Below are 57,671 nucleotides of genomic sequence, written 5' to 3'. Positions count from 1 at the left end.
TGAGTTGATGTACACTTGAAACATACCTAAAACGGAAGAGCTGGTGGATTTGATGAAAAAAGCGCTGATCGCTTTACTTGTGTTATTAATATTGGGCGGAGGAGGGGCTGCATACTATTTCTTCGTCATGAAAAAAGACCCCACTCCGCCAGAGAAAGAGGAAGCGCCGGCTGTTGAAGTCGCGGCGCAATCTGAATCTGACCCTGCATCCCTCACTACTACTCAGCCTGAGCCAGAACAGACTGAGTTCTACGTTTTAGATAGAAAACTAAAAGTAGTCGAGCAGCCCGAAATTGATGCTTTGATAACCGACTATCTTTATAAGGGTGAAAAGGTCGAACTACTAGAGAAGCAAGGCGAATGGGCTCGTATCTCTGACTATATTGTTTTAAAGGAAGGCGGACCACAGACGGCGGAATGGATTTCAATGTCTGGGCTATCTAGTGATGAAGTGATTATCTCTGAGCAAGAAAACAGAGAGATACTAGATTCATACTTATCTAAATCCGATGATCTGAAGCTCCATCAAGAGAAGTTCCGCAACACGGTAGCTAAACTTATCTCTGAAGGGGAGTGCGACCCAAGTGATTTTGAAGAGTTAGGCGGTTGGGTTAAATCAGTTAAATACAGCAACCGAGACGTTTATTTTATTTATTGTGGTGGGTTGTCTCTTGAAAACAAAATTTATCTAGATGTAAATACTAATGAAACATTCACGAAGTAGGAGCCGATTCCTATTTAATGTGGGTATTCGTCACTGACTTTTAATTAACTCTATTTTTCCAAGATATTAACTAAAGCCTACTCATAGATTGAGTGGGCTTTTTTATGCTATCTATAATGCTGGCTTTTTCTATTTACCCTGTAATTAATATTGAATCTTATATACAACCATCATTAAATATTTATTAATGGGTAATAAGATCTTTACTATTATTCTCATGATCAATCATTTCGAATTCCCACATTGCATTCTTCTTGAAACAAGCTAGGAAGTGTTGGTTTATCTCTAATTAACAAAGGCTTACCTGCTTGCTGATAAAGTCGAAATTAAGTAAAGCTTATTTATTTCAGTGCCTTACGGTAATTTACATATGTGTAACATTTCACTAGAACTGTAAGGCAAGTCACGTTTTTAATCATAATCCCAAATTATTTTCGGTTTGTAATAATACTTTTTGATTTTGAGTTGTAGGGTTTAATTAAAGCAAAACGTAAATTTTAATTATCAACTAAGACATTATCTTATTAACATCATTGTTATTTAATTGCTTGTAAGGGATGGAACCATTAATGAAAAAGCTTGCTTTAATTACAGGATCAAAAGGCGGTATCGGCTCAGCAATTTCCTCTAAATTAGTTGCAGACGGCTATCGTGTTATCGCGACTTATTTTACTGGGAATTACCAATGCGCATTGGAATGGTTTAATGAAAAACAATTTACTGAAGATCAAGTGAGATTGTTTGAATTAGATGTCACCAATACGGGAGAGTGTGCGCTGAGTTTAAGCAAGTTGTTGGAAGAAGAAGGAACGGTGGATGTGTTGGTCAACAATGCGGGTATAACGCGTGACAGTGTTTTTAAGAAGATGGATGCCGAAGCATGGAAAGACGTGATTGAAACGAACTTAAACAGCCTTTTCAACGTGACTCAACCTCTGTTCGCTCCTATGTGTGAAAAGGGTAACTGCCGAGTCATCAACATCTCTTCCGTCAATGGTCTTAAAGGTCAATTCGGGCAAACTAACTACTCGGCGGCTAAAGCTGGAATGATTGGTTTTTCAAAAGCCTTGGCAGCAGAGGGGGCTAGAAGCGGTGTGACGGTAAATGTTGTTGCCCCTGGTTACACAGGCACGCCTATGGTTGAACAAATGAAACCTGAAGTCCTTGATTCTATAAAGAATCAAATCCCAATGAAACGTTTAGCGACGCCTGTTGAAATTGCAGACGCAGTGGGCTTTTTAGCGAGTGAGTCTGGGGCGTACATTACAGGCGAAACATTGTCAGTGAATGGCGGCTTGTACATGCACTAATTGGCGAAACTGAAGGGATTGGAATGATGGAAAAAGTATTTATTGTTGCGGCCAAGCGCACTCCTATTGGTGCATTTACTGGGTCGCTAAAAAACGTATCTGCGGGTGAGTTAGCTGGCGTTGCGATCAAAGGCGCACTTGAGTCTGTCGATCTTTCGTTAGATGCGATTGATGAAGTGATCGTCGGCAATGTGATTTCGGCAGGTCAAGGCATGGGGGTTGCTCGTCAGGCTTCCATTTATGCGGGGCTTCCTGAGGAAACGCCAGCATACGGCGTGAACATGATTTGCGGCAGCGGTATGAAATCAGTGATGGACGCAGCGGCGCACATCAAAGCACAAGATGCTGAAGTGGTTATTGCTGCTGGCGTTGAAGTGATGTCCCAAATTCCGTTTGTGGTACCAGCGAGCGTTCGTAATGGTCACAAAATGGGTGATATCTCAATGAAAGACTTATTGGTGGGTGATGGCTTAACCGATGCGTTTAATCACTACCACATGGGCATGACGGCTGAAAATATCGCCAACACGTTAAATATTTCGCGCCTAGCTCAAGATAACTATGCCCTAGAAAGCCAACAGAAAGCCGTCGCAGCGATTGAAGCGGGTAAGTTTAACGAGCAAATCGTGCCTGTAGAAGTTAAGCAGCGCAGACAAACCGTCATTTTTGATACCGATGAGTATCCGAAGTCAGACGCGACATTCGAAGCTCTGCAAAAGCTTCGCCCAGCCTTTGACCGTGAAGGGTCTGTTACGGCAGGTAACGCTTCGGGCATCAATGATGGCGCAAGTGCAATCATCTTAGCGTCTGAATCGGCGGTCGTGAAATACGGCCTGACACCACTGGTAGAGCTGAGCAGCTACGCGCAATCTGGTTTAGATCCCAAAATTATGGGGTTAGGCCCAGTAGAAGCGGTATCTAAAGCGCTTGATAAAGCGAATCTCACCCTCGAAGAAATAGATTTGTTTGAATTGAATGAAGCGTTTGCAGCACAAGCTCTTGGCGTAATGTACCAATTGTCAGAGCAGCATGATTTACCGCTTGATGCGTTCAAGCCAAAGGTCAATGTGAATGGTGGTGCAATCGCGCTTGGTCACCCTCTAGGTGCGTCTGGCAATCGAATTATTGTTTCACTCATCCATGAAATGCTTGAACAGAAAACGACTTATGGCGTTGCTTCGCTCTGTGTGGGTGGAGGGATGGGAACCGCTGTTTTGCTAAAAGGTATTGAAGGTTAGAGCCTAAGGTATCGGTAGCAAGCTTAAAAACATCGGATCAGCTTTTCAAAGCATCGCGAGCTCATAGATGAATGTTGGCTGAAACGATGATTATACAAATTTATTAAACTATGTATTCATCAGGAGTTACTTATGTACACGGATATTTTCAAAACAATTACTGACCAAACAGAAAAGCAATTTGAACCGTACTTAAAGTTCAACAAGTTGGTTGCTAAGAACATTCAAACGATGACAGAACTGCAAATGAATGCGATGCAGACTTATACGGATATGGGTCTTTCTCAAATGAAGGCAGTAAGCGAAATCAAAGACGTAAACAGCCTGACCGCTTTCAATAGTCAACAACTCACGGCATTAACTCAACTGTCTCAGCAAATGATGAGTGACAGTTCGAAACTGCAAGCGGCTGCCAAAGAATTCAAAGACGATGTTGAAACACTAACAACTGAAAACTTGAAAACAGTTACACCTGCATAAAACTAGTCGCCATCGAGTTAGTACAGGTTGGCCTGTGCGGCTTGGTGGCGATTTTCCGATTATTGGAGTCATGTTATGTTTCAACACTTCTTTTCGGACTACCTTGTTAAACTTCAACAAACAAACCAGCAATGGTGGGATAACTTTGAACAAAACAAGGAAGCCGCGCAATCTCCCCTAAATCAAGCGATGCAAGAATTGAATTTCGATGATGCATCAAAAATCTTCGAGCAAGCCGCCAACCAACCCGCCGTCCTGCTTCAGCTGCAATCTCAATGGTGGGAACAGCAACTGCAAATCTGGCAAAACGCAGCACTGATGGGCAACACTGAAAGTGTCATCTCAGAAGATCGCAGTGATAAGCGCTTTATCGATGATGCATGGAAGAATGACCCTTTCTATAGCTTCATCAAGCAATCCTATTTGTTATTCAGTAAAAGCTACATCGACACCATCAATTCTATCGAAGGCATCGACGAGAAAACCAAAGAGCGTGTGGCGTTCTTTTCACGTCAGGCAATCAATGCTCTCTCTCCAAGCAATTTCATTGCGACTAACCCAGAGTTGATGAAACTGACGCTTGAGCGAAATGGTGAAAACCTGCTTGATGGGTTAGAGCAGTTACAAGCAGACGTTGAAGCAAGCGCCGATATACTCAAGATCCGCATGACCAACAACAACGCTTTCCGATTGGGTGTAGATGTTGCGAACACGGAAGGTGATGTTGTTTTTCAAAACGAGCTGTTTGAGCTGATTCAGTATCATCCAAAGACACCGCAGGTTAACGCGACGCCTTTGTTGATCGTTCCGCCGTTCATCAATAAGTACTACATTCTTGACCTTCGTGAGAAGAGCTCGATGGTGCGCTGGTTACTTGAGCAAGGACATAGTGTATTCATGATGTCTTGGCGCAACCCAGGTGAAGCGCAGAGGGACACTGAGTTTGGTGACTATGTCACGGAAGGCGTGGTTAAAGCCGTTGCTGCGATTGAAGACATCACAGGTAAAGAGCAAATCAACGCGGCGGGTTACTGTATTGGCGGTACGGTGTTGGCTTCGACGGTGGCTTACTACGCTGCGAAGCGCATGAAAAAGCGCATCAAAACAGCGACCTTTTTTACCACCTTGTTGGATTTCTCGCAGCCGGGTGAGGTGGGCGCGTACATCAATGAGACAATCATCAATGCTATTGAGAAGCAGAACGATGGCAAGGGCTATATGGATGGTCGTTCGTTGAGCGTGACGTTCAGTTTGCTTCGAGAGAACAGCTTATACTGGAACTACTATATTGATAACTACCTCAAAGGCAGTAGCCCGATGGAGTTTGATCTTCTGTACTGGAACAGTGATAGCACTAACGTGGCGTCTAAATGCCATAACTTCTTGCTGCGAGAGCTTTATCTTGAAAACAAACTGGTTCAAGACAAAGGCGTGAAAGTGGGCGGCGTATGGATTGATTTGAATAAAATTAAGATACCAAGCTACTTCATCTCGACCAAAGAAGACCATATCGCGTTGTGGCAGGGGACTTACCGTGGTGCATTGAACACTGGTGGCAACAAGACGTTTGTTCTGGGCGAGTCTGGTCATATCGCAGGCATTGTTAACCATCCAGAGAAAAAGAAATACGGCTACTGGTTGAACGACAACTTAGATGACTCTGCTGACGAATGGCTAAACAACGCAAGTCACAACGAAGGCTCATGGTGGATACACTGGGATCAATGGTTACAAGGCTTTGAAGCTGACGAGAAAGTCGAACCTTTCAATCAAGGTTCCGAGCTACACCCTGTGATTGGCAAGGCTCCGGGTAACTATGTAAAACAGGTACTTCCTATCGTCGATAAAGAAGTCGTTGATGTACAGGCTCCGAAAAGCGACGCTTAGCTTGTTTAACGTGAGTGGTTGATACCTATTTCTACTAGGGTATTAGCCACTTATATCAGAGGTGCACTTATCAAGCGCCTCAATACCCAAACGCCGAATACCACTTGAGGTGTAACAATACAAATCGTCGTAAAAAAAAACGGCCGTCTAGAGTTGTTGCATATGCCGTCAGTATGCTCCCACTATGAAATATCTCTATTCACCCTAAATTTACCTTCGAGTTGGCAAACTATTCGCTACTTTCATAAGGAGAAGTAGCGATGAATTACCGCATGTTAATGACTCTAGGGGTTTTGTTTAGTGCAAATGTATTGGCTGAACTTGATGAACCAGGCTGGGGAGGCGAAGTTGGAGTATTGGTCGGCTTTGGTAGTGAAACCGATGACTCAGAGGCTGTAAAAAAAGGCAGCTTGAACAGCAAGGGAGAATCGGATTCGAGTGCGCTTGTTGTACCACTGGGACAGTTGCGCTACACGTTTGGTTCAGATAGCGACCAGCAGGTCTTTATGGGGACCTCGCGTGGCGATATCATTGAAGGTGTTTTTGCTTTTGAATTTGGCTACGCACTGGAATATGGCAATGAATCGGTTGTATCGTTCTCTTACCTTCCAACAATCGCAAATGGTGAAGTATGGGAAGACCCGTTCATAGCCAATACTGCGAGGACTAAAACCGATATCTCTGGTGATACCTTTCGTGTACAACTCGACAACTTATTAGATATTGGTTTATCGGGTGATTTCGCTGTCTACAAGCAAGACATTAAAAATGACAAATCGGGCGTTCACCTAGGAGTGCCAACAGGTGTACTCCAACGTGACGCTAAAGGCTATTATGCAAGCCTATCTATGGAGATGCCTGTTAGTGGGAGCTCTTTTATCGAACCATCGTTGTCTTATCAAAAACATCTTGCAGACGGTGAAGCAGTTTCTTTCTCTTATTACTCTGGCTCGTTGACCTACATAATGATGGTGGATGATCATGCATTCTCGGTCAATGCAGATTACAGCCACCGCTCATATGATGCATCCAATCCAGTATTCAAGAAAACACGTGAAGACAATGGATATAGCGCAACGCTTGGCTATGAATATATGGACGTTATGGGTTGGCAAGACTGGGGATTCAACGCATTAGCGGGTTATTCTAGTAACAATTCCAATATCGCATTCTATGATACCAGCGGATATTTGATGAGTGTTGGTGTTAGCTATCACTTTTAAGTAATTGACTACTTAATCACGATGAGTTGAGGGCTAGCATATTTGTTAGCCCTTTTTACTGTTTACTTTTTCGGCTAGAGGCTGCGACTGAATATGAGTGATGAAGCTTAAATTCAGTCAATGGCGACCCAAAATGTCCGGTCGGACCGCCATGAAGCTTGGTCATTCAACTTAAACGAAGTTAAGTATTGGTATTTGATTTTTCTTCGACCGGCAAATGAAGCCGAGCCAACAAGCCTCCCTCTATTTCCTCTGCTTCAAGGTGCCATCCTAGCTTCTTACATATTTTCTCGGTTAAATCCTGCCCAAGGCCAAAGCTATCTTGAAATGGCAGATCAAGTTCCTGTGTGTTTATATTCTTGATGACTATGCTGTTTTCTTCGAAATAGATATGGATAGTGCCGCTATGTGTGTATTGGAAAGCGTTACGAATGAGGTTACCAACGACAATTTTGATTGGAGTCTCTGGAAGTTCCACTGTTGGGGCATGAAGGTAATTGCGGATGATGTCGATCTCTTCACCTTGAATTAAATACTCCAACTCTTCTATCAAATTATCTAATAAAGCGACGACCGAAACTAAGCTCTGATTCGGTGGCGTTTCACTCTTTCGGACTAGCCAGAGCATTGTTTCGGTAATTTGCTGCATGTTGCTGCTCGCGCGGTCGATACGATTGATCGGGCGCTGTAAATCTGAGGGCAGGGAGATGCGCTCTAAGATCTCCATATTTGCTCGTATGATTGCAATAGGCGTTCTCAATTCGTGACTAGCATGAGATAGAAAACGTTGTTCTCTTTCTACCAAATGCGCATTCTTACTGAGTGCCTTTTCTAGATAAAGCGCAACTCGATTGTATTCACTGAATTTAAAGTTGGGAGCGGGGTTCGCCAATAGGTCGTTGGACGCGCTTTCTGACCATTCGACGAGTTGTTCGGTTTTTTTTCCTACTCGGTAACTGTAGAGCCAAAGCGCTAATACAATAAAAAATATATAGCCAAGAGCAATATAGATAATAAGGTTGAAGCGATGATCGAACCACACATCTATTGTGTCGCCAATTAGGCGGTAGTCGTACCGAGCGACTCCGAATACCAATCGTCCGTCTTCGAGAGCAAAACGGTAGACACCAAAGACAGCCTCTTTCTTGATGTCGTTGGTAACCGTTTCATCAACGAAGACGACAGTGAACTCATCATTAACAAATGTCACATCCCGAAGTACGTCTTTACCATCGACCTTTATGTTAGGCAATTGGTCATAATAAAATGACACTACGTAAGATTTAGGTAGTTTGGCTTCTGGATTTATAAGGCGTACTTCGTTAAAGCTCAACCATTCACTGGCGAGTCGCATTTTTACTGAATCTTCTATTCCATATTCAAAGTGACGGATTAAAAGTTCTCCGAATAGTAAGGCTGTCAGAAGTGACAAGCCCAAGAAAAAGGTAGTAAGGTGACCCCGTATTGGGAAGCTCTTTTTCATGCTCATAGTTACCCTTTGATCCTCAGACCTTGGCCAACGACGGTTTCAATCAACTTAGATTCAAAAGGCTTATCGATTTTTTGTCTCAGTTGATAAACCTGCACTTTTATGTTGTTACTTTCTGGTGCGTCATTTGGCCATAAACACTCCTCTATTTCTCTACGAGTAACCACTTGTGGACTTCGGCGCATGAGGAGTTCTAAAAGCATTAGGTTGAGTCGATTTAAGTCCAAGACTTGCTCTGAACTTGATACTTGCTGGCTTTCTAGGTCATAGACTAAGTCACCTTGTACTAACCTTTTTTGTTGGCTACTTCTTCGCTTAGAGAGCGCCTTGATACGTAAGGCGAGCTCTTTCATTGCAAATGGCTTGATTAAGTAGTCATCGGTGCCTGCATTGAAGCCAGCTTCTTTGTCTTGCAGCGTATCTTTTGCCGTCAGCATCAAAATAGGCGTATCGTCACCGTCGTCTCGAAGTCTTTCACAGACAGTAAAACCATCTATTTTGGGTAACATTAGGTCAAGAAGAATAACGTCATAGTAGTTTTGTTTTGCGAGTGTAAAACCGCTTAACCCATTGTAAGCATGATCGCATTTGATGTTTTCAAATTCGAGAAACTCTGCAACTGAAGCGGCGAGCTCCTTGTCATCTTCAACTAATAACACGTTGATAGATAAGTTAGATTTCATTTTTCTTAACCCCAGTAAAAGAAGCGGATCGTTGGGTGGTTATGTTGTGAAACAGCTGCTTGATATCTTGCTGAACCATTAGCAATACGGGTACCAAAAGAAGTGTTATTACCGTTGCGAATAAGATTCCATACCCCATTGACGTAGCTGCTGGTATTAAAAACTGAGCTTGAGGAGAGGTTTCTGACAGTAAAGGCACTAAGCCAAAATACGTGGTTGCAGAAGTCAGCACAATAGCCCTTAAGCGTCCTGTTCCTGATTCAATTAACGCCTCGTATACGGTATTACCACTCATTATCTTGGTATTAAAGCGTGAGATAAGTAAGAGGCTATCATTCACGACGACCCCGGTTAATGCAAGCATTCCAAACAGAGAAAGTATACTGATGGGTATCCCTTGGATTAAGTGTCCCATCAAGGCACCCACAATACCAAATGGAATTGTGCACATGATCAGCAGTGGCTGGAAATATGAATTGAGTGGTATTGCAAGCAATGCGTAGATGCCGATAAGAGCGATAGCAAACACGCTATACAGTGAATTTGATATTTGTTCCTGCTCTTGTTGCTGTCCAGAAAGGACAATGTTTAGGTCACGATACTTATTCTGTAATCTTTTAAACAGGTCGCTATCTAGCTTATCAATGATCTCTTCTGGAGAAGCGATCGTTTTATCAACATCAGCTGTTATCACGTTGACTCTGTTACGATTCATTCGTTCAATATTTTTGGACACATATCGAGTCGATATATTGGCTACCGCATTGAGTGGTACTAACTTACCATTGCTCAAGCGAATTTGTGCGTATTTGAGATTATCCAGTGTTTGTCTTTTCGCCTGAGGGTACTGAATTTTGACCTTTATTTCATGCGAATCTTCTTGAAATTGCTGCACTTCATAACCTTGATAGGCCATGTTGAGTTGCTGTAAGAGATTCGATGTAGTAAGCCCCATCGTTAACCCCATATCGTTAACTTTAATATCAACTTGGGCTTGTGTATTCGCGAGGCTACTTTTTATTCCATGCACACCTTGTACATTATTGAGATGATCAGTCAGTTCGCGAGTTGCGTTGCTGATCGTTGCTTCATTTTGACTTCTTAATTCTATACTTATTGCTTTATCGCTGATCATATCGGCTAAGAAATTGGCGCTGTCTATGCCTTCAAGTGTTGGGACCATGGATTGCCATTCTTTAGCGATTGCACCCGCGCTGATTGGGCGTTCAGTGTTGATCGAAAGGCCAACAATGATTTGCGAACTGTTATTGGTGGTTTCTACCAATACACTTTGGATTGGTGGTACAGACAGCGCATATTGCTTCACCAACGAATCATTCAATGATGCCGCCATTTGTTCAACTTTAAGTGTTTCACGTTGTACTAATCCGTAGCCAGTATCATCTTCGAATGCGAGCTCGATCGTGATGAAGTTAGTAGAAATCTCTGGGAAAAATACCGACTTAAGTTTGCCAGTTATTAGCGAACCGCCAACTAGAATACACAGGGAAAAAAAGCCACAAATTACAGCATAACGGTAGCGTATAGCCAGTTGTAAACAGGGTTTGTAGAGATGCCAAGTGATGTATTTGAAACCACGTAGAACACGCTGTTGAATATAGTGCCATACGGCAGGAATACCCCATGCTGAAGTCGGTTCCATTTTGACTCGGGCAAGGTGAGCTGGGAGAATTAATTTGGACTCAATGAGTGAGAAAATCAGGCAGAAAGTTGCAGCCATGGCAAATTGCGCAAAGATCTTACCGAGTTCCCCTTCGATTAAGCTGAGAGACATAAAAGCGACGATGGTCGTCAACACACCAAATGTGGTTGGTGTTGCCACTTTTTGCGCACCAGCGATGGTCGACTCAACGACAATTCCGAGGGCCATGATGAAGCCAAAGGTGGTTAATTCATTAAGGGTGAGTCCAAAGAAAGAATCTCCCATAAGGACCATTGCACCGGCAAACGTAACAGGTAGGCCAACGGCAACCCAAAAAGCCACACGTATGTTTAAGAGCAGAGCCAGTAAAATAACAACGAGAGCGATACCTTGAGCACTGTTCTTAAGTAGCAAAGATAAACGGTTTTTAATCGGCTCACTTTGATCATTCCATTGGGTCAGGTGGATACCGTTCGGCAGAGTCAATTGGTAAGCATCAACGATGGATTTGGTCTCTTGGGCTAGCTGGTTGATGTTTGATTGACCATACATTTTCACCTTTAATCCTACTGATGGATGGCCGTTATAACGAGTAATGATGCCGTCGTCGTCAAATCCTAATTCAATATGTGCCACGTCGGACAAGAGTATGGTTTGCCCTGTTGCTGTGCGTTTAATTGGCAGCGAAGCGAACTCTTTCGCGCTTCGGTGTTGCTGGTCCGCTTTAAGAACTAACGTCCCTTGAGAACCTTTGAGCTGGCCGGCCGTTTGGGTTAATGATTCTGCTCTAATTTGGCTGACAATTTGCTCCATCGTGAGACTGAAAGCTTGCAATTTTGCCTCGTCAATTTCAATCGAGACCTGCTGAGATTTTCGGCCAATGTAATCAACCTTTTGTATCAAAGGAGAGTTTAGGAGCTTGTGTCGTAACTCGTCTAAATAACGCTGTAATGCACCGATAGGCACGTCACCAAACAGGTTAATTGAAACTACCTCTTCAAGGTCGGCTTGACGCGTGATCACAGGTTTTTTTGCTTCACTAGGTAAATCGCCAATAGCATCAACCACACTTTTTACATCTTGTTGCAGTTTGTCGAGTGAATAGCCACTCGACTTAGTGATGGTTACCGTTGCACCGTCACTATTTGAACTGCTGTGTATCTGTTTGATGCCTTCTACACCTAACAATGAATCTTCTATTTTTATCGCAATGCTTTCTTCAGCCGAGCGGGCTGAGCCACTTTGATATTCGACACTTACCGTAATATTGGTTGGGGGGAGTGAGGGGAAGCTTTCTACCCGTGATTGGATAACCGAAAAACCACCCGCGACTATGATCAAAACCATTAAAAGATTTGCAGCAACAGGATTGTGAACAAACCATGCGATAACGCCATGAGTTTTTAGGTTATTGTCCATCATTCACCTCTTTAAGTGATTTGTCCCCAGAGGCAGGGGTCGGGAGGCTCCGATTTAATGCGAGTTTGTCCGTGTCGTCTGTCTGAGGGCTATCCGAGAGTACTTGCATTCCCTCCACGTAGCTGGACAACGGCTTTACAACCAAAGTGATGTGTTGATTTAGGTTGCCCTGTTCAAAACCAATTGCATCGATATCTTGAAACAGTGATTGAGTCTTGTGACGATGAAGTTGACCTTCTTTGACGTACCAAATATTGCCGTCTGCAGTAATGGAAGAGGATGAAACTACAAAACTATCTGAGTGGCTCTTACCTTGAATGACAACTCTAACAAAGCTCCCGATCAGCAAAGGATCTGGCTGTTGAAGAGGGGAGTCTATTTTTAATATGAGGTTACGCATACGTGTTGATTGTTCCACGAGCAGTGAAAGGTGACTCGCCCGTGCTGCCCATTGTTGCCCTGAATCTAAATCAGATGCTGACTGAATTGTCACCGACAGTGCACTCAAATCGGAGGGGAGCTGTTGCCAGTCGCGTTCTGTGAGCTGAAGATGTACTTCAGCAGTTTCTATGGATTTGATCTGTCCCAACGAGGTTCCGGATGCAACAACACTGCCTGTGGTGACGTTGCTTTGGCTGACAATGGCATCAAAAGGAGCATGGATATTCGTGTCATTTAGTTGTTGCTTAGCATCTTTAACTGCTTGTTGTGCGGCGTTTAATCGTGCCTTTGCTGCTTTAAACTGAGGCTCTCGCAAAGCGAGGGGGCTCGGTGCCTCTTCTATACCTGAAGTTTTCCACTCTTTTTTAGCACGTTGATGTTTGCGTTGTTCTTGGAAAAATGAAAGTTGTGCGTTAGCTAGCTCCTTTTCTGCGTTAGCCAGAAGTACTTGGTAACTGGAATCGTCAATGTGAAATAGCAGATCACCTTTAGAGATTTGTTCACCTAGTTGAAATTTTTTTGCTTTCGAAAGAATCACTCCTGAAACCTGACTCGTGAGCGTTAAAGTTTCTTCTGGAATTACCTGACCGTAACCTTCAATGGTAGAGCGGTGTTCCCCGGCAGCAATGTCGACTGTGGTGACTTTGATATATTGTCGAGGCTGAGCTTCCAGCGCTAACGTTGTTTCTTCGGGGATTGACTTCATGATGTACATCGCGGTGGCAATGATACTGAGCAAGCCCAAAGCTGTAACAAGTATCTGTTTCATTTTAAACCCCCATTCCTAATGCTAACCCTAAGGTAATTCTGTTTGAGAGCCGACTACGCTGAGTATTAAGCAACTGGATTTTAGATTGGTAAATAGATTGTTGGGCGATAAGCAGTGCCAAAACGTCACTGGCTCCTTCCTGGTAAAGGTTTTGATAGTTTTTCATACTAGCCTTGGAGAATGTAAAAGCATCTCGATAATGCTGTTCTTGTTGTTTGAGGTAGAACTCTTTGTCTAGTGCATTTCCTACCTCATTGATGGCAACCAATAGTTTCTTTTGGTAATCAACAAAGCTCTCTTCTGCTTGAAGCTGAGCTATTTTTGCTTGGGTTTGTAGTGATGATTGGTCAAGAAGAGGTGCGCTGATCCCCCCAACGAGGTTCCACAGGGAAGGATTGTCGATAAGCTGGTTTGGTGTTGAACCGCTACGATAAACAGAGGCAGACAGCGTGAATTTAGGCAGTAGATCTTTGTAAGCAACTGCCGCGCTTTTGTCGGCGGCGAGCACTTGCTGATAAGCGGCAAGGAGGTCAGGACGTGATCCAATCATTTCTCCGGGAAGACGTAATGGCGGAGCTTCAACTTCTGGGATCGTGAAAATCATTCGGTTAAGCTGGTTGTCGCTCTTACCTCGCAAGGTATTAAGCCCTCTGATTGCGATAAGTTGATCTTGCTCTTTAGCCGCTAAACTCGCTCTTACTCTGGATGTTGCAGCACGAGCTGTGTCGAGGTCTGCTTGTTCTTTAAACCCATCGAGCACTTGCTCTAGTACAATATTCTCAGTGTTTGAAAGGCTTTGTAGCCAGCGTTGTTCAACTCCGATCACTCTTGCTCTGTAAGCAACATCAAGCCACGTCTCTATTACGCGAGCCGCGAGAGAGTTTTGTGCGTAAACATAGTCAAGTTGTGTTGCCTGTTGTTTCGCGTTAGCTGCTCTTGCTGTGTCAGCTAAGCGTCGCCAAACATCAAACTCCCAACTTAAATTCAAAGACAGTTTGTGACTGTTCTGAATCTGACTTGTTTTTTGTCTAGAGGCTTGAAAGTCTGTATTTAAAGAAGGTTGAAGGTATTGATCACTTTGAGCCGCTAATAGTTCAGCTTGCTTCAAGCGAAGTGCAGTTTTATGTAGGTCGTGGTTATTGGTGAGGGCTTCTTGAACCAGATCGGCGAGAGCTTGATTGTTGAACAGCGAGAGCAATTGTGTTGACATCGTAGTGTTTACGTATCGTTGAGAGCTTTCCCATTGCTCGGGAATCTGGGTTGTATTGTTCAAACTGGCTTGCGGCGTTGGTGATAGAGAAGCGCAACCCGTGAGATAGGTCAGACTACCCAGTAGTAATAATGCGGATAGGGGGCGGTGTGTGTTCATGCTGTCTTACTCTAAGGTATTTATCTATAGATATACCTAACAGCGAGTAAATTGGAGGTGAAATGAGTGTTTGGTTATTGATTAAAATTGGATATGGATATGGATATGGATATGGGCTAGTAAAGGGTTTATGAAAGAACTTCTGAAAACATAAAAGCCACTGAAATCAGTGGCTTTCTAGACTTGTCCGTTTTATCTAATCAGGCCATACATGGAAAGTGCTGACCTCATCCCCCTCGAATAGCAGGTTCTATTAAAAGAAAGGGGTGACATCAATTTCAGCCTTCGTAGGAGAAATTGCTTTTACAATCGTATGCCAGCTGTGTTTTAAATCCACATACTTGACGTCAATGAAACGTTTATTCTTTCGTGAATAGAAGCACTTAACGACAGGCTCAACAGGAGCATCATCATTCGATGACCATACAATTCCAAGATGGCCATTGCTCAGCTCAACGATGGCCCCAATAGGGAAAATACCAATGCAATTAATAAATTTGTACACCAATTGCCGGTCTAAGTGATTAGGTGTCATACCTAACATTATTTTAAACGCTTCCGCTGGGCTCATTCCACGTTTGTAGCAACGGTCAGCCGTCAATGCGTCATAGATATCGACGATACAAGCCATTCGGCCGTGCTGCGGAATTTGCTCGCCACTCAATCCATTAGGGTAACCTGTACCATCTAACTTTTCATGGTGCATTAAACATACATCACGGCTAATTTGACTTAAGCCTTCGATTTTTTTGATGATAGGTTTAGCAAATACTTGGTGTTGCTTGATGTGAGCGAATTCCTCCTCGGTTAAACGAGAAGGCTTGTGCAAAACATTATCATCGATATGCACTTTACCGACATCATGAATAATCCCACCAATAGCCAATGGCTTTAATCGGTCTTTGCCAAAACCCAAATGCTTGCCAAATGTGACCAAAAGTGTGGCGACATTAACGGAATGTTCAAGCAAATAGGCATCTTTCTTACGTAATGCAGAAACACATTGCAAGGCATCTGAATTGATCAGTGCTGATTCAATCAGCTCATCCGCCCAACCATCCAGTTCATCCGAAACAAACGTATGCGAATCAAATGTTGCCGTAATAATTTTCTGAGCAAGACCACGCGCTTCTTGGATGATTCGCTCTGCATTTTTTTGCCTTACTTCTCGAGAGACCAATTTACTTGGAGAACTTTTACTGCTCTTTTGTTGTTCCTCACTCGTTTCATCATCAGGAACTGGATGAAATTTACAACCTTTAGCAGAGAGCTTCTTGTCAACCCAGACATACTTAATGCCTTTATTAACTAATGTATCAATTCCTTTTTTTGAAGACACGCGTCCAGCGTTAGATAAATAAACACGCTCACTTTTCTGAATTGATGTAACAAACATTCCCACAACCAATGTGTTTATGGAAATTTTTACTGAGTCTTTAAGGTCGAACTGCATTAAATTCAATTAAGTGTTGTCAAAAACAGTGTGATTCTAATCCAATTTCGCGACGAATCTAGTCAAATTGTTGATTTATTTACTCAAAACACCTGAAATTAATAATGAAACACGTGAAATCAATAGCAAAACACATGAAATTAAAAACAAAAGGCCGAAATGTCACCGAGTTATGCTTCGATCTTAGCGATATTGTTTACAACGGTTAAGTGGCAGTGGTGTAGTAAAGAAAAATACTGGTTCGTTACTAATAGCTCTTCTTTAATCGAAGTGTCTATCTAAAGGGCTCTGTATAAAGGTACTTTGTATTGTGGATGTGACTAAAGAGGAGAGGTAGGGAGGTTGCCACCTATTAATAAAAAGATAAAACGTTAGATATTAAAAAAGCCACTGAAATCAGTGGCTTTTTAGAGTCAACCCATATCAGAATGGATTAAAATTAGCTGATAAAAGTTGACGTACTCTTCGATTTCTAATCGATTTCTTTGTCTTTAGTCATAGATAAAAGCCAAAGAGATACGGCTGCAACACCTGCAAAGCCACCAAGAATGATAACTGGCATAGCGCTGTAACCTAAGATGTGCCAAATTACGTTCTCTAAAGTACTCATTCAATCGCTCCTTATTGCCAGCCTTCAACGCCGTGCATGTCTGGTAGTTTGTGTGCGATACCTTTGTGACAGTCTACACACGTTTTTTCACCAGAAGCTAGCGCTGTCGAGTGTTGTTTCGCACTACGAGGGCTCTGCTCTGAGAAGTCCATGTAATCGAACTGGTGACAGTTACGACACTCAAGTGAATCATTCTTTTTCAATCGAGCCCATTCGCGTTCTGCTAAGTGAGCACGACGTGCTTTGAACTTTTCTTCAGTATTGATGGTTTTCGCAATAAAGTGTGCGTATAGCTCTTTAGAAGCCTGAACCTTACGAACAATTTTATCTGTCCACTCATGAGGTACGTGACAGTCTGAACAGATAGCACGAACACCAGAACGGTTAGAGTAGTGAATTGTTTCTTGGATTTCAGCAACGATAGGTGCGTGACAACCAGAACAGAACTCTTCCGTATTGGTTGCTTCCATACCCGTGTTGAATGCACCCCAGAACAAAAGACCACCCGAGAAACCCAAGAACAAAACAACGCCTACCGCTGCTTTACTTGGTGTCGCGAGTCTTTTCCAAAACGCTTTAAGTAATTTTATCATATATAGCCTCTCTTACAGTCCGGCTACGATTAACGCAGTGAATCTACAGGTTTGAACTCGTTCTCAACTAGCGGTTTAGCATTAGCTTGAGGTACGTGACACTGTAGACAGAAGTAACGACGAGGTGAAACATCAGCAAGTACCGCATCTTCGCGGTTCATGTAGTGAGTTACACTCACTTTAGTTGCACCCATTTCTTTTGCGTTTTTCCAGCTATGACAAGCAAGACACTTGTTAGCGTTAAGAGACACTTCATAGCTACGAATAGTATGAGGTACTAAAGGTGGTTGGTATACGTAGTCACTCTCAAGTACTTGGTCACGAGGAAACTTTTTGAAGTCATCTGCTGCGCGAGTTGCTTCAAGTTCACTTGCACCACGTAGAGATTCTACGCCACCAATGCCGCCTGGGTTATCCAGCTCAGCTTGAACTGCACCAGCTAGCAAAAGACCAGCTGATAGTAGGGCAGTAATCAGTTTTTTCATGGTTAATTTCTCCGCCTAAAGGCTAATTCTTTGAGTGGACTACTTCTTTCAAAAAGTAACGAAAAAAGTAGTCGCAATATTAAATACGTTAGATCTTGTATCTAGGTTCGAAAAGCGCTTGGCTCTTAAGAAACCTTAGTGATCTTAACTGGACACTTCTTGTAATCCGTCTGCTTAGACAGAGGATCCGTTGCATCCAAGATCAACTTGTTGATCAGAATTCTTGCATCAAAGAATGGTACGAATACCAAGCCTTGTGGTGGACGGTTACGACCACGAGTTTCAACACGAACGCGTACTTCACCACGTTTGTTTTCGATAAGAACTTCATCACCACGGCGAAGGCCACGAGCTTTAGCGTCAGCAGGATGGATGTAACAAAGTGCATCCGGTACTGCTTTGTAAAGTTCTGGTACACGACGAGTCATAGTACCTGTGTGCCAGTGCTCAAGAACACGACCTGTACATAGCCACATGTCGTATTCGTCGCTTGGCACTTCTGGTGGTGCTTCGTAAGGAGCATTGATGATAAGAGCTTTACCATCTGGTTTACCGTAGAAATCCCAACCAGAACCTTTCTTAGCGTATGGATCTGAACCTTCTTTAAAGCGCCACAGTGTTTCTTTACCGTCAACAACAGGCCAACGTAGGCCACGGACTTTGTGGTAAGTGTCGTAAGGTGCTAAATCGTGACCGTGATCGCGACCAAAGGCTGCGTATTCTTCGAATAGACCTTTTTGAACGTAGAAACCTTGAGCTTGAGCATCGTCGTTAAGCTCTTGTGCTTCAGACAGTGGGAATGCATCAACGTTGCCGTTTTTGTACAGCACGTCGTACATCGTTTTACCACGATACTCAGGTGCTTTAGCTAGAAGCTCTTCGCCCCAAACTTCTTCAACAGTGAAGCGTTTAGAGAACTCCATGATTTGCCATAGGTCAGACTTTGCTTCACCTACGGTTTTAACTTGTTGGTACCATGCTTGTGTACGACGCTCAGCGTTACCGTAAGCACCTTCTTTTTCAATCCACATTGCTGTTGGAAGGATAAGGTCAGAAGCTTGAGCTGTTGCTGTTGGGTACGGGTCAGAACATACAATGAAGTTGTCTGGGTTACGGTAACCTGGTAGACGTTCAGTGTTGATGTTTGGACCAGCTTGCATGTTGTTGTTACACATTACCCAGTACGCGTTGATCGTACCATCTTTTAACGCACGGTCTTGCGCAACAGCGTGTTTACCCGGTTTAGGTGGGATAGTGCCTTCTGGAAGCTTCCAGATGTCTTCTGCAATCTTACGGTGTTTAGGGTTAGCAACCACCATATCTGCCGGTAGACGGTGAGAGAACGTACCTACTTCACGAGCTGTACCACATGCAGATGGTTGGCCAGTAAGTGAGAATGGGCTGTTACCTGGAGTAGAAATCTTACCTGTAAGAAGGTGGATGTTGTACACAAGGCTGTTCATCCATACACCACGAGTATGTTGGTTCATACCCATAGTCCAAAGTGACATTACTTTGATGTTTGGATCTGCGTATTGCTTAGCCAACTTGATAAGGTCATCTTGAGATACACCTGACATTTCAGATGCTTTTTCAACGGTGTATTCAGCAACAGAAGCTTTGTAGTCTTCGAAGCTGATATCAGTCATTTTACCTGAGTTAGGGTTCGCAGCGGCTTTCTGTAGTGGGTCATTGTCACGAAGGCCGTAACCGATGTCTGTTGTTGCTTGCTTGAAGTTCGTGTGTTTGTTCACGAATTCCCAGTTCACCGCATCGTTTTGAATGATGTAGTTAGCGATGAAGTTAGCAATCGCTAGATCTGATTGAGGTTCGAAGATGTAACCTGTGTCTGCAAGCTCGAAAGAACGGTGGTAGTAAGTAGACAGTACGTTTACTTTAACGTGTGGGTGGCTTAGACGACGGTCTGTAATACGAGTCCATAGTACTGGGTGCATTTCTGCCATGTTTGAACCCCACAGTACGAATGCATCTGCGTGTTCAAAGTCATCGTAACAACCCATTGGCTCATCGATACCGAAAGTACGCATGAATGCACCTACCGCAGATGCCATACAGTGACGAGCATTTGGATCGATGTTGTTTGAACGGAAGCCCGCTTTCATCAGCTTAACCGCTGCGTAGCCTTCCATTACTGTCCACTGGCCGGAACCGAACATACCAACGCCTGTTGGACCGTTCTTCTTCAGAGCGGCTTTCCATTTCTCAGCCATTACGTCGAAAGCTTTGTCCCAAGATACTGGTGCAAAATCACCATCTTTGTGGAACTCACCATCTTTCATACGAAGAAGAGGCTGTTCAAGACGGTCTTTACCGTACATGATTTTTGAAAGGAAGTAGCCTTTAATACAGTTAAGGCCTTTGTTTACAGGTGCTTCTGGGTCGCCTTGAGTCGCGACCACTTTACCGTTTTGAGTACCAACTAGTACCGAACAGCCCGTACCACAAAAACGACAAGGCGCTTTATCCCACGTGATTTTTGTTTGATCAGAGCTAGCAATCAGGTTGGTTGCTGTTGCTGGTAGAGTTACACCTGCAACGGCTGCCGCTGATGCAGCTGCGTTTGCTTTCACAAACGCGCGTCTTGTCATTTTCATACTTCACCCTCAAGTTGAGAATTGTTGCTTCCAGTTTCTAAATCCGTTTCGTCTAGTCCAGTCTCGATTTGGTGATAAACCAAAGCTGTCCCTAAAACGTTCGTAATATTATTAATTTCTTCGATGGTGTCCGTAACAAAACCTTGGTTCTCGGTTTCTAGGACCACGATGATTTTGCCTTCAGGGCTACTGCCGTAGATTTCCGCATTATCGTATTGCTCGATTTGTGCTTTGATCTCGTCTAGATGCTCTGGGCTCACATGCACGACTAAACTTGATATATGCACTTCATTTAGTGCCATAAATTGCTCTCGTTATTTTTGTTTTATGCATTACTCACAAGAATAGCCGAAGTAGGGCAAACTGCTACGCAGGCTCCACAACCGCTACACTCATCTAACTCGATTTTTGGTAGAGCAACACTGCCTGCTCTAAGTTGAAATTGAATCGCCATAGGTTCACACATGTCACCACAGCTTCGGCATTCAACATTTTGTTGGGCCAAGCACTTATCAGAGATAGTTGCTTTTGCCAGCCAAGGCGTTTCTTCCTTGGGTTTAAAAATTGGCTCTGGACAAACGTCTGCACATTGATAACAGAATGTACATTCGTCTTTTGAGAAGTCGACAGTAGGAAAACCACCGTCGCCGACAATGATGATGTGTGTCTCGCAACTTTCGATGCATTTACCACAACGTGTACAATCATCTGCGAAGCTTTCTAGACTTTTAATCCAAGGCAATCGAATTTGGCTTGAATCTACTTTTCGCCTAGAAAATAGGCGTCGTCTCGATAGGTCTACCACTAAATGCCTACTAATGTTGCTAAGATGTTGTAATTGTAGATCATTGTTTCGTTAATATCTTGTCATTTATCCTCACAAGTAGTGTAGTTTTAGAAATATTTGTATAAATACCCCTTAAGGGCTAAATAGGATCCTATATTGTCTTAGATCAATAAATTATGAAGCGTTTGGTCACATATTGAATGGAGCTCTGTTTTTTGATGTGTGACAATAGGTTCTCGATAGCCATTTTTATACCTTCAGGATATTAACTTTGCTTATTAAACCTGTTTCATCTGTGACGAGTACAATAGCTAAATCATTGTTATTTATATTGCTCCTTTCAGTTGCCACCACCGGTTTTGCTATTTTTACATTAGCGTCCAGCCTTAATGATGCCGAGGCGGTTAATGTGGCTGGCTCAATGCGCATGCAAAGCTACCGTTTAGCGCATGATATTCAAATAGAATCAGTGGATTACGATTCTCATATTCGTGAATTTGAAAGTTCCCTTTATTCCACATCGATGACTAATTTGGTGAGTTGGGAAGTGCCAACTGATATTACAAATGATTATTATTTAATAATTGGCCGTTGGCATGAATTGAAGCAGGTCTTAAATAGCGAAGATAGAAAACACTACCTGGTACTTGTTGAAAATTTTGTTATTGAAATCGACCGCTTTGTTTTTAAGTTACAAGAATTTTCAGAAAATAAATTAATTAAATTGGCATGGGCTGGTGGTATAGGTCTAGGTGGAATACTCGTCATATCTCTTTTTGTTGTTCATTTTGTACGTAAACAAGTTGTTAAGCCTCTACACGCTCTCGTTAGAGCTAGCCAGAGAATAAAAAATAGTGATTTCGAGGTTAAGTTGGAGGTTACCAACAATAATGAACTGGGCATTTTGACCAAAACATTTAACTCGATGGCGAAAGATTTAGGCGTGCTGTATCGAAACCTTGAAGATGTTGTCGATGCCAAGACGGTTGAGTTACAAAATGCCAACCAATCATTGCAAGCACTCTATTATTCTTCTCAAGAACTCACGGTAACGCGTGTTGCACCGGAAAATTTCCGAGCTATTTTGCAGCACTTGGTCAGCCTAGAAGGGATTGAATCGCTAAGGTTAGAAATAGTCGATAATTCGGGACGTTCTTTGATTATGGATGAAGGTTACGACCCGACTTGCGATTATGAAAAGTTTGAAATGAAACTGGATGATAACGAGCTTGTTTTGGGCTATCTGTATTGCTCATATCATCATGGTCATTCAACTAAGACGCTAATTGAGAGTTTTATTCAACTGTTATCGAGAGCTATCTACTATAATCGCGCTCAAAAGAAAGCTGAGCAGCTTATTATTATGGAAGAGCGAGCGACGATTGCGCGTGAACTGCATGATTCATTGGCCCAATCGCTGTCGTATTTAAAAATCCAAGTGACATTGTTAAAGCGTGTTATTGGTAAACTTCCGGAACACAAACATCGAGAGCAGTCTGAGCAGATAGCATCTGAGATAGGGAATGGGTTAGCCGGTGCCTATACTCAATTGAGAGAGCTACTCACCACATTTAGGTTATCCATCAAAGAGGGTAGCTTTGGAGATGCTTTGAGCACCATGCTAGAGCAACTTAGTGAAAGAACCGATGCGAAGATTAAATTAACTAATAACCTTTCATCGCTAGAGCTTGATGCGCACAGTCAGGTTCACTTGCTTCAATTGATTCGTGAAGCAACAATAAACGCAATAAAACACGCCAATGCCGACTTGATAGATGTATGCTGTATCGATGAGGACGGACAAGTATTAGTCGTGATTAAAGATAATGGAGAAGGCTTTGACCCAAGTAGTTCGAAGATGAACCACTACGGAATGAGTATTATGCAGGAGCGTGCGGCAAGACTGAATGGTGACTTAACGATTGAAGCAGCTCAAGGTGAGGGCTGTACAGTCATATTGAAATATAAAAGTTTAAAGGAAGTTAAAGTTGACGATTTGTAAAGTAATGTTGGTTGATGATCATCCATTGATGCGCAGAGGTATAAGCCAATTACTGAGCTTTGAAGATGAATTTGAAGTGATTGCAGAAGCAAGTAACGGTACTGAAGCGGTCGCTCTTGCCCATGAAGAAGAACCTGATTTGATCCTGTTGGATCTGAATATGAAAGGCATGTCTGGGCTAGATACTCTGAAAGCACTTCGTACTGATGGTTCAAGCGCTAACATCGTTATTTTAACGGTTTCTGATAGCCCTGCGGATATCGAAGCGATTGTTAAAGCGGGCGCTGATGGTTACTTACTGAAAGATACTGAACCCGATGAGTTGATTGAACTGCTTAAGCAAGCACATAGCGGCGATAAGGCATACAGCAGTGTGATAGCTCGCTATTTGAATGATGCTGACAGTCGAAATGATATCTTCGACCAATTGACTGAACGTGAAATGCAAATTCTTCAAGAAGTCGCGAAAGGTTACCGTAACAAGCAGATCGCCGATCACCTGTTTATTTCTGAATCGACAGTTAAGGTACATATGAAGAGTTTGTTGAAAAAGCTGCAAGTGCCTTCTCGTACCGCAGCAACCGTTCTTTATTTAGAACGTTATGGAGACATGAAGTAGGGCTTGTTCCTTTGAAGTAATACTATTTAAAGCCGTGCTGTTTCAAGATCTTGTGACATTTTTAGTGTCATGCTCCAATAGATAGAATTTTGAATTGTCTAAAATAATATGACGTAAAAAAGGCGCTGAATTTATTAAGTTCAGCGCCTTTTTGTTAGGGCATTTTATATCGGCATCTCTATCTTAGCTTGTATCAGTCTAGATAGAGTTTTTCTTAAAGTTAAGCTGCCATTGGAACCAATACCAGCGTACCAAAGATAACCGTGATAAGACCACAGATTACTGGAACAGAAGTACGTTTTACAACTTCAAACGGGCTGATTTTACCCATACCCGATGTCGCAACAATTACGCCAGATACTGGAGAAATGGTACGGCCTAGGTTAGATGCTTGAAGCATAGGGATGATTAGGAACGCTGGGTTCAAGCCCATTTTCGCCGCTAGTGATGGAGCCAGTTCTACGAATGCATAGAAAGGCGCGTTACCAGAACCTGTCGCGATAGCTGCAGCAACCGTTAAACCTGTTAGGATAAGCATTAATGCGATACCGCCTGCGCCTGCAGATTCAGCAAGACCGATTAGGTTATCAATCGCACCGATAGACATTAGACCTTGAGCAAATACGCCCGCCGCAACCAACAACATTACCACGCCTTTGAACGCGTCAGCCATGCCTTGGTAGCAAGAATCTAAGTCTTCTAATGTTTTCTCGCCGTCAAACTTCTTAACAACGTAATCGATAACTGCGCCCACGAAGATAGAACCTACAACAATGGTGTAGATATCAAGTGAAAGCCCTGGAATCGTGCGGCCGTTGAATAGGAAAACGCCGATGATAGGTAGGAATGGCAGTGCAGCGTAGAAAGCCGGTGCTGTTGTTTCGATTTCAGAAACGTCTACTTTTTCCATTGGCGTGTTTTCTTTTTTATCTAGGTATTTGTTCCAGAAGAAAGCCGCGCCAGCCATCACGATGATTGCACAGATAGAAACAGGCAATACTGTTTGAACAGCAAACACATCAAGAGACATGCCTGATTTTTCAGCTGCGATAACCACATCACCAGAGGTTGGTGAAAGAATGATTGCTGCAGGTGATGCACAAACGGCAACCGCTGCTGGGCGTGAAATACCCATCGCCGTCATCATTGGGAATAGGGTCGCCATCAGTAACACACCAAGGCCTGTTGCAGAACTTACTGCTAGAGACATTAGACACGCTACGATGTAAGCCGCAACAAGAAGTACATAGGGAGATTTAATAGCAGCAAGCGGTTTAGAGAACTGTTTCACTACTACGTTGTTAGCACCAATGTGCGTCATGTAAGAAGCAAAACCACAAAGAAGCATGATTTGCATGCCTAGGCCGCCTCCACGGTACTGAAGCATGTACTTAACAAATTCGAGTGAGTCGGTAACCATGTTACCTGTTGAAGCGACCTTAGCTGGTAAGACTGTGTGACCAATAAGGCCAGTAATAAGAAGTAGGGCAAGGCCAGCAGTTAGTAATACGCCTGCCGCTTTATAGCCTTTCACAATAAAGTAACCAACAGCGATGGTAATTACTAATCCGATCAAGAGCTCTAACATAGAAATCTCCACAAAGTTTAAAAAATATAAGAAAGTGTTTCAGAATATGACAATGAATGTACAGAAAACTGCACTGTGGCACGAGGCATAGTTGAGGTTGGTATGATCTAAGACAAACATTTTTTTCGATGTTAATTGTGGTTGTAAATATTGATTAACCACTGTTGTTTGGATGTTAATAAACAAATTTTGTGACTCCCTAGAATATAACTTGGATCACCTTTAATTGTTCTAGTTGCATATAGTGGTGTTGTTTTATAAATCGTGAGTGTTTTTTGTACTTTGGAAGGGAACGTGTAACGAACTGGGTATTTATCGGAGTAAAGAGGTGAGAATCTTAGCTTTTAAGCTTACTTACATTTAAAGGTTACTTATGTTTAACGCCTACTTATTTCCCATAAGTAAGCGCTAAAACACAAGTTGGCACTCAAATATAATTAGGTTTAAAAATAGCGAGCGAGTTTAGTTTATATCAACGTCAGGAGTGTCATTTGAATACGTTGGCAGCTCAGAACAGATAACCTTCTTACAAAAATGAATCATCCCATAGCGAGTAATGAGTAAAAACTCTTCTCTATTCAATGGAATGTAAGGCATGGCGTCAGAAGATAGGGTAGACCCTTCACTTATCATCACCTTTTCGTAAAACGACAACTCGCGATTCGGGATGATTTGTTGGTGTTGGTTCTCATCCAGTGAGATGTCGTGTTGAGTGACAGAGTAAGATCCCGATGACGTAAAGCCGACTTGCTTAGTCGATACGTACAATAGGTCATAACTGTCATTCTTCTTAAACTCGATGTTAATAGCAGACTGGTTATGAATCATATTATTGGACGAGTTAATAATCGATGCTGTATTTGCTAAATAATGCCCTTCAAGATGTGACTTGGGAATAAAGGTAGAAACCCAGCCGACTAATACGCCAAGCAGTACCACAAAAATTGCTGTATTCGTTTTATTATTCACAAGTCACTCCTTTAAATCCGGCAGGGAAGCTCAGAGATTTTCCTGAATTATCGATGATGATTTTTCGTCCCTTATATTCATAAAGCGTTACGTTGAATAACTCATTAAAAGTGAATTCGTCGGATTCGATTCTACAAGAGATAAAATGCTGACCCACGAGATCTTCGCCTAGGCTATTTCTATCTAAATAAGAAAACAAATAATGGGATAAACCTGCAGCCACTACAAATAATGCAACCAGTGCTAATAGACTGTTTGTTTTTTTCGTAGCGGCCGTTGTCTTGGTTGTTGAGCTTTCAGGCGCTGTGTTGCTTTCAGGTTGTGTCGGTTCTTGCTTTGGTTGCGATTGAATTTGACGCAGCGCGCGTTCTTTGTCTTGTGTCACTTGTCCTGCAAATCGGTAACCTTTACCGCGCTCAGTGACGATGATCATCCCACTCTTATCTTCTAACGCTTTTCGGCAAATCGAGATGGTTTGCATTAGGCTGCCATCTTCAACGTATATACCTTTAGACACCCACACCTGTTCAATAAGAACTTGGCGAGTGATCACCTCATTGGGTCTCGAGATAAAAAACTTAAGCAGCTCTGATTCATTAGAACCTATTGGGTAGGTACGGCCCGTCTTAAAGTGATGGATTTCACTCTCTTCTAAATTGACCTGTATATCATCATTGATAATAAATTCAGCAGACATCTGGGTTCTCATCGCTATAAGCGTTCTAACCTAAATATAACAAATCTTACAACAAACATAAACTTACTGATTTCATCGTCTTTGATATTTAAGTGACTGAATTTATGTTGATTATTAACCTAATTAGATTTCCTTATATACCTTTTTGAGGTTGTTTAATGCGGTTTCAGGTGCTTGCCGTTAGTAGCTATTGGATCATTAACGGGTGACGCTGATTTAGTGGGTGTGGGTTAATTGCTCAAATTTCTTACGTAGTTTTATCAACGTGTCATTCCAACTCTGTGTTGCCTTGCTCTCTACGAATAAAAGTCGAGCTTACCTCCGACTCAATCGGCAACTCAAATAACGATAAATCGCATGACCACACCAGTTAAATGCGAAAGCTACGAAGGAGCTGTTTTGAAAGATTTCAATAAGCCATATATATGTGGACTAATTACGCTTGCCTTACTCGGCTGTCAGTCTGAAGACTCGACTCAAGAGGCCGTTTCGGTATTGGTTCCCTACAACATTAATGAACTACCAAAACCGAACGATGGTTATGGGTATGACGACGATGGAACAATATCCGGTGTCGGTGAAGACGTTGCCGCAATGTCATCGACCAATGATGCTTATTATCAGGACTACAACAATTCATACGCAGCCCTAGACGGTTGGGGGCTTTGTGCGGAACCGATTTTAATTCCTTTACAAAGTGTTAATTCGGACAAGCGTTATCCACTCAATAACGAAACCTTAACCGGGAATGTTGTATTAATTGATGACCTAACAGGTGAGGAAGTTGTCACTCAAATATCAGCTGATGGTTCCAATATTAAAATTCAATGTGAATCAGGCTTAGCTGAGAGTCGTACTTATTCGATTGTAGTAACGGATGGGGTAAAAACTGAATTTAATGAGTCTTTAAAAGCAGATGCCAGCTTTGATGAGTTGATTTATTCAGACGTTCCATTAAATAACGAAAAAGAAGAAGTTCTTCAAGAGCAAGTATTGAGCGCTATTGATTCATATTATGCGTTATATCCAGATAAGGGTATTCCTGTATATGCAGCACAATTTAAAACTCAGAGTGCTTATTCTCCATTGGATGCGATGAAATACAACCATGAGGCATTTGGAAGCGCTTTTACTGGTCAGTTAAATCCGATTACAGAACGGAAGAAAGATTACGATCTATATACCAAACAACTTAAAATTCCTTCCTATTTACCTTTTACTAAAGCGAGAGAATCAGAGTGTATCATTGATGAATTTGAACCGAAGGAGAATTGCTCGCCACTTTACGAATGGATTACAAACACCGACGGTGGTTTTCCTACAGAAAGAGAATCAACCCCGAAGATAACCGAAGAGTTAGATATAACTGCAGATATTTATGTTCCTAATGGATGGGATAAAAGTAGTCAGTTACCTACAGCTATTTTTATTCATGGTGTTACAGCAGAGCGCGGCACTGCTTCTTTGATGGCTGCGGAATATACAAAAAAAGGCTATGCCGTTGTTGCTATCGATATGCCATATCACGGGGAAAGAATGCGCTATGACAATACCGATCCAGACGGTGAGGGGCCAGAGAAAGGGGTAGAGATTAGTGCTAGAGCAGACAAGGCGTTCTTCATCAATATTGATTCCCCTTTAGCACTGCGTTCTAACCTTCAGCAATCAGTGTCTGACTTTTTAGGTCTTCGTTATGCGCTAAGCCAAGAAGCTTGGGTGAAAAAAGATGACGTTCACTTAATTGGACAATCGCTGGGCGGCATTATGTCGGTAATGGTGAGTGAGTTTAGCCAAGCAAGCCCTGATTTTCACTCGGATACTAATTCTAATTTTGAATTCAATACGGTGAACTTTGTTGTTCCGGGGCAGGGGTTAACCAACTTGGTTCTGTCCTCTCAAACCCTAGGACCTGAAATGTCTGAAGGTGTTAAGAAGTCTCCAGATGTTCAGCGCGGTATTGCTGAAACTGTCATACCAGATACATGTACAGCAGAAGCAACAAATCAGCAGTGCATTGAAGCGCTCCGTGAGTTTGTAGAGCTTTCATCTGACAACGCGCTGCTTGTCAGCCAGCTAGAGAATGACATCTTTGATTTAGTTGTGACAGACCTTAAACAAGGGGTTCAAGCCACAATTGATAGTGCAGACCCTGCTAGTTTTATCTCTCGCCAAGTCGCTGCTGAGCAACCAACTCTTTTGTTAGCTGCCGTTGGAGATTGCGGGGAGACTTGTGACGTTGGTGTTGATTACGTCCCAGATAGCGTAATTCCGAATACCGCGCCAGATAACATTCGTACTGGTACTGAACCACTGATTACTGCGCTTGGCTTAGACCCAATAACAGGTACCTCAGAAAATATTAATGAAAAGCGTGGAGCCGTGAGAACAACTACCGGCGGGCATGGTACGTATTTGTTCCCCTATGAAGGTCCCGTTGATGAAAATGGCTTGCCGGGCACACCAGGTGAAAACATGTCAGACGTTCGTGAAGCGGTGGGCACTCAACAAATTGCCGTTGCTTCTATGGTAATGAGTGACGGTTCAGTAGTCGTCATTAATAACGAAGAGCATATCGAAACAGAGGTGCCTCAAGATGAAGAATAAACTTTTATTGGGCACTGCCGCTGCTCTTGTTCCTTGCCTGACTAATGCGGCTGGATTTCAACTTAACGCGCAGTCTGCAACAGGCTTAGGCCGTGCATTCGCTGGTGATGCTGTGATGGCAGATAGCGCTGCGATTGTTGCTAAGAACAGTGCTGCGATGGCTTACATCGAGCAACCAACACTCTCTGTCGGCGCTATCTATATCGATAGTGGTATTGATGTGTCTAGTGTTAGCTACACACCAATGAAAGGCGATACAGAAACACTCGATGATCAATCTCTAGACGCAGGGACATTAGTTCCGAACATTCATTATGTGCATCCTATCGAAGGTTCTAAGTTCACTCTGGGCGCAACAGTCCATTCCAATTTCGGTACTGACGTAGAGTTTGACGAGTCGTTTGAAGCGGATGAGTTTGGAGGCAAAACGGCGCTTTCCAGTATCAATGTTGGCTTCGCTGTGGCTTATGAGTTGTCTGAAAAAATCAATTTGGGCGCAGGGCTAGATGTTATTTACGGTGAGGGTGAAATATACCGCCAAAACTTGTTAAACGTAGATGCCGATGGCTTCGGTTTGGGGGCTAACGTTGGGGCGACCTACCAAGTCAATGAACATAACAAGTTTGGTATTACTTACCGTTACAGCCCCGATATTGAAGTGGAAGGTGACATTACCAGAGGCGGTGTCCCTGCCGACAAGATGAATGTTCCGTTACCAGACACTCTAGAGTTTTCCGGTTGGCACCAGCTCAACGAACAGTGGGCTTTTCACTATAGCCTGCAGTGGGTGAACTGGTCTGAATTTGATTCGCTAACATCTGAATCTTATGACGACTCAATTAAAGAGTATCAATGGAAAGACGCAGGACATGTTTCTGTCGGTGGTACGTACACCATGTCGAAAGACATCGTTCTACGAGCTGGCTACATGTACGACATTTCCCCAACTGACGAACTCACGTCGTTATCAATTCCTGATGTTAACCGTCATTGGCTAACGGTCGGAGGGACATATAACTTCACGGCTGCCAGTTCTGTGGATATTGGTGTCGGTTTTATCATCGGAGAATCACAAGATATTGACGAAAGCCTGACGACGATCCCAGAAACGAGTTCCAATATAACTGCTGATGTGACCGCCGATGCTCTCTTGCTCGGTGTTCAGTATCAGCATCGTTTTTAACTTTTACTTTGGAGTTCAGAACGTAAAAATTTAGGAATCATATAAAAATTGCAGGGCTCGACAGTGAGTTGAGCCCTTTTCTCATTATTAGCTGTTTTAGCATTATTTAAATAGCTGGAAGCTCATTAAGTAAGAAATAGCTGCTTAGAAAAACGTTTTAATTCAGACGAATTCAACGGTTATGGTTATTAAAAATGAAATTTACAAAGCTTAGTAAAACAATCTGTTTGGCACTGTTTGCCTTACATATCTCTCCATCGTTTGCCCAAAACTCAAACTTAATTCCTGTGACTATCGAAAAAGCTCACAAACAAGCATTCACTTCTTCAATCAACGAGGTTGGCAAAATCAGGGCAACGGATTCTGCTGCATTGACATTTAGTGCCTCCGACAAAATTCTCAACATCCATTTCAAAGATGGAGATTCAGTTAAAAAAGGCGAACTGATCGCTCAACTGGACAATACCAAAGCGAAAGCCGATTTAGACAAAGCAAGAAGCTCTCTAGCGTTAGCAAAGTCGAAATTAAAGCGAGTACAAGAATTACTAAAGAAACAGCCTGACTCTATGTCTCAACAAGATGTGGAAGAGCTGGGCGAACAGGCGAACCTAGCCGCAGCTGATTTCCGTCAGAAAGAAGCGCTGATGAATGACTATTTATTGGTAGCGCCATTTGATGGGCAGCTAACTAACTTCACTCACTCAGTGGGCAGTAAGATTGATAGCGCAACCGCGTTGGTCAGTTTGATCAAACTCGATCCTGTTGAAGTTCAATATTCCATTGGCCAGTCGGATTTAGGAAATGCAAAGCTGGGGCAGAATGTTTCCATCCAAGTTGATGCATTTGTCGATGAAGCATTTTCTGGTGTGGTGGATTACATTGCGCCGGCGGTGGACGAAAGCTCGGGCCGTGTAGAAGTTCACGCGCACGTGACTAACCCAGAGCATCGCTTAGTTCCGGGTATGTTTGCCAAAGTAAGTCAGATGACCAGCGAAGATTCAACGCAGATGGTGGTTTCTCAAAACTCCGTTCAAGCAAAAGATGCAGAGCGTTTTGTTTGGGTCGTGAATGGTGAAAAAATCGAGCAACGCATTGTCGAATTAGGCGTGAATACTAACGATGGTTACGTTGTTGTAGAGAAAGGCTTGAAACTTGGCGATAACGTCGTTGTGACGGGACAACAGAACCTTAAGAAAGCGTCGTTAGTTAAGGTCATGAACCCAAATGCTGAACAGAAAACTGTTGAGCTAATCACGGAACCGACAAGCAAAGATAACACTCAACAGACCGCTGAGCCTAAAGTAGAAAAGACCGTAACACAGGTGGACGAAGCACATCCAATTGAACCTTCGGTTGATTGGACGGAAGCATCGAAAGGTGTAGATGAAGCGATCAACGAAAACAGCGAGCAAGCAGAGACTAGCGCGACTGTTGAGGATTCATCAAGCGAAACTCAAAGCAAGGAAACTCACAGTAAGGAAACACTAAGCAAGGAAGCTGTAACGAAGGAGAATCTGAATGAAGCTTCCTGAGATTTGTATCAAGCACCCTGTGTTTGCGTCAGTTCTGAGCATCACCATTGTTTTGCTTGGGCTTTTGTCATTTCAAAAGCTCTCAATCCAATACTTTCCAGAACATAAAACACCGTCAGCAACGGTAACGGCTGCGATCAATGGCGCGAGCGCTGAGTTTATGTCGCGCAATGTGGCAGATAAGCTTATTACTGCTGCAACGGGCCTCGACAGCGTGAAAACCATGACGACGGACTGTCAGGAAGGCACGTGTAATCTAAAAATCATCTTTGAAGATGACATTAATGACGTCGAATACACCAGCTTGATGAACAACCTGCGCAGCAGCGTCGAAGCGATTGGTGATTTCCCACCGAGTATGACGGATAAGCCAACGGTCACGGATGATTCTTCTGACACCAGTATGCCGAGTAACATCATCACGTTTGTGAATACTGGCAAGATGTCTAAGCAAGACATGTACGACTACATTAGCCAGCAAGTCGTGCCTCAATTTAAGCACATCCAAGGTGTGGGTGGTATTTGGGGGCCGTATGGTGGCAGCGAAAAAGCGGTGCGTGTTTGGTTGCAACCGGATCGCATGATGGCGCTCAATATGAGTGCATCCGATGTTGTTGGAACATTGAGCTCATACAATGCAACGTTTACCGCCGGTACCATCAAGGGGCAGGTGCGAGATTTCTCCATCAACCCAGTCAACCAAGTAACCAGCGTTGATGATGTACGAGACTTAGTGGTTCGTGTTGATAACGGCAAGATCATTCGTATCGGTGATATTGCTGAAGTCAAAATGGGTGAGGAGAGCCTTACACCAAGTATTCTGCGTGTAGATGACAATCTAGCGATGTCGATTCAGGTGTTGCCACTGAAAAGTGAAAACCCAGTAACCGTTGCGAATAAAGTTAAGAAACAGATTGATGTGATTCAGCCTCAGTTGCCAGAAGGCATTGAGATGAAGATGGTCTACAACCAAGCGGATTTCATTAAAACCGCAATTGATGAGGGCTTCATGACTTTAGTTGAAGCGATTGTTCTGGTTTCAGCGGTTGTGGTTCTGTTCCTTGGCTCTTTTCGAGTTGCTTCAATTCCGATCATCACCATTCCTGTGTGCGTAATAGGCGTATTTGCTGTCATGCATTTACTTGGATTTAGCATCAACGTACTGACGATTCTCGCTATCATTCTCGCCATTGGTTTGGTGGTTGATGATGCGATTGTTGTGGCTGAAAACTGTTACCGTCATATCGAAGAAGGTGAAACGCCATTCAATGCTGCAATTAAAGGGTGTCGAGAGATTGTCTTCCCAGTGATTGCGATGACGCTGACTTTGGCGGTTGTTTACTTACCAATTGGCTTGATGGCAGGCCTAACTGCCGATCTATTCAGGCAGTTCGCGTTCACGCTTGCAGCAGCGGTGATCATTTCTGGATTTGTGGCGTTAACGCTCTCACCAATGATGAGTGCTTACTTAATGAAGCCAGTATCAACTCCGGCGAAGTGGTATCAAAAAGTTGATGCGAAACTGAATGTGTTATCGGATTTATACACCAAAGAGCTAGGTAAATGGTTTGATCGTAAGGCTCTGATGAGTGGTATTGCTTTAGTGCTGATCGCTTTATCGGCCTTAGCGGTTTGGAAAATGCCTCAAGTGTTGCTTCCAACCGAAGATACCGGTTTTGTTGAGGTGACGTCTACGCCACCAACAGGTGTTGGTCGTCAGTACCATCTAGATAACAACGAGCAACTGAACAGTGTGTTCAAAGGTAATAGTTTAGTAGAAGCGAACTTATCTTACATTGAAGGTACACCGACCAATCATGTTCTATTGAAACCATGGGGTGAACGTGACCAGTCAGCGGATGAATTGGTAAACGAGTTTATTGCTAAAGCACAAAGTTCGGTCTCTGCTTACGGCATGTCTTTCAAGGTTCGCTCAGCAGATAACTTGAACATCGCTACCAACATGACCCTTGAACTGACGACGGTTAACCGTGATACCACTGTGCTGTCTGAAACTGCGAGCGAAGTCGTTAAGGCGCTTGAGGATTACGAGGGTGTGACCAACATTAAGAACTCAATGTTGCGTGACCAATTACGTTATGATTTGTCGATTGATCGCAATGCGATTGTATTGTCTGGTGTTGATTACGGTAACGTAACCAATGCGTTATCGACGTTCCTTGGTTCTGTTAAAGCCGCAGATTTGCAAGCGGACGACGGTTATACATACCCAATTCAAGTTCAAGTAAACCGAAGTGATCTTGGTGATTTCAAGGTGCTTGATAAGTTGTATGTGGATTCACAGTCGGGGCAAAGGCTTCCTTTATCCCAGTTTGTATCAATCAAACAAGTGACATCGGAATCTAACTTCAAGACGTTCATGGGTAAAGACAGCGCTGAAATCACCGCGGACTTGATGCCCGGATATACGGCGAGCGACGTGAAGGCATATATTGATGACACGGTACCAAGCCTGTTGAAACCTGCTCAGAGCTACGAGTTCAATGGCATCGTTAAAGATTTGGTTGATTCAACCGCGGGCGCACAAGTGCTGTTCGTATTGGCGTTGATTTTTATCTTCTTGATTTTGGCGGCGCAGTTTGAAAGCTTTGTCGACCCGATGATCATCTTGCTGACCGTTCCACTGTGTATTGTGGGCGCAATATTGACACTTTCGGTATTTGGCCAAAGCCTGAATATTTACTCGAAGATAGGATTGCTGACACTGGTTGGTCTCGTGACCAAACACGGTATTTTGCTGGTGGAGTTTGCTAACGAGAAACGCAAATCTGGCGCGAGTGCCAAAGAAGCTGCGATCAGCAGTGCACGTTCAAGGCTGCGTCCAATCTTGATGACCTCACTGACGATGATCCTCGGTTCATTGCCATTGGCACTGGCGGATGGCCCGGGTTCATTAGGTCGAATCAATATTGGTTTGGTATTAGTCGGAGGTTTGACTGCCGGAACCTTCTTCTCATTGTTCTTAGTGCCAGTGGCTTACGTTGGCATGGCGAATCTAAAACAGATGGACATACTGACTCGATTGAGAACGAAACCCGCATAACTCGCCATATAGATTGACCCGTCAATTGAAGTGAAAACTAAAACGCGCCCACCATGAACCATGGTAGGCGCGTTTTGTATTTATTATCTCAATTGCCTAGAACGGGGCAAAATTGTCATGTACCACTGTTGGTACTGTCCAGCGTTTATGCGCATCTATAGGCTCTAGTACCGAGTTGTGGTGTGGTATTTGTCCACGGTCGCCATACAACCACAATACCAAGTTCGAACGTTCACCACTTGTTATCGGCAGCGCCGCATGGGCAACGTTTCCTCGATGAATCATAGCGACACCGGGCGTGAATGTCGTTTCGTTCATCTTACCCGTAGCAGGGTCATAAAAGTTAAGTTCTGAGCCTGAAAACTCTTCATCTGGCATATTTACGTTAATGTTGAGAGTGACCGAAGACGCATCAGTATGCAGGCGTAAAGACGTATCTTTGTTCGCTTGATACTGAATCGAGAACCCAAAAGTTTGCGTGTCGTAACCCATGATTTCAGGGAACAATAAACGAGCAATAGGGCGCATGTAACTGTCGAGTAAATCTCGGTAAAACGTTTGGAAACTTGGCGCGGCTAGATAACCTTCAGAACGGCTGTCTAACATTGCTCCACCGCGGTTAAGCACTATGCCGTATGGTGGGCGCAGCGGGATTTGAGCATTCGAAACCGCTTCCAAGTAATCACGCAATTCAGCAAGACGTTCAGCATCAAAGAACTGGAACTTAAATACTCCAGGAGAGATTTCTTCGAGTAAGTCTTTTACCGCGATTTCTTTCGTTGGATCTTGCCAAGCTTCTCTAACAGCTTCACGCAGGCGGGCATCTAACAGTGAATCATCGAAATCCAATTGGCTGCCTTCCGCACTTGCTTCCCATTCTTTCCAAGCTTCGCTGAACAAGCCCTTATTGTTGTCCCAAAACTGTTGTACAGAAGGAGCTCGTTGAAGCATCGCTTCTCGTGTCGGTAAATCGATGGCGCGTGCGCGCTCTAGTTGATTAGATAACATAATGTGTTCGCTCCTTTTGTTTGCTTGCAACCAATCTATTACACCAAGGTTTGTAGATAAACGGGGCGCTGGGCAAAACAGAATTAACGTTTTCTATATAATCAGCGTAAAGGAGGGGTTACTTTAAGAAGCTGTCAGTCCTTGCTTAGACGTGGTCATTGAACAATGAACGCAAGGTTTGCTTAGCGAGTTGCGATGTCGTGGGCGTATCAGTGATAAAACAGCGTATGGATGAGATAGCCACACGCCGTTTTCAAGTATCAGTAGTGATTCGAGACACAACTGGTGGAGTGACTTTCTATCTATGATCAATATTGATCTTCGAGAAGCTGACCGAGAATACTTGACCAGCAAACTCTCTTGATGGCTTTATTTGGGCGTAAAGACCGGCTTTAAAGTAGTACTCTTCCTCTAACCATGCTTTTGACAACGTAACCTTGTTGCCATCACGATCTTCTGTTTCTATGCCCCATGGTAAGAACTGTTCTGTTAATTCATTATTAATGAGTGTTGAAAGGTTAATACCTTGGTCATCAAGACGAATCGTGTAATCCCAATCCAGGTTTGCAGGTGCAACCCCTAGGTTGACACTGAATGGCTGACAGTCGCTACACATCTTGTTTCCTGGTAGAAATGAATCGTTCAGAATAACGCGTACCGGTTTTTTTTCACCATCCCACTGCAATTTGACCAGCGCTTGCTTAATGTCCTTGCCATGGATTTGGCCAAGAACCACTTTAGGGTCGCTGCCTGTTGCATCTTTATTCGGAAATTGGTCAACGCTTAATGTCGCTTTTAATTCGTGCGTTCCGGTTACTGCCCAGTTTTGCTCTTTAGTACTGCAACGATTTTCTGATTCAAAGTTGTAAAGCTCACGAAGCTCTGAGCGAACGTACTTTGTGTTTGGCGTTGTGGAAACTTGGCCGCCAAGATCTACAGTGAACTTGAGACGTTCTTTACTGTTAACCGATTCACGCGAAAACCAAGGGAGATGAGTGTCGTTGGTTAGATACTCTTTACCATTACACTCTTGTGGGATGAGCTCCGCTGCGCTAGTGCGGCCATTGTTATAGTAATCATCACCACTTACTGGAAGGGTAATCTTCCATTGCTCGATGTTCCAATTGCAATCGGTGCATGTTTTAAGCTCTGCTTGTTCGCTTTTAGCGTTGGCTCACAGCCAGCGAGTAATAATCCACTAGAGATAAACGCAGCAATTTTGAGGTATTTTAAAGGTTGTTGATAGTTGAACATAAAAATGATTTGTAATACAAAAGGTGAGCGAACTTTATCGATAAACGATGAGTTTTTCATTGGATAAAGAGCGGTTTTACATTTTGTTGACAGAGCTTTGTGCTACCGATTCCAAAAGCACATCTCAATACAATTTTCCTAGTTATGGAACTAGAGATAGGGTCAATGAGGTTGGTTTTCGCATACGGATTAGTAATGACTTTCTGAACGATCACGCAAATCCTTTTGCATGTTCGATGGGGGAAGCGTTGTTTAGAAATCGCAGTTGAGATTCATTGAGCTATAGATTTCGGCGTTACTTTGGTCTGATGCGACAGTGGTGTTGTAGATGTATTCGGTATCAAAAGTTAGCGCCAAATTGCCCATTAAGATGTTCTTTAGATAGCCTTTAAGGTTGTAATTGGTGTTCTCTTCACCGTAAGCCATGTTAGCCGTTGCCCCCATAGAAAACGTTTCTGTTAGGATTAATGATCCATCAATATTGGCATTGACGATCAGTTCATAGTTCTCTTTGTTTGGAAACTCTTCATCAGAAGACTGTCGCTTACTGATTCGGTAACCCGGACCGGCAGATCCTTGGAGTTTGATTCTTTCTGTATCATAAAAGTGGCGACCCAACCCTGTAGCCGTTATGAATTGCTTACGATAAGTACCAAAGTGGTCGTGTTCAAAACGTGTTGTGGCGACCAAATAGGTGACTTCGTTCAAGTCATAGCTGATGCCATAGTTGGTGGTATAGCGATTGGTGCCGTCTTCGTCGTTTTCTGCATCGGTATAGTAGGTATCAAACTGAACTCGTTGGCCCCAGTTCTCTTTTTTGTATCCAACAGAGATTCCAGAATTGATCGACAAAGATGAGCTGGTGTTTTGTGAGTAGATAAAACCGAGCTTGGTCAGGGTCGTAAAAGGAGATTCTTCAGCTTCTTCTTTTAACTCAGAACCTTCGCTTAATACGACGTCGCCTTCGAGTACCACTTCTTCAACCTCTTCTCCAAATACGGGCATAGAGAACGCGATGAGAAATAAAGGCAGCTTTGCTCGGGATCGTGTGTATGAAACTGTATTGGTTAATGGGCGCGTTGTTTGTGGGATAGCGTGTGTCGACATAATGATTTGGTATATAAGGTGATTGAACACGACGAACGCAAGGCTAGTCGTGAAGAGTCGTCAATGATTGAATCGAAAATGCGCGTGAGTTATGACGCCATAGGCAAAGGCGAAAAAATCGTTTTTATCGCAGAGAATCCGCTACCTCGATGAGGATTGAAATCTTCAATGTAGACAAAGAATTCAAGTATCTCAGAGGGTTTATCGTCTTCGATTAACAAGAACTCAAGTAGTCCTTGTTCGACATGGCATGAAACGATGGTCTCGCTCGATTGATCTGCTGAAATCTGATCAACATTGATCAGGACGCTCGTCTCGGGTAACACATTGAAAGCATCTTGCGCGCACTTAAGAATACAGCTGCAGACATACTCTCGATATAAGGTATTGCTTTCCGAAAGAGACATCGTTTCAAGCTTCACTTCGCCTTGGCACAATACCTTTTTTTCTTTAGGGATCACGTTATGCTTATTGACCTGAATATTGACCTCCAGCAGGTGACCATTCTTATAGGTATTGAAGTTATGGTTAATCAGCTTAGTGTCGACTACCGCGGCGTTAATCGGGTTCTGTTGAGCTTCGGAAAGGGCTGATAGTTTTGCTTCACTATCGTTGTTTAAAATACCTTTCGATAATTGATTGCCCTTGGCCCAGTAGCTGTAGTTTTGAACCCAATGCACAAACTCTGTCTTGTATTGCTCGATGTCTTGTTCGGCGGCACGCTCTATATTGTTGGTGAGGGTATAGAGCTTCGACTTGTTTCCTAGCAGCATATCTAGCCAGTTAGGCTTGTACTCATCGAGTGCTTCCATTGCTTTGACTTTATGATCGAATCGAACCGTTGGCATTGTCGGTGCAGGTTCCATCGCAATCGACTCCCAATTCATTTTTGGGGTCGGAATGGTATGCACGGATTGGATTAAGTGGAGGTGCTGATTGAATAAGCTCACTTCACTTACAGCGTCCTCAAGTTGTTTGGTATTCATCTACATTCCTGTCGACTGTTGTTCTTGTAATTTGGCGCTTAGTTTATGGTCAAAGCGCGCGAACAGTATTTAAATGAATGTGAATGATCTTTCGTGAGGTTGCTTGATATTGATTTAGGAATATTTTGGAGAGAAAGTTGGGTTTACTATTGAGATAACAGCATAGAAACACAGAGAGCAAGGCGCTCTCTGTGTTGGTCATTTTGCTACTATCGAAACTTGCTGATGAGCATTATCTCTGGCGTCTTGCGACCAAAGTAAATCGGTAATCGTTAGACGTGAAGTAGTTGCGGCTGTATTCAAACACCGTGTTATTGGCGAGGTAACCGCGAGTACGTTTTTCAATGATAGGCTGAGCTGGGTCAATACCTAACTGTTTAGCAACGTCTTCAGGTGGAAGAATCGGCACCAGTTCTTGCTCACTTCGATCAATCACCATGCCTTTGGTGTTCTCAATAAAGTCGTATTTTGATGTCTGCATCACTTGATAGGTGAGATCTGGGAATAGGGCAACAGGTAACCAAGTTTCTTCAACCGTGATTGGATTGTTGTCTATGAAACGAACACGTTTTACGTAGAAAACCAATTCGCCTTCTTTGATATCTAAATGTTCAGACATCGCCAAAGAACACGGCTTCATTTCAAAGGCCAGAACTTCACTGTGTGTAACCACATCCAAATGCGCCCACTTTTCTTGAAAGCTCGACTGTTTGTAGATGTCGTAATTGATCTTGTTCTCTTTGACGTAAGTGCCGCTGCCTTGAACGCTTTCAAGCTCATCGTTTTCGATCAGTAGTTTCAGCGCTTGTCTAACCGTTACACGACTGACCGAGAATACTTCACGCAATTGCGCTTCTGTTGGGAGTGCTTCTCCAACTTTATATTCTCCAGAACTGATCTTTTCTCTTATTGCATCGGCGATTTGGCGATACATAGGGAGTCTTGCCATTTTTGCCTCATTTGTGCGCTAGGACAACTAGACTTTGATTAAGAACCTGTACCTTAAATACGTAAATTTGCTCTATATAAGCCTTGCTTTAAAGGTTAGTGTGAGCATCGTATCGGCGTTTTGTAGTACATATAATACAAATTAAACGATACATAACAAGCTTTCTTAAAGGATTTACCAATGCGATTTAAATACAAATTAAATACAAATATGTATTGGTGAGATCGTGATCACGGATTAAATGTCTTGAAGTTGTATTATTCTTCTCGTCGGCAGGGACGACTGTCGTACTAATCCGTGACTATGGGACAAAGGTTATGAAACTTACTACTCTAACGAATAAGTCGCTCGTAAATCTGCAAACTACGTTTAGCAGTCGAGAAGAAGCGATTTACGCACTTGCTGACCAACTGGATCAGCAAGGCAAACTGCATAACAAGCAAGAGTATCTTGATGCAGTATTTGCTCGTGAAGAGCAAGGCCCGACAGCGCTTGGTGAAGGCCTAGCAGTACCGCATGGCAAGACTGACGCGGTTAAAGAAGCTGGCTTCGCTGTAGCAACGCTTAAAGAAGACATGAAATGGAAAGGCTTGGATGAAGACGAAGATGTAAATCTTATCTTCCTAATTGCGATTCCAAATGCAGAAGCGGGTTCTACCCACATGCATCTGCTCACTGCATTGACAACTACATTGGTTGATGACGATGTTCGCGAAGCGGTATTAAAAGCGACAACCGCTGAAGAAATCTTTGCGCTTCTTGATGGCGACAATCAACAAGAAGAAAAACAAGACAACTTAGATACAAATGCGCCGACAATTGTATGTGTTACTGCTTGCCCTGCTGGCATTGCTCATACCTATATGGCGGCAGAATATCTTGAAAAGGCGGGAAAAAAGCTTGGCTATAACGTGCATGTTGAAAAACAGGGCGCAAACGGTATAGAAGATCGCTTAACGGCTGAGCAATTAAACAATGCAGTGGCTTGTGTATTTGCTGCTGAAGTTGCGATTAAAGAATCTGAGCGCTTTAACGGCATTCCTCGTGTAGAAACGCCAGTTGCAGAACCGATTAAACACGGTGAACGCATTTTAAACGAAGCGATCGAAGAGTCGAAAAAAGGCAACGGTGCAGAGCGTAAAGTAGCTACTGATGATAAACCGAAGAAACTGCCGTTGAAAACTGAGCTTAAACAAGCACTGCTTTCTGGTATTTCTTACGCGGTTCCTCTTATCGTTGCTGGTGGTACTGTTCTTGCGGTTGCTGTTCTTATCGCGCAAATTTTTGACCTGCAAGAGCTCTACGCAACAAAAGATTCTTGGCTATGGATGTATCGCAAACTAGGTGGCGGCCTACTGGGTACATTGATGGTGCCAGTACTGGCAGCTTACACAGCTTACTCATTAGCAGATAAACCGGCACTTGGTCCTGGTTTTGCCGCAGGTATTGCAGCAAACATCATTGGCTCTGGTTTCCTAGGCGGTGTTGTTGGTGGTTTGATTGCTGGTTACGTGATGCGTTGGGTAAAAGAGCATGTTCGCTTAGGCCCTGCGTTTAACGGCTTCCTCACTTTCTACCTTTACCCTGTAATCGGTACTTTGGTGGCAGGTAGCTTGATGCTATTTGTTATAGGTAAACCTGTAGCGTTCCTAAACCAAGGTCTAACGGACTGGTTGAACGGTATGTCAGGCACCAATGCGCTGTTATTGGGTGCGATTCTTGGTCTGTTTGTATCATTCGATTTAGGTGGTCCGGTAAACAAAGCCGCTTACGCATTCTGTTTAGGTGCAATGGCGAACGGTGTTTATGGCCCATACGCAATCTTTGGTTCAGTAAAAATGGTATCAGCGTTCACCGTAACGGCTTCAACCATGATCGCTCCACGCCTATTTAAAGACTTTGAGATTGAAACCGGTAAATCTACATGGCTACTTGGCCTAGCGGGTATTACCGAAGGTGCGATCCCAATGGCGATTGAAGATCCAATCCGTGTAATCGGCTCATTCTTACTAGGATCAGTGGTTACAGGTGCGATGGTTGGTGCGGCAGGTATTGGTCTATCGACTCCGGGTGCAGGTATCTTCTCTATCTTCTTGTTACACGATTCAGGTTTGGGCGCATTCTCTGCTGCTGCAATCTGGTTCGGTGCTGCGATTGTCGGCACAGTGATTTCAACTGTTACTCTTCTGATGTGGCGTGGTCATGCTGTAAAAAAGGGTAAGTTTGAAGCAAGTACTGCAACACAGAACTAACTGAATTTTGAGCTCACTTATAGCTCGTAAGTAAAAACACCATATAAAAAATAACGAACAACTTGGCTGTCCTAAATACCTGTGCTCCTAACGGTTTTATTCACACAGATTCTGGGCGTGGTTTTCTGCACCCTAAATTTAGTGGCAGCCAATTTCAACCCCTTGAAAAACTTTAATTTAGTCGTATTTGAGTGCGAATTTTAGATTTACTCGAAACGACACATTTAGGTAAATGATTATGACTACATCACGCGTACATATTACTCCACACATGCACTGGGATCGTGAATGGTATTTCACAACAGAAGAGTCTCGTATTCTTCTAGTGAACAACATGGAAGAAATCATGAACCGCCTGGAGAGTGATCCAGAATACAAATACTACGTTCTAGATGGTCAAACAGCCGTTCTAGAAGATTACTTCGCAATCAAACCAGAGAACACAGAACGCGTAAGAGCATTGGTTGAAGCGGGCAAGCTAATTATTGGCCCTTGGTATTCTCAAACCGACACAATGCAAGTTTCTGGTGAGTCGATTGTGCGTAACATGATGTATGGCATTCGTGACTGTATGAAATTTGGCGATGCAATGAAGATCGGTTACCTACCAGATTCATTCAGCATGAGCTCACAGCTGCCGATGATCTACAACGGTTTCGACATCACGCGTGCAATGTTCTGGCGTGGTTGTTCAGAGCGTCATGGCACGAATAAAACAGAATTCTTATGGCAGTCTAATGACGGCAGTGAAGTGACTGCACAAGTGCTTCCACTGGGTTACGCGATTGGTAAATACCTTCCGCAAGATGAAGAAGGTCTACGCGCTCGTTTAGATAAGTACTTCCCAGTGCTAGAAAAACCATCGGTAACGAAAGACATCCTATTACCGAACGGCCACGATCAAATGCCGATTCAGAAAGACATCTTTGAAGTAATGGACAAACTTCGCGAAATCTACCCAGATCGCGAATTCTCAATGAGTCGCTTTGAAGAAGTGTTCGAAAAAGTAGAAGCGGCACGCGACCAACTCGACACAATCAAAGGCGAATTCAACGACGGCAAATACATGCGTGTTCACCGTACGATTTCTTCTACGCGTATGGACATCAAACTGATCCACGCTGAAATCGAAAACAAGATTGTAAATATCTTAGAACCGCTAGCATCTATCGCTTGGACATTAGGCTTTGAATACCACCACGGTTTGATTGAGAAAATGTGGAAAGAGAGCATGAAGAACCACGCTCATGACTCGATTGGCTGCTGCTGTTCTGACAAGGTTCACGCTGAGATCCTTAACCGTTACATCCTTGCGGACGACATGGCGACCAACCTGATTCATTTCTACAAGCGTAAGATTGTTGACCACATGCCGGATCGCGAAGGTTGCGACAAACTGGCGATGTTTAACCTTTCTCCATACGAGCGTGAAGAAGTGGTGAACACAACCATTACTATCCGTGCTCAAGAATTCTCAATCTTTGATGAAAACGAAAACTCAGTTGAGTACTTCATCCAAGACAAGCGCCAAATTGACCCGGGTAAAGTAGACCGCCAAATCGTTCACTACGGTAACTACGACCCGTTCATGGAGTTTGATATTCAAATCAAACGTAGTGTTCCAGCAATGGGCTTCACCACGTTACACATCCAAGGTAACGAGAAGGGTGCAGTAAAAGTTGCAGAACAAAAAGACTACTTACTAGAGAACGAGTACTACCGAATCAATGTAAACGACAACGGTACTCTGACTATTTTCGATAAAGAGACAGAGCAAGTATTCGACCAAGTCCTTCGTTTAGAAGACGGTTCTGATGACGGCGATGAGTACGATTACTCTCCATCTCGTCAAGAGTGGTTACTGTACTCAGATGAATTCCCAGTCGAAACATCGATTGATCACCAAGGCTTCCAATCGGTAGCGAACATCGCTTTCCGAATGAACGTACCTGCAAACCTTGCAGAGCGTGAAGAACGCACGGGTCAAAACGGATTCGTTGAAGCGCAATGCCAAGTGGTATTGAAGCAAGGTTCTCGCCGCATTGAAGTACGTATGGAACTAGACAACCAAGCCGACGACCACCGTGTACGTGTCTTAGTACCAACGCCATTCGTTTCTGAAACTGTGGTTGCGGATAACCAGTTCGGTTGTATTACTCGACCAACCAATGACCCAGCAATGGCGGTTTGGGAAGAAGAGAAGTGGAAAGAAGCACCGGTTCCGGTTTACCAACTGATGAACTTCGCTGCGTTAGAAAACGGTAACGCGGGCATGGCAATCATGTCGAATGGTCTACGTGAATTTGAAGTGATTGCATCTCAAGGTGACGAAAACCGAGATACCTTCGCATTGACACTATTCCGTGGTATCGGCGTGTTGGGTAAAGAAGAGCTATTGCTTCGTCCGGGCCGTCCATCAGGAATCAAGATCCCGACACCAGATTCACAAGTGCGCGGCAAGTTAGTGTGTGAATTCACGTTGTGCGGTTTCTCTGGTAACCATATTGACGCGAACATCATGGCGCAAGCACGTGACAATGTCACTCAAATCGAATGCTACAACAAGATCCCTTACAACGCGATGAAGCTAAACGTGGGTGAGCAGAACCTACCTATGAGTTTTAGCCTTCTGTCTAAGCAACAATCAGGCGCTGTGCTGAGTGTGCTGAAGAAAGCGGAAGATGAAGATGCGTTGATCATGCGTGTCTACAACCCGGCAGAAACAGGCTCTGTGTCAGATTCAATCTCCTTCACTCAAACCGTTTCAAGCTGGAAAGAGACAAGCATGGACGAGCGAGTACGCGAAGGTGATGTAGCAACAGAAACCTTTGGCGACTTATCTTTTGGTGAATTGGCATCTTGCCAAGCAAAAACATTCCAAATCAAATTCTAATTTCAATTACCCGCTCACCTTGGTGGGCGGGAATGGTGAACGACAATGAAAATTGTAATTGCCCCAGATTCGTTTAAAGAGTCACTCGACGCTCATCAAGTTGCGTCTTGTATTGAGCATGGATTTGCTGACGTTTTTCCTCACGCAGAGTTTGTGAAAATGCCGCTCGCCGATGGCGGAGAAGGCACGGTAGACGTGTTGCTAGAGGCTCTCAATGGTAAGAAAAAACGACTGCAAACGACGGATCCAATTGGACGTGAATGTACGGCTTATTGGGCATCCTTAGAGCAGGCTGTTGATGGAAAAAAGGTAAAAACTGCTTTGGTTGAGTTTGCCCAAGCATCGGGCTTAGATCGATTAACCGTAGAAGAAAGATCACCTCTCACAGCATCATCTTACGGCACAGGGTTGCTGATCAAAGATGCGTTAGATAAAGGCGTGGAACAGATCATCATTGGTCTGGGCGGTAGTGCCACCAATGACGCGGGTGCTGGCATTTTACAAGCGTTGGGAGGCAAGTTATTCGACAAGCAAGGCAACGAGCTATCTGGTGGCGGAGCCGAGTTAAGCCAGTTAGCAAGCATCAATCTTGATGGACTACACCCTAGATGCAAAGAAGTGACGTTCGTGGTCGCGTGTGATGTGAATAATCCACTGTGTGGCGAAAGCGGAGCCAGTGCCGTATTTGGCCCTCAAAAAGGGGCTTCACAAGCTCAAGTTGAACAACTTGATACTGCGATCGGTCACTTTGCCGATACCGCTCAAGCACATACGGGTACTAATCATCGCGACACAGCTGGTTTTGGTGCGGCTGGTGGTACACCTCTTGGGTTAAGTCTTGCATTCAATATCCAAATTAAAGCGGGTATTGAGATGGTATTAGATGCTTTGGATGCAGATAAGGTTCTTGAAGGTGCTTCACTGGTCGTGACCGGAGAGGGGCAGATGGACAACCAAACCCTGCAAGGTAAAACACCTTTCGGTATTGCTCAGAGAGCCCAACAGCTGAATATTCCAACCATTGGAATTGCGGGCTCTTTGGGGCAAGACGTTGAAAAACTTTACGGCTCAATGTCTAGCTTATTTGGAACCGTACGTTCACCTCAGTCTTTAGACCAAGTTTTATCAGAAGCGAATCAAAACCTGACTCGCACTGCCCGTAATATCGCCGCCACGCTCAAGCTTGGCAGCCAGATTTTTAATGAGAAGTAATTATGTCTCTATTTAAACTCGATAACGTTATTCAAAATTACGCATGGGGAAGCAAAGACTCCATCAACCAACTTTTTGGTATTGTGAACCCAAACCAAGAACCTCAAGCAGAAATTTGGATGGGTGCTCATCCTAATGGTTGCTCAAAAGTAGGCGATACCGGTGAGCCGCTTTCTCACATGATTGATGAAAATAGAATCGATGTCTTAGGCGGGTACACGGCGGCACGTTTTGGTGAATTACCTTTCCTGTTTAAGGTGTTGGCCGCTGAAACTCCGTTGTCGATTCAGGTTCATCCGAATAAGCGAAAATCTGAATTAGGTTTTGAGCGAGAGAATGCACTTGGCATCCCTTTGAATGCGTCTAATCGTAACTACAAAGATCCAAACCATAAGCCTGAGTTGGTTTATGCGTTGACCTTTTACAAAGCGATGAATGGCTTTCGCCCAATCGACGATATTATTGCCTTGTTCGAAGAAGCGGATATTCCTTCGTTAGCGATTGAGCTTAATGTACTTAAAGCCAATGCCGACAGTGATTCTTTGAAGTCTTTCTTTAGCGCCATTATGTCTCTTGAAGGTGACCGTAAAGCGTCTGCGCTTAATGAGCTTTATGCTGCACATGCGCGACCAGCTAAAACGGTCATGGGACGTGAAGCTCTGCAATACAGCATTGAATTCAAACAGCATTATCCGGGTGATATTGGTTTGTTTGCACCATTGATGCTTAACACAGTTGAACTGGCGCCGGGTGAAGCGATGTTCCTATTCGCAGAAACCCCACATGCTTATGTTCAAGGTACGGGTTTAGAGATTATGGCAAACTCAGACAATGTGCTTCGTGCCGGTCTCACCCCCAAGTACATAGACGTTCCTGAGCTTATCGATAACACGATCTTTGAGCCGATTAAGCCAGAAGATATTCGCCTTAAGCCTGTATTGAAAGAGGGCAAGATGAGCTATCCGATTCCTGTGGATGACTTTGGCTTTGATATCTTGTCTGCGACTGATGAGAGCAAGTCACAGTATTTACGTAGCGCGGAGATCTTGTTCTGTGTGGAAGGAGAGGCGACCGTCACCTCAGAAGGACGGTCAGTTTCTCTTAAGCCCGGAGAATCGGTCTTTGTAAGTAGTAATTCAAGTGTTTACCAATATCAAGGGAATGGCATTTTGGCTCGTGCTTTTAACTAGTGCCCCCGTGCTAGCGATCAGCAAAAGAAATGTCAGAGTGCCACTGTAAAGTGGTACTCAATATTGGATTGATGGTTGTTATACCAATCACAGTAAGTAAGTGATCAGAAATAGCGCAGGAAAAAGACTTGAGAACAAGGCTGCTCATTTCGACAAGAAGTTTCGATAAGTAGTTATTCTACAATCAAAAATTCTAACGCAGTTATCAAGTTTTTGAACCAGCTAGGCTGACAGTTATTTACTACGATTGGTATTATCTATCTGTCTTTGACAGTCATGATTATTGACCATACCCGCTACTCTGGCGGGTTTTTTCATTATTGGAATGAGCAGATATAAGCTTGTAGAAACGAAAAACCCTGCGTTGAGATCAGGGCTTTTATTGAATCAGTACTGAGTGACTGGTTAGGCAATGTGCGTCATTTTATTAAGCACAAAGGTTTCGATACAGTCTTCAGTCGCAGCCATGTACTCAGCGATGTGTTGGCTCGCTAAGTGTTTCTCTAGGTGAGCTTCAGACTCCCAGTTCTCATGAAAAACGAAGTGAGCAGGGTTACTGTTATCTTGGTGTAAGTCGTAGTTTATACAACCGTCTTCAACACGGGTTCTATCGATCAATTTAATCATCTCTGATTTAACTAACTCAATCTTATCTTCTTTAGAGACGATTGTTGCAATAATAGTCAGTTTGCTCATTTTCAATTCCTTAGGTCTAAACTCAGTAAGTTAAAGTAATATAAGTATAAATTCAGATTGAAGAAAGAGTTCTGGAATCCAATAACTATGGTTCTTGAAGCCCATAATTTAGACTTGAGAGTATTTGGCTAATGGCAAATAGGTTACGCTCATAAAAAAGCCCTCATAGTAATATGAGGGCTTCAAATAAGAGTTAAGCAGTGTCGTTACTGGTGCATTAAGCGGACTATCCTGCCTTAAGTATATTGTTCTATCTTAAGCATACTGTTCCACTGTCATTGCCCAATTTTTTTTCTGTTGCTCAAAATTCATTTTGATTTGTTGGTAACGAACTTTAAGTAGAGAGTGTTCGTACTTCTTCACAACATCTTCGCGTTTGCTTTCAAGTAGCTGCTTTTTGACTTCGTAATACTCGTTCATGTTTGATACTAGAGCATCGAATTCTTGTTGAAGTTTGTCCGCGATTTGCTGCTTGTCGGCACGATGCATGATCTTTTGCTGCGTGCGTTTAAGTAACATTGATGCTTCTGCTTTTTCGATACGAGCTTGAGGGGTTTTCTTAAGCTTGCTTGCCAATCCCATCAAAGAAGCACTCTTGATCAACCATTTTGTAGGATCGTATTGCCACCAGTAGATGCCGTTGCGGTAATCGTTCTCAAAGATGTGGTGGAAGTTGTGGTAGCCTTCGCCAAAAGTTAGAACCGCTAACACACCGTTATCACGGGCCGTGTTTTTGTCGGTAAAAGGTTGGCTACCCCAGATGTGAGCAAGAGAGTTAATGAAGAATGTCGTGTGATGGTTAAGCACCAAACGAACAGCACCTACGATTAACAACATGCCAAGTACGTCACCGTAAATAACACCTAAAGCGATAGGAACACCGAAGTTCATTAGCAATGCCAACAGAACATAGTGCTTGTGCTGCCACATAACAATTTTGTCTTTCTTTAAATCTCGACAATTCTCATAATTTTCATACATCGAGGTGCTGTAGTTACGAATCATCCACCCGATGTGAGAATACCAAAAACCACGTTTTGCTGAGTATGGGTCTTTGTCGTTGTTATCTACATGCTTGTGGTGCACACGGTGATCAGAAGACCAGTGTAACGCGCTGTTCTGCAGGGCAAATGCGCCACCTAGTGCAAACAGGAATCTTAGGCTTGAATGCGCTTCAAACGCTTTGTGTGACCATAAGCGATGATAACCCGTCGTGATTGAAAGGTTACAGAACGTAAAGCAGATCGCTAGCCATATCCAGTGCTCCATACCATAGCCAAAAAAGTAGCCATAAACGGGAGCTGCAACAACAGCAAGCAGCATACTAAAAGAGAATACAAAAATATTGAGCCAGATTAATGGCGGCTTTTTTGTAGATTGTTTGTCGGCACTATTCATTAGCAAATTTCCATTGAGCTTACATCTGTGCGCTAGAATATCAGCGTACACGTGTAAGTCAATATTGAAAGTGTAAACGTGTATTAGTATGTTTTGCTTAAATATTGTATAAAGGTAGTGTGAAATGTAGTAGCAAGTCATAAATGGAAGTACTAAGGGCTAATAAATGGAAATTAAGGTAGCTGAATATAAAGATTATGAGCGGATTGCCCAATTACACGCGGATAGCTGGAAGCTATATTACCGTGGCATTCTTGCTGATGATTACTTAGAAAATGATGTTTTGGAGGACAGATCTGTTATTTGGCAGACTCGTTTGATTAATCCTCCTTTTAACCAACATGTTTTATTGCTTGAAGAGGGTGGTTTACTGGTTGGTTTCGTCTGCGCGTTTGGTAATCACAACTTTGAGCGTGGCACGTTCATTGATGCATTACACGTAGACAATAATTATCGCGGTAGAGGTGTCGGTAAGCGTTTATTGTCTGAATTATCGAAGTGGTTGCAGCAATACTATTCGGATTCAGGTCTGTACCTAGAGGTGATGTCTGAAAATCACCAAGCGATTGCTTTTTATCAAGCGATTGGTGGTAAAGAAGAGCTAGAGCAAGTTTGGAATGCACCATGTGGAAGTCAAGTGAATGAGAAGGTGATTTCTTGGAGCTCTCCCGTTGAACTTGAACAGAAAACAGCAAGCATTGTGTATTCTTAGTCACTTCAAGTTGAATAATGGTTCCTTGCTCAACAGCTGCCTCTTACTGAAGTTGCTTTAAAGCTGAAGAACAAACCAAAAAGCCCCGAGCATTAAATTGTTCGGGGCTTTTTTGATTAGATTAGACACTTCAATTATTTGGCACTTAGTCGCACCATGTGATTTTTTCTTAAAACGAAGAGAGATTAACGCTTGTTCTTCAAGTAACGCTTACGACGCTCTTCTTTTTTCTTAATCTGTTGTTCGGCTTTCAGCGCAGCCGCTTCTTCAACTTCGATCAGTTCTTGTGTGATCATTTCTGGTAGCTCTAACGTTACTTTACCTAAAGTACCATTACGCAGTTCGTGAAGTAGGATTTCCGAACATTTGTGAATGTCGATATGACCACCAGCACGAAGTGCGCCACGCTTACGACCAATCGCTTCCATTAATTCGATGTCAGACTCTGGAAGCTCTTCAATTTGGTAGCGTTCTTGCAAAAGGTTAGGGTATTGCTTTGCAAGGTACTCGACTGTGTAGAATGCCACTTCATCGTATTCCATTGCCGTATCTTTTACAGCGCCTGTTGCAGCCAAGCGGAAGCCACTGTGTGGGTTTTCTACTTTAGGCCATAGGATTCCAGGAGTATCTGAAAGGATCACGCCATTTTGTAGATTGATACGTTGTTGACGACGAGTTACCGCAGGTTGGTTACCAGTAACCGCGATCGTACGTCCCGCTAAACAGTTGATGATGGTCGATTTACCCACGTTCGGGATGCCCATGATCATTGTACGAATGTTCTTACCCATCTGTTCACGGTGCGGTGCTAACTTACGCACGAGCTCCATAACGTGGTTCACTTCTTCTTTAGCGCTAGTAGTAATCGCAATCGCTTTAACGCCTTGCTCTTTCTCGAAGTGCTCAATCCAACGCTCAGTAAGCTCAGGATCCGCAAGATCGCGCTTGTTCAACACTTTTACACAAGGCTTATCGCCGCGCAGTGAAGAGATCATTGGGTTTTCACTACTGAACGGGATACGAGCGTCCAGTACTTCGATGATCACATCAACCTGTGGGATAACTTCTTCGATTTCTTTACGGGCTTTATGCATGTGACCCGGAAACCATTGAATAGACATAGAGATAAACCTTGATAAATATATTTGCTGCACATTGTAAGGGTTGGATGATACGTGTAAAGGTATATCTCTCCCGACCTTCAATGAGCTCAGTGAGTTTGCTTGAAGTATAGGCGACTTAGTGATGTTTATTTAACTTAGACTGATCTAATGAAGGTGAAATCCATTACTGTTGTGAAGCATAAAAAGCCGCAATATCTTTCAAGTCTTGATCATTGAGTTTACTCAGTTGTGTTTGCATCATCTCAGCGTAAGCGCCTTGTCTATCACCGTTTTGGTAAGCTTTCATTTTGTTATAGAGGTAAGTTGAATCTTGGCCAGAAAGTTTTGGGTAAGCAGTGTTACTTGTTTCACCCGTGGGGTTATGACAGAAAATGCAACTTGGTGACTTCATTTTACCCAGTTCAGGATCGCCAAAATTAGAGGCATGAAGGCTAGGGGAAAGAGTGAGTAATAGTAAAGTGAAGGAACGGTAAGTCATGCTTTTGCTCCGGTAAAAACATAACAATAAAGCTTACCCTAAGGGGAAGCTCAAGTCCGAATTTTAGATGCTTTAGATGCTTTAGATGCTATATGCTTTAGATATTTTAGAAGCTAATAGTGTTGACAGTTACAACTGACTTCGTTCTGTTAGGCGAGTAGAGGGCTTAAGAAGTGATGTTTTGTGATTTCAAAAATTCTATTCGTACCTTAGAGGGCAGTATGTAATTAAGTCACTGGTGATATGATTTAAACTTCGTTGTTCAGTCTAACTGTGATTTTATGACGGAGGGGGATAATAGAAGATCACCTTTTCAAGGGCCTAAATTATAATACGATCTGTTGTAAAAATAACTGCAATCCAGTGTCTCTATATTTGTGACTCAAATATTAACTACATGCCTGGTTGTATAATAGTCTCTAAACTATTGATGAAATTTGCTTTTCTTATTGCTTCTTTTCGGTTGGTTACGTTTATTTTTTTATATATATTATATACATGCGTTTTTACTGTACTTTCTGAAATAAATAGTTCACTTGATATCTCTAAATTTGTATCTCCTCTGATAACTCGTTTAAATATTTGAGCTTCTCTTTTTGTAAGGGTAGATAATATTACCTGTGACTTGAATGTTTGGGAGCGCGCATTGGATAAAATATGCGACATTAACTTCCTCGGTAACCATAGGTCGTCATCACAAACCGTTTTCAAGCAACGTGTAAGGTGTTCTACAGGAGCATCTTGATAGATTATGCCCTTTATATTAAACATGTTGAATAGTTGCATTACGGTAATACTCTGTCCGGTAATATCAGAGGGAACGTCATAGATTACCCATTTGTTGGACTCTACTTTTGATAAGGTGATGTAAACATCTTTGATGTCAGCTAAGAGTAAGTAACTAATGAGAATGACATCAAACGTCTTGCGATGATTCGAACGTTCAATACCTGAAATACATTCGCGACTAAAACAAAAGTCACTGTATTTCTCTATTTCTCGTTGAATAAACTGGTTATTTATACCGTTATCGCCAATTAGGAGCATGTGCTTTAAATTATTTTTACTGTTATGCATACTTTACTCCGAAACTGACAAATCGTGTTGTGATTATATGATACTGGGTTTTATATAATTGCGTTGCATATCTCAGGATTTATATAATTACATATTTAAGGCTGCTGTGAAAGGAGGGGTTCTATAGAAATTTGTAATGTATCGTCATATATTCCTCCCGGTTTGTTCTCTGTTTCCCCAATTACAAAACTCAAAGGAATAGGTTGACCGATCGTAGCCGAAATACGCTGAATTTTTGCATCAAGTTGACCGAGGTTTACTCTATCGTTATCTAGGGAAAGTTGGTATGGAATATCCCATTTTGTCTCATCAGATTCATGACGTAGCATCCCTTGATGGGATGATTCCAATACGATGGTATACGCTGTATTACTTTGCACCCATAGGTTCGGTGCAGAACGAATAATCTTGTTTGAATATAATGTTCCTAGATCAAGGTCATAATGCTGTTGAGTTAACCCATAAAAGTGAACTTTTGCAGCTGGTGGCACGGTAACAGATACTGGGAGTGAGCTAGGGCTAATCTCTATTTGTTGGTTGTCTGAGGTATAAGAGGGCGACACTTCTAAAAGCCCCCGGTAGGTTCCTGACGCTAGCCACTGTTTGCTTGGGAAACGCATTTGTATGGTTGTCGAAGGTTGACTGTCGGTTAATGATAAATGCCACTGATTCGCGATTGGCACACCCACTTGTCCACTCCACTCGAAGTTGAGCTTGTCTTGGTTTAACCCTTTTAACGTCCGACTGGTATCGTTAAGTTGTAAAACCAAACTCAATTTACAGGCTTCTCCAACTATATTTGCATCGATCCTATAAGTATTAATTGTTGCGTAAGTACCTGTGTTGAACACGTCGTATTGCGACTGGGATGAGACGGGTTGAATCGTCAATGCACTAGCTTCACATGCTAATACAGAGGATACAGAATTTATGGCGATGAGGAACCATCCACCCCACCGAAGTTGTTTAATCCACATACACATCTCCTAGTCTGATCAAGTTGTCACTGCGCTCGCTGAGAGTAATGACGGCTGACTCTTGTCCTTTAGTGTCAAGAATCAGTTGATATTTCCCTGGCTTTAACCCAGATATCGCAAATATGCCACTCCGATTGGTAAAGAAGTCAATCGGTAACTGTTTAGCTTCACCAAGGTAATGTGCTACACCAGCGACAAGTGAAATTGGATTGTTACTTTGACGGTCGTATAGCTTACCAATCACGGTTAAGACAGCATCGGAACCAATTTGTAGTTGGAAGCCCCGCTTGTAATCAGGCTTAACCCAAAAAGCACCATCCCCCAAATCATATCCCGGTGGTAAGTTATCGACCTCATAACCGATGACTTGGCTATTATAAGCAACAAGATCAGGGACCATGGCACTGGCATCTCCGTTAAGGTAAACGCGTGCGTACTCTCCATCTTTTGTTGGGTCTAATGCCACATCATTCTCTGCGAGGCTTTCGTGCTTGCTGACAATAGCGAATGCTTCTCGGACTGGTCTGCCGATCGTTACCGATGAACCTGCAAACGCAAGTGCACTGCTGATGGTCACGTCGGTACTGTGGTTTCTTGTGTCACCACTAATGTCGTCAAGTCGCGAGGCATGGGTGGCACTCAATTCGTAACGGTTTGCTGTATAGTTAATACCAGCGTCCATATCGGCGTCCGTTTCTTCATTCGTAATGACACTCGCAAAGCCTGATATCCCTCCGGTGTTACCTATATTATTTTGATAGCTGTAATCTAAGGCGGCTTCTCTTAGCTCTGTACTGTAACGACCGACGACACGAGTTTGTCGGCTAAGAGGCCAGCTTATGGTGAGCGTAGTGCTGATGTCATCGTCTTTACTGGCGTGATCTTGATAGCTAACACGGGCACTCCAAGTCGCGTGAGTATCAAACAATCCGTCCGATAAACTCGGGCTAATTAGCCAATAGTCGTTCTCTTTGTCTATTCCTGAACGGTAATTGACTGTCATGGCGGCACGTAATGATCGACTTAGATAAATCGAACCGAATGCAGAAGCATAATGAGTGGTTAAGTTGATGTCTTTATCGGAGGCGTCAAACCCAGCAACACCAGTAAAATTGTTGCTCAGATACTCATAACTCACACTCAGTTGTGGAGCCAGTGTATTCTTACTGGAAAATTCCGCATCGAATGCAAATTTGTAAGCATCGCCGTTTCCTAATACAGGATGTTCGCTACGTGAAGCATTGAGTTCAGTGACTCCCCATCTAGAAGCGAGGAGTGCGGTAGTACCATATTGGTATAAATCTTCACGGGTTTGAAAGTTGGTACCTAACGTTAACCAAGGGTTAATACCCACATCAACATAACCATGGAAAATACGCTCATCGGTTAGGTATTCTAATTGTCCATTTTGGAGTTCAGAGGGCGCTCCGTACATAATGCTATATTCAAACTCACCGCTATTGAGTAAGTCGTTACCCGTCGCAATAGAAAACTCGATACGCTCTTCATTCCCAGAACGCTCGGTAATGACGAGTACAATATCGTTACTACCTTGCGCAAGAGGTATATCACTCAGGTTGTAGCTACCAGCGCCTAAAGTTAATCGTTGGACTGCAATCCCATCTATATAGACATCGACATTCGAGGCTCTTTGAAGTGTGAATGATTGATTGGCTCGTGGTCGTGCATTTCTGGTTGGAATCAGTGTGAAATCTCGAGTTAAGCCAATACCAAGTATGTCGGTACTGTCCTGAAAAGATTGGCCACTGTTGTACATATCGCCGACCACAAGTCGTGTACCTTGCTGTGCAAAGTCAATATTAAGACGAGTTCCTTCTCTCACATATTGTGACTTTTTCGATGAACCATTTTCTAAATAGGATTCATATTCAAAATTGAAAAAACCAATGTTAAGTGCAGAGTCGAATTGACTGCGATAAAGATCTTGCCTTGACGATTTTTGATCGACATATTGGCTCTCATTGGCGGAAAGGGCGACGTTAACGTATCCGCTTAACAGACTTGGCTCAGCATAGTTATAAAAATCATCTGCGCCGTTCATCGAGAGTTGTTGGGTTAAGCTAAATTCTGGCGGAACCGTCACGATACATTCCAACGAAGAAAAGTCGAAATTTAGTCCCAGCCCTACGCTCATAAAGTGGTGCTGCGACAGCATCTCATCGTCTGTCGTGTCATGGAGCTTACCAATACCTTCTTGAGTGACGACAGACGAAAGGAGAGACAGCGTACTTTCCTTTGGCAAAAGAATTTCGTTGTTTGCGGTAATGATAATGTCCGCTTCACCAAGAATGGTGTCACTTATCCTTAGTAAAGAGGTAAGTTGAATGTCGCGTCCTGTCGGGTTCAATACCATATCCTGGCCCCAAGCTACAGGGCTTAAGGCGGCACAATAAAACAGTACTAATCCCAAGACATAGAAAACTTGCCACATCTTGTGAGAGGTTTCAGTTTTCATATCCATGATAAGTGCCTACTGGTAAGTAATTTAAAGAAGAAGGCAAAGTAATAGTCGAGCGTGGTGGAATAAACTGTTCACCTAAAGCCTCATGTACCTTTTGGTTCTGAGATTCGAGCCCCTTAAAATGAAGTAACGATGTATAGGTAAATCGCGACCCTGAATTAGTGAGTGTTAGTTTTCCTTGTTCATCTATATGTAAGTTCACGTCAGGCTCTAGCGAGGATGAGTGAATGTGCAACAACGCATTGTAGTGAACCGGCGTTTTTCAAGGTAGTTGTCATCATTCGCTTGTTTACTAAGCAGCTTCTCTTTCTGGATTTAGGTGAATGTCACCAACAGGTTCACAGTTTCTGATATCACCTGGCCAGCGTTCAGGGTTTAGC

At 43.2% G+C, this 57,671-nt stretch carries 43 protein-coding genes and 2 pseudogenes; 17 read left to right on the top strand and 28 right to left on the bottom strand.

Going from position 1 to position 57,671, the window contains the following annotated elements; translation table 11 throughout:
- Positions 1–43 precede the first annotated feature (43 nt).
- The 6 genes from AB6D80_RS08115 (at position 44) to AB6D80_RS08090 (ending at position 6,862) form a co-directional block, all read left to right on the top strand.
- Positions 44–724: an SH3 domain-containing protein gene (locus AB6D80_RS08115; protein WP_372066261.1), complete on the top strand. Its 681-nt coding sequence runs from the start codon at positions 44–46 to the stop codon at positions 722–724.
- A gap of 569 nt (positions 725–1,293) precedes the next feature.
- Positions 1,294–2,034, top strand: a complete 741-nt coding sequence (locus AB6D80_RS08110) for an SDR family oxidoreductase (RefSeq protein WP_135383803.1) — start codon at positions 1,294–1,296, stop codon at positions 2,032–2,034.
- A gap of 26 nt (positions 2,035–2,060) precedes the next feature.
- Entirely contained in the window at positions 2,061–3,272 is a 1,212-nt protein-coding gene (locus tag AB6D80_RS08105) for an acetyl-CoA C-acetyltransferase (RefSeq protein WP_372188223.1), read from the top strand.
- Between the two features lie 132 nt (positions 3,273–3,404).
- Positions 3,405–3,752 carry a phasin family protein gene (locus AB6D80_RS08100; RefSeq protein ID WP_009845466.1) on the top strand — a complete coding sequence of 116 codons (348 nt, stop codon included), beginning with the start codon at positions 3,405–3,407 and terminating at the stop codon, positions 3,750–3,752.
- A 75-nt stretch (positions 3,753–3,827) separates the two neighbouring features.
- A complete protein-coding gene (gene phaC / locus AB6D80_RS08095) occupies positions 3,828–5,639 on the top strand; it encodes a class I poly(R)-hydroxyalkanoic acid synthase (protein ID WP_372188216.1) in 1,812 nt (603 codons plus the stop codon).
- 260 nt (positions 5,640–5,899) lie between these two features.
- Positions 5,900–6,862, top strand: a complete 963-nt coding sequence (locus tag AB6D80_RS08090) for a DUF2860 domain-containing protein (RefSeq protein WP_017101828.1) — start codon at positions 5,900–5,902, stop codon at positions 6,860–6,862.
- A gap of 181 nt (positions 6,863–7,043) precedes the next feature.
- On the opposite strand, the gene AB6D80_RS08085 is transcribed toward AB6D80_RS08090, so the two are convergent.
- The 12 genes from AB6D80_RS08085 to napF form a co-directional block, all read right to left on the bottom strand.
- On the bottom strand, positions 7,044–8,351 hold the full coding sequence (locus AB6D80_RS08085; RefSeq protein WP_135381545.1) for a HAMP domain-containing sensor histidine kinase: 1,308 nt from the start codon (positions 8,349–8,351) through the stop codon (positions 7,044–7,046).
- 2 nt (positions 8,352–8,353) lie between these two features.
- A complete protein-coding gene (locus tag AB6D80_RS08080; RefSeq protein WP_372188214.1) occupies positions 8,354–9,034 on the bottom strand; it encodes a response regulator transcription factor in 681 nt (226 codons plus the stop codon).
- Positions 9,024–12,116, bottom strand: coding sequence for an efflux RND transporter permease subunit (locus AB6D80_RS08075; protein ID WP_372188221.1), 3,093 nt, complete (start codon positions 12,114–12,116; stop codon positions 9,024–9,026). The genes AB6D80_RS08080 and AB6D80_RS08075 overlap by 11 nt, the downstream gene beginning before the upstream one ends.
- Positions 12,106–13,326: an efflux RND transporter periplasmic adaptor subunit gene (locus AB6D80_RS08070; RefSeq protein ID WP_372188212.1), complete on the bottom strand. Its 1,221-nt coding sequence runs from the start codon at positions 13,324–13,326 to the stop codon at positions 12,106–12,108. The genes AB6D80_RS08075 and AB6D80_RS08070 overlap by 11 nt, the downstream gene beginning before the upstream one ends.
- 1 nt (position 13,327) lies before the next feature.
- Positions 13,328–14,536 (bottom strand): TolC family protein, encoded by a 1,209-nt coding sequence (locus AB6D80_RS08065; RefSeq protein ID WP_372188219.1) that lies wholly within the window; start codon positions 14,534–14,536, stop codon positions 13,328–13,330.
- 412 nt (positions 14,537–14,948) lie between these two features.
- Complete coding sequence (locus AB6D80_RS08060; RefSeq protein ID WP_371695659.1) at positions 14,949–16,148, bottom strand: HD-GYP domain-containing protein; 1,200 nt, start codon at positions 16,146–16,148, stop codon at positions 14,949–14,951.
- Positions 16,149–16,620: 472 nt separating this feature from the next.
- Positions 16,621–16,758, bottom strand: a complete 138-nt coding sequence (locus AB6D80_RS08055) for a TIGR02808 family protein (RefSeq protein ID WP_009845457.1) — start codon at positions 16,756–16,758, stop codon at positions 16,621–16,623.
- Positions 16,759–16,769: 11 nt separating this feature from the next.
- Positions 16,770–17,351, bottom strand: a complete 582-nt coding sequence (locus AB6D80_RS08050) for a NapC/NirT family cytochrome c (RefSeq protein ID WP_009845456.1) — start codon at positions 17,349–17,351, stop codon at positions 16,770–16,772.
- A 29-nt stretch (positions 17,352–17,380) separates the two neighbouring features.
- A complete protein-coding gene (locus AB6D80_RS08045) occupies positions 17,381–17,836 on the bottom strand; it encodes a nitrate reductase cytochrome c-type subunit (RefSeq protein WP_372188210.1) in 456 nt (151 codons plus the stop codon).
- A 125-nt stretch (positions 17,837–17,961) separates the two neighbouring features.
- Positions 17,962–20,451 (bottom strand): periplasmic nitrate reductase subunit alpha, encoded by a 2,490-nt coding sequence (gene napA, locus AB6D80_RS08040; RefSeq protein ID WP_009845454.1) that lies wholly within the window; start codon positions 20,449–20,451, stop codon positions 17,962–17,964.
- On the bottom strand, positions 20,448–20,753 hold the full coding sequence (locus AB6D80_RS08035; RefSeq protein WP_009845453.1) for a chaperone NapD: 306 nt from the start codon (positions 20,751–20,753) through the stop codon (positions 20,448–20,450). The genes napA and AB6D80_RS08035 overlap by 4 nt, the downstream gene beginning before the upstream one ends.
- 23 nt (positions 20,754–20,776) lie before the next feature.
- Complete coding sequence (gene napF, locus AB6D80_RS08030) at positions 20,777–21,256, bottom strand: ferredoxin-type protein NapF (protein ID WP_017101835.1); 480 nt, start codon at positions 21,254–21,256, stop codon at positions 20,777–20,779.
- Between the two features lie 253 nt (positions 21,257–21,509).
- Here napF and narQ point away from each other — a divergent pair, with 253 nt between their 5' ends.
- Positions 21,510–23,240 carry a nitrate/nitrite two-component system sensor histidine kinase NarQ gene (gene narQ / locus AB6D80_RS08025; RefSeq protein WP_009845451.1) on the top strand — a complete coding sequence of 577 codons (1,731 nt, stop codon included), beginning with the start codon at positions 21,510–21,512 and terminating at the stop codon, positions 23,238–23,240.
- The gene (locus AB6D80_RS08020) at positions 23,227–23,859 is read left to right on the top strand and encodes a response regulator (RefSeq protein WP_372188208.1); all 633 of its coding nucleotides are present in this window, start codon (positions 23,227–23,229) and stop codon (positions 23,857–23,859) included. The genes narQ and AB6D80_RS08020 overlap by 14 nt, the downstream gene beginning before the upstream one ends.
- A 220-nt stretch (positions 23,860–24,079) precedes the next feature.
- Here the strand turns inward: AB6D80_RS08020 and dcuC are convergent, their stop codons facing one another.
- The 3 genes from dcuC to AB6D80_RS08005 all read right to left on the bottom strand — a co-directional run bounded on the left by dcuC (position 24,080) and on the right by AB6D80_RS08005 (position 27,113).
- Complete coding sequence (dcuC, locus tag AB6D80_RS08015) at positions 24,080–25,447, bottom strand: anaerobic C4-dicarboxylate transporter DcuC (RefSeq protein ID WP_009845449.1); 1,368 nt, start codon at positions 25,445–25,447, stop codon at positions 24,080–24,082.
- A 462-nt stretch (positions 25,448–25,909) separates the two neighbouring features.
- Entirely contained in the window at positions 25,910–26,416 is a 507-nt protein-coding gene (locus tag AB6D80_RS08010) for a hypothetical protein (protein WP_372188207.1), read from the bottom strand.
- Complete coding sequence (locus tag AB6D80_RS08005) at positions 26,409–27,113, bottom strand: transcriptional regulator (RefSeq protein WP_371702177.1); 705 nt, start codon at positions 27,111–27,113, stop codon at positions 26,409–26,411. Before AB6D80_RS08005 ends, AB6D80_RS08010 begins: the two co-directional genes overlap by 8 nt.
- A gap of 357 nt (positions 27,114–27,470) precedes the next feature.
- Between AB6D80_RS08005 and AB6D80_RS08000 the strand changes: the two genes are divergently transcribed.
- The 4 genes from AB6D80_RS08000 to AB6D80_RS07985 all read left to right on the top strand — a co-directional run bounded on the left by AB6D80_RS08000 (position 27,471) and on the right by AB6D80_RS07985 (position 35,496).
- Entirely contained in the window at positions 27,471–29,717 is a 2,247-nt protein-coding gene (locus AB6D80_RS08000) for a lipase (RefSeq protein WP_372188205.1), read from the top strand.
- A complete protein-coding gene (locus tag AB6D80_RS07995; RefSeq protein ID WP_371702174.1) occupies positions 29,707–30,900 on the top strand; it encodes an outer membrane protein transport protein in 1,194 nt (397 codons plus the stop codon). The genes AB6D80_RS08000 and AB6D80_RS07995 overlap by 11 nt, the downstream gene beginning before the upstream one ends.
- Positions 30,901–31,094: 194 nt before the next feature.
- Complete coding sequence (locus tag AB6D80_RS07990) at positions 31,095–32,432, top strand: efflux RND transporter periplasmic adaptor subunit (RefSeq protein ID WP_371702172.1); 1,338 nt, start codon at positions 31,095–31,097, stop codon at positions 32,430–32,432.
- Positions 32,419–35,496: an efflux RND transporter permease subunit gene (locus AB6D80_RS07985; RefSeq protein ID WP_372188202.1), complete on the top strand. Its 3,078-nt coding sequence runs from the start codon at positions 32,419–32,421 to the stop codon at positions 35,494–35,496. Before AB6D80_RS07990 ends, AB6D80_RS07985 begins: the two co-directional genes overlap by 14 nt.
- 96 nt (positions 35,497–35,592) lie before the next feature.
- On the opposite strand, the gene AB6D80_RS07980 is transcribed toward AB6D80_RS07985, so the two are convergent.
- The 5 genes and pseudogenes from AB6D80_RS07980 to AB6D80_RS07960 form a co-directional block, all read right to left on the bottom strand.
- On the bottom strand, positions 35,593–36,504 hold the full coding sequence (locus AB6D80_RS07980) for a 2OG-Fe(II) oxygenase (protein WP_372188200.1): 912 nt from the start codon (positions 36,502–36,504) through the stop codon (positions 35,593–35,595).
- A 298-nt stretch (positions 36,505–36,802) separates the two neighbouring features.
- Positions 36,803–37,818 (bottom strand): annotated as a pseudogene (locus AB6D80_RS07975) (polysaccharide lyase family 7 protein).
- Positions 37,819–38,010: 192 nt separating this feature from the next.
- A complete protein-coding gene (locus tag AB6D80_RS07970; protein WP_372188218.1) occupies positions 38,011–38,763 on the bottom strand; it encodes a DUF481 domain-containing protein in 753 nt (250 codons plus the stop codon).
- 191 nt (positions 38,764–38,954) lie between these two features.
- Entirely contained in the window at positions 38,955–39,851 is an 897-nt protein-coding gene (locus AB6D80_RS07965; RefSeq protein WP_371702165.1) for a hypothetical protein, read from the bottom strand.
- A 232-nt stretch (positions 39,852–40,083) separates the two neighbouring features.
- Positions 40,084–40,800 carry a GntR family transcriptional regulator gene (locus AB6D80_RS07960; protein WP_009845448.1) on the bottom strand — a complete coding sequence of 239 codons (717 nt, stop codon included), beginning with the start codon at positions 40,798–40,800 and terminating at the stop codon, positions 40,084–40,086.
- A gap of 317 nt (positions 40,801–41,117) precedes the next feature.
- On the opposite strand from AB6D80_RS07960, the gene mngA reads away from it, so the two are divergent.
- From mngA to manA, 4 genes are all read left to right on the top strand, one after another.
- On the top strand, positions 41,118–43,052 hold the full coding sequence (gene mngA, locus AB6D80_RS07955) for a PTS 2-O-a-mannosyl-D-glycerate transporter subunit IIABC (RefSeq protein ID WP_054545553.1): 1,935 nt from the start codon (positions 41,118–41,120) through the stop codon (positions 43,050–43,052).
- Between the two features lie 238 nt (positions 43,053–43,290).
- A complete protein-coding gene (mngB, locus tag AB6D80_RS07950; RefSeq protein ID WP_372188198.1) occupies positions 43,291–45,945 on the top strand; it encodes a mannosylglycerate hydrolase in 2,655 nt (884 codons plus the stop codon).
- 45 nt (positions 45,946–45,990) lie between these two features.
- The gene (locus tag AB6D80_RS07945; RefSeq protein ID WP_371702161.1) at positions 45,991–47,157 is read left to right on the top strand and encodes a glycerate kinase; all 1,167 of its coding nucleotides are present in this window, start codon (positions 45,991–45,993) and stop codon (positions 47,155–47,157) included.
- A gap of 2 nt (positions 47,158–47,159) precedes the next feature.
- Positions 47,160–48,347 (top strand): mannose-6-phosphate isomerase, class I, encoded by a 1,188-nt coding sequence (gene manA / locus AB6D80_RS07940; protein WP_009845444.1) that lies wholly within the window; start codon positions 47,160–47,162, stop codon positions 48,345–48,347.
- A 405-nt stretch (positions 48,348–48,752) separates the two neighbouring features.
- Here the strand turns inward: manA and AB6D80_RS07935 are convergent, their stop codons facing one another.
- The gene (locus AB6D80_RS07935; protein WP_102250016.1) at positions 48,753–49,043 is read right to left on the bottom strand and encodes a putative quinol monooxygenase; all 291 of its coding nucleotides are present in this window, start codon (positions 49,041–49,043) and stop codon (positions 48,753–48,755) included.
- Positions 49,044–49,298: 255 nt separating this feature from the next.
- A complete protein-coding gene (locus AB6D80_RS07930) occupies positions 49,299–50,441 on the bottom strand; it encodes a fatty acid desaturase (protein ID WP_009845442.1) in 1,143 nt (380 codons plus the stop codon).
- Positions 50,442–50,607: 166 nt separating this feature from the next.
- Here AB6D80_RS07930 and AB6D80_RS07925 point away from each other — a divergent pair, with 166 nt between their 5' ends.
- Positions 50,608–51,153: a GNAT family N-acetyltransferase gene (locus AB6D80_RS07925; RefSeq protein ID WP_102250368.1), complete on the top strand. Its 546-nt coding sequence runs from the start codon at positions 50,608–50,610 to the stop codon at positions 51,151–51,153.
- 185 nt (positions 51,154–51,338) lie between these two features.
- Here AB6D80_RS07925 and ylqF read toward each other — a convergent pair whose 3' ends face one another.
- The 6 genes and pseudogenes from ylqF to AB6D80_RS07895 form a co-directional block, all read right to left on the bottom strand.
- Positions 51,339–52,274, bottom strand: coding sequence for a ribosome biogenesis GTPase YlqF (gene ylqF, locus AB6D80_RS07920; RefSeq protein WP_009845440.1), 936 nt, complete (start codon positions 52,272–52,274; stop codon positions 51,339–51,341).
- Between the two features lie 166 nt (positions 52,275–52,440).
- Entirely contained in the window at positions 52,441–52,755 is a 315-nt protein-coding gene (locus AB6D80_RS07915) for a cytochrome c (protein WP_371702159.1), read from the bottom strand.
- Between the two features lie 393 nt (positions 52,756–53,148).
- Positions 53,149–53,832, bottom strand: coding sequence for a helix-turn-helix transcriptional regulator (locus tag AB6D80_RS07910; RefSeq protein ID WP_009845438.1), 684 nt, complete (start codon positions 53,830–53,832; stop codon positions 53,149–53,151).
- A 95-nt stretch (positions 53,833–53,927) separates the two neighbouring features.
- Positions 53,928–54,809 carry a hypothetical protein gene (locus AB6D80_RS07905; RefSeq protein ID WP_371702158.1) on the bottom strand — a complete coding sequence of 294 codons (882 nt, stop codon included), beginning with the start codon at positions 54,807–54,809 and terminating at the stop codon, positions 53,928–53,930.
- Complete coding sequence (locus AB6D80_RS07900; protein WP_372188196.1) at positions 54,799–57,291, bottom strand: fimbria/pilus outer membrane usher protein; 2,493 nt, start codon at positions 57,289–57,291, stop codon at positions 54,799–54,801. Before AB6D80_RS07900 ends, AB6D80_RS07905 begins: the two co-directional genes overlap by 11 nt.
- Positions 57,275–57,544: pseudogene (locus AB6D80_RS07895) on the bottom strand (molecular chaperone); the annotation flags it as partial. The gene AB6D80_RS07900 and the pseudogene AB6D80_RS07895, both read right to left, overlap by 17 nt.
- Positions 57,545–57,671 lie beyond the last annotated feature (127 nt).

The organism is Vibrio sp. 10N.247.310.17 (assembly GCF_041466605.1).
GTDB lineage: Bacteria > Pseudomonadota > Gammaproteobacteria > Enterobacterales > Vibrionaceae > Vibrio > Vibrio tasmaniensis_A.
Note: the sequence above shows the minus strand (reverse complement) of the source record. Positions and strands in the feature narration are given on the sequence as shown.

What these genes read in the sequence shown, in the direction of transcription:
- AB6D80_RS08060 (WP_371695659.1), bottom strand. Translation starts at nt 16,148, where the DNA reads ATGCAGTTCGACCTTAAAGACTCAGTAAAAATTTCCATAAACACATTG.
- AB6D80_RS07945 (WP_371702161.1), top strand. Translation starts at nt 45,991, where the DNA reads ATGAAAATTGTAATTGCCCCAGATTCGTTTAAAGAGTCACTCGACGCT.
- AB6D80_RS08005 (WP_371702177.1), bottom strand. Translation starts at nt 27,113, where the DNA reads ATGTCTGCTGAATTTATTATCAATGATGATATACAGGTCAATTTAGAA.
- AB6D80_RS07910 (WP_009845438.1), bottom strand. Translation starts at nt 53,832, where the DNA reads ATGCATAACAGTAAAAATAATTTAAAGCACATGCTCCTAATTGGCGAT.
- ylqF (WP_009845440.1), bottom strand. Translation starts at nt 52,274, where the DNA reads ATGTCTATTCAATGGTTTCCGGGTCACATGCATAAAGCCCGTAAAGAA.
- AB6D80_RS07965 (WP_371702165.1), bottom strand. Translation starts at nt 39,851, where the DNA reads ATGAATACCAAACAACTTGAGGACGCTGTAAGTGAAGTGAGCTTATTC.
- AB6D80_RS08080 (WP_372188214.1), bottom strand. Translation starts at nt 9,034, where the DNA reads ATGAAATCTAACTTATCTATCAACGTGTTATTAGTTGAAGATGACAAG.
- AB6D80_RS08035 (WP_009845453.1), bottom strand. Translation starts at nt 20,753, where the DNA reads ATGGCACTAAATGAAGTGCATATATCAAGTTTAGTCGTGCATGTGAGC.
- AB6D80_RS08075 (WP_372188221.1), bottom strand. Translation starts at nt 12,116, where the DNA reads ATGGACAATAACCTAAAAACTCATGGCGTTATCGCATGGTTTGTTCAC.
- AB6D80_RS08000 (WP_372188205.1), top strand. Translation starts at nt 27,471, where the DNA reads ATGACCACACCAGTTAAATGCGAAAGCTACGAAGGAGCTGTTTTGAAA.
- AB6D80_RS08085 (WP_135381545.1), bottom strand. Translation starts at nt 8,351, where the DNA reads ATGAGCATGAAAAAGAGCTTCCCAATACGGGGTCACCTTACTACCTTT.
- AB6D80_RS08045 (WP_372188210.1), bottom strand. Translation starts at nt 17,836, where the DNA reads ATGAAAAAACTGATTACTGCCCTACTATCAGCTGGTCTTTTGCTAGCT.
- manA (WP_009845444.1), top strand. Translation starts at nt 47,160, where the DNA reads ATGTCTCTATTTAAACTCGATAACGTTATTCAAAATTACGCATGGGGA.
- AB6D80_RS07905 (WP_371702158.1), bottom strand. Translation starts at nt 54,809, where the DNA reads ATGTGGATTAAACAACTTCGGTGGGGTGGATGGTTCCTCATCGCCATA.
- AB6D80_RS07915 (WP_371702159.1), bottom strand. Translation starts at nt 52,755, where the DNA reads ATGACTTACCGTTCCTTCACTTTACTATTACTCACTCTTTCCCCTAGC.
- phaC (WP_372188216.1), top strand. Translation starts at nt 3,828, where the DNA reads ATGTTTCAACACTTCTTTTCGGACTACCTTGTTAAACTTCAACAAACA.
- AB6D80_RS07960 (WP_009845448.1), bottom strand. Translation starts at nt 40,800, where the DNA reads ATGGCAAGACTCCCTATGTATCGCCAAATCGCCGATGCAATAAGAGAA.
- AB6D80_RS08100 (WP_009845466.1), top strand. Translation starts at nt 3,405, where the DNA reads ATGTACACGGATATTTTCAAAACAATTACTGACCAAACAGAAAAGCAA.
- AB6D80_RS07930 (WP_009845442.1), bottom strand. Translation starts at nt 50,441, where the DNA reads ATGAATAGTGCCGACAAACAATCTACAAAAAAGCCGCCATTAATCTGG.
- AB6D80_RS07990 (WP_371702172.1), top strand. Translation starts at nt 31,095, where the DNA reads ATGAAATTTACAAAGCTTAGTAAAACAATCTGTTTGGCACTGTTTGCC.
- AB6D80_RS08065 (WP_372188219.1), bottom strand. Translation starts at nt 14,536, where the DNA reads ATGTCAACACAATTGCTCTCGCTGTTCAACAATCAAGCTCTCGCCGAT.
- mngA (WP_054545553.1), top strand. Translation starts at nt 41,118, where the DNA reads ATGAAACTTACTACTCTAACGAATAAGTCGCTCGTAAATCTGCAAACT.
- AB6D80_RS08070 (WP_372188212.1), bottom strand. Translation starts at nt 13,326, where the DNA reads ATGAAACAGATACTTGTTACAGCTTTGGGCTTGCTCAGTATCATTGCC.
- dcuC (WP_009845449.1), bottom strand. Translation starts at nt 25,447, where the DNA reads ATGTTAGAGCTCTTGATCGGATTAGTAATTACCATCGCTGTTGGTTAC.
- AB6D80_RS08050 (WP_009845456.1), bottom strand. Translation starts at nt 17,351, where the DNA reads ATGATAAAATTACTTAAAGCGTTTTGGAAAAGACTCGCGACACCAAGT.
- AB6D80_RS08055 (WP_009845457.1), bottom strand. Translation starts at nt 16,758, where the DNA reads ATGAGTACTTTAGAGAACGTAATTTGGCACATCTTAGGTTACAGCGCT.
- AB6D80_RS07970 (WP_372188218.1), bottom strand. Translation starts at nt 38,763, where the DNA reads ATGCCCGTATTTGGAGAAGAGGTTGAAGAAGTGGTACTCGAAGGCGAC.
- AB6D80_RS07925 (WP_102250368.1), top strand. Translation starts at nt 50,608, where the DNA reads ATGGAAATTAAGGTAGCTGAATATAAAGATTATGAGCGGATTGCCCAA.
- napA (WP_009845454.1), bottom strand. Translation starts at nt 20,451, where the DNA reads ATGAAAATGACAAGACGCGCGTTTGTGAAAGCAAACGCAGCTGCATCA.
- AB6D80_RS07900 (WP_372188196.1), bottom strand. Translation starts at nt 57,291, where the DNA reads ATGGATATGAAAACTGAAACCTCTCACAAGATGTGGCAAGTTTTCTAT.
- AB6D80_RS07980 (WP_372188200.1), bottom strand. Translation starts at nt 36,504, where the DNA reads ATGTTATCTAATCAACTAGAGCGCGCACGCGCCATCGATTTACCGACA.
- AB6D80_RS07985 (WP_372188202.1), top strand. Translation starts at nt 32,419, where the DNA reads ATGAAGCTTCCTGAGATTTGTATCAAGCACCCTGTGTTTGCGTCAGTT.
- AB6D80_RS07935 (WP_102250016.1), bottom strand. Translation starts at nt 49,043, where the DNA reads ATGAGCAAACTGACTATTATTGCAACAATCGTCTCTAAAGAAGATAAG.
- AB6D80_RS07995 (WP_371702174.1), top strand. Translation starts at nt 29,707, where the DNA reads ATGAAGAATAAACTTTTATTGGGCACTGCCGCTGCTCTTGTTCCTTGC.
- mngB (WP_372188198.1), top strand. Translation starts at nt 43,291, where the DNA reads ATGACTACATCACGCGTACATATTACTCCACACATGCACTGGGATCGT.
- AB6D80_RS08105 (WP_372188223.1), top strand. Translation starts at nt 2,061, where the DNA reads ATGGAAAAAGTATTTATTGTTGCGGCCAAGCGCACTCCTATTGGTGCA.
- AB6D80_RS08090 (WP_017101828.1), top strand. Translation starts at nt 5,900, where the DNA reads ATGAATTACCGCATGTTAATGACTCTAGGGGTTTTGTTTAGTGCAAAT.
- AB6D80_RS08110 (WP_135383803.1), top strand. Translation starts at nt 1,294, where the DNA reads ATGAAAAAGCTTGCTTTAATTACAGGATCAAAAGGCGGTATCGGCTCA.